The 55,722-nt window shown below is 62.2% G+C and carries 58 protein-coding genes and 1 rRNA gene (1 of these 59 only partly in view); 29 read left to right on the plus strand and 30 right to left on the minus strand.

Going from position 1 to position 55,722, the window contains the following annotated elements; genetic code table 11:
* From NDI54_RS18450 to NDI54_RS18460, 3 genes are all read right to left on the minus strand, one after another.
* Positions 1-967 (minus strand): 16S ribosomal RNA (locus NDI54_RS18450); the annotation flags it as partial.
* A 630-nt stretch (positions 968-1,597) separates the two neighbouring features.
* Positions 1,598-1,894: a translation initiation factor eIF-1A gene (locus NDI54_RS18455; protein ID WP_049919665.1), complete on the minus strand. Its 297-nt coding sequence runs from the start codon at positions 1,892-1,894 to the stop codon at positions 1,598-1,600.
* Between the two features lie 154 nt (positions 1,895-2,048).
* The gene (locus NDI54_RS18460) at positions 2,049-2,285 is read right to left on the minus strand and encodes a UPF0058 family protein (protein WP_310897871.1); all 237 of its coding nucleotides are present in this window, start codon (positions 2,283-2,285) and stop codon (positions 2,049-2,051) included.
* A gap of 290 nt (positions 2,286-2,575) precedes the next feature.
* Here NDI54_RS18460 and NDI54_RS18465 point away from each other — a divergent pair, with 290 nt between their 5' ends.
* Complete coding sequence (locus NDI54_RS18465; protein WP_310897872.1) at positions 2,576-2,752, plus strand: hypothetical protein; 177 nt, start codon at positions 2,576-2,578, stop codon at positions 2,750-2,752.
* Between the two features lie 66 nt (positions 2,753-2,818).
* Here NDI54_RS18465 and NDI54_RS18470 read toward each other — a convergent pair whose 3' ends face one another.
* From NDI54_RS18470 to NDI54_RS18510, 9 genes are all read right to left on the minus strand, one after another.
* Positions 2,819-3,571, minus strand: a complete 753-nt coding sequence (locus NDI54_RS18470; RefSeq protein ID WP_310897873.1) for a DUF7289 family protein — start codon at positions 3,569-3,571, stop codon at positions 2,819-2,821.
* Complete coding sequence (locus NDI54_RS18475) at positions 3,568-4,032, minus strand: DUF7266 family protein (protein WP_310897874.1); 465 nt, start codon at positions 4,030-4,032, stop codon at positions 3,568-3,570. Before NDI54_RS18475 ends, NDI54_RS18470 begins: the two co-directional genes overlap by 4 nt.
* Positions 4,029-4,928, minus strand: a complete 900-nt coding sequence (locus NDI54_RS18480) for a hypothetical protein (protein ID WP_310897875.1) — start codon at positions 4,926-4,928, stop codon at positions 4,029-4,031. Before NDI54_RS18480 ends, NDI54_RS18475 begins: the two co-directional genes overlap by 4 nt.
* On the minus strand, positions 4,922-5,494 hold the full coding sequence (locus NDI54_RS18485; RefSeq protein WP_310897876.1) for a DUF7288 family protein: 573 nt from the start codon (positions 5,492-5,494) through the stop codon (positions 4,922-4,924). Before NDI54_RS18485 ends, NDI54_RS18480 begins: the two co-directional genes overlap by 7 nt.
* A gap of 2 nt (positions 5,495-5,496) precedes the next feature.
* Positions 5,497-6,033 (minus strand): DUF7287 family protein, encoded by a 537-nt coding sequence (locus tag NDI54_RS18490; protein ID WP_310897877.1) that lies wholly within the window; start codon positions 6,031-6,033, stop codon positions 5,497-5,499.
* 57 nt (positions 6,034-6,090) lie between these two features.
* Entirely contained in the window at positions 6,091-8,127 is a 2,037-nt protein-coding gene (locus tag NDI54_RS18495) for a type II secretion system F family protein (protein WP_310897878.1), read from the minus strand.
* A complete protein-coding gene (locus NDI54_RS18500) occupies positions 8,124-10,616 on the minus strand; it encodes a type II/IV secretion system ATPase subunit (RefSeq protein ID WP_310897879.1) in 2,493 nt (830 codons plus the stop codon). The genes NDI54_RS18495 and NDI54_RS18500 overlap by 4 nt, the downstream gene beginning before the upstream one ends.
* Before the next feature lie 137 nt (positions 10,617-10,753).
* A complete protein-coding gene (locus NDI54_RS18505) occupies positions 10,754-11,899 on the minus strand; it encodes a pyridoxal phosphate-dependent aminotransferase (RefSeq protein ID WP_310897880.1) in 1,146 nt (381 codons plus the stop codon).
* Complete coding sequence (locus NDI54_RS18510) at positions 11,896-12,390, minus strand: Lrp/AsnC family transcriptional regulator (RefSeq protein WP_310897881.1); 495 nt, start codon at positions 12,388-12,390, stop codon at positions 11,896-11,898. The genes NDI54_RS18505 and NDI54_RS18510 overlap by 4 nt, the downstream gene beginning before the upstream one ends.
* Positions 12,391-12,506: 116 nt before the next feature.
* Between NDI54_RS18510 and NDI54_RS18515 the strand changes: the two genes are divergently transcribed.
* Together NDI54_RS18515 and NDI54_RS18520 are read left to right on the plus strand one after the other, a co-directional pair.
* Positions 12,507-12,839, plus strand: coding sequence for a hypothetical protein (locus NDI54_RS18515; protein ID WP_310897882.1), 333 nt, complete (start codon positions 12,507-12,509; stop codon positions 12,837-12,839).
* 68 nt (positions 12,840-12,907) lie between these two features.
* On the plus strand, positions 12,908-13,498 hold the full coding sequence (locus tag NDI54_RS18520) for a thioredoxin family protein (RefSeq protein ID WP_310897883.1): 591 nt from the start codon (positions 12,908-12,910) through the stop codon (positions 13,496-13,498).
* Between the two features lie 22 nt (positions 13,499-13,520).
* On the opposite strand, the gene NDI54_RS18525 is transcribed toward NDI54_RS18520, so the two are convergent.
* Positions 13,521-13,679: a hypothetical protein gene (locus NDI54_RS18525; RefSeq protein ID WP_310897884.1), complete on the minus strand. Its 159-nt coding sequence runs from the start codon at positions 13,677-13,679 to the stop codon at positions 13,521-13,523.
* Between the two features lie 183 nt (positions 13,680-13,862).
* Between NDI54_RS18525 and NDI54_RS18530 the strand changes: the two genes are divergently transcribed.
* From NDI54_RS18530 to NDI54_RS18550, 5 genes are all read left to right on the plus strand, one after another.
* Positions 13,863-14,900, plus strand: coding sequence for a DUF7504 family protein (locus tag NDI54_RS18530; protein WP_310897885.1), 1,038 nt, complete (start codon positions 13,863-13,865; stop codon positions 14,898-14,900).
* 50 nt (positions 14,901-14,950) lie between these two features.
* Positions 14,951-15,619: an O-methyltransferase gene (locus tag NDI54_RS18535; protein WP_310897886.1), complete on the plus strand. Its 669-nt coding sequence runs from the start codon at positions 14,951-14,953 to the stop codon at positions 15,617-15,619.
* A gap of 93 nt (positions 15,620-15,712) precedes the next feature.
* Positions 15,713-16,105, plus strand: a complete 393-nt coding sequence (locus tag NDI54_RS18540) for a hypothetical protein (protein WP_310897887.1) — start codon at positions 15,713-15,715, stop codon at positions 16,103-16,105.
* Between the two features lie 88 nt (positions 16,106-16,193).
* Positions 16,194-16,796 (plus strand): chemotaxis protein CheC, encoded by a 603-nt coding sequence (locus tag NDI54_RS18545; protein WP_310897888.1) that lies wholly within the window; start codon positions 16,194-16,196, stop codon positions 16,794-16,796.
* A gap of 102 nt (positions 16,797-16,898) precedes the next feature.
* A complete protein-coding gene (locus NDI54_RS18550) occupies positions 16,899-18,551 on the plus strand; it encodes a long-chain fatty acid--CoA ligase (protein WP_310897889.1) in 1,653 nt (550 codons plus the stop codon).
* Positions 18,552-18,595: 44 nt separating this feature from the next.
* Here the strand turns inward: NDI54_RS18550 and NDI54_RS18555 are convergent, their stop codons facing one another.
* The gene (locus NDI54_RS18555) at positions 18,596-19,369 is read right to left on the minus strand and encodes a hypothetical protein (protein WP_310897890.1); all 774 of its coding nucleotides are present in this window, start codon (positions 19,367-19,369) and stop codon (positions 18,596-18,598) included.
* Between the two features lie 126 nt (positions 19,370-19,495).
* Here NDI54_RS18555 and NDI54_RS18560 point away from each other — a divergent pair, with 126 nt between their 5' ends.
* Positions 19,496-20,650, plus strand: a complete 1,155-nt coding sequence (locus NDI54_RS18560; protein WP_310897891.1) for an acyl-CoA dehydrogenase family protein — start codon at positions 19,496-19,498, stop codon at positions 20,648-20,650.
* 849 nt (positions 20,651-21,499) lie between these two features.
* Here NDI54_RS18560 and NDI54_RS18565 read toward each other — a convergent pair.
* The gene (locus tag NDI54_RS18565; protein WP_310897892.1) at positions 21,500-22,828 is read right to left on the minus strand and encodes a Cdc6/Cdc18 family protein; all 1,329 of its coding nucleotides are present in this window, start codon (positions 22,826-22,828) and stop codon (positions 21,500-21,502) included.
* 635 nt (positions 22,829-23,463) lie between these two features.
* Here NDI54_RS18565 and NDI54_RS18570 point away from each other — a divergent pair.
* Positions 23,464-24,261, plus strand: a complete 798-nt coding sequence (locus NDI54_RS18570) for an N-acyl homoserine lactonase family protein (RefSeq protein ID WP_310897893.1) — start codon at positions 23,464-23,466, stop codon at positions 24,259-24,261.
* A 36-nt stretch (positions 24,262-24,297) separates the two neighbouring features.
* Here the strand turns inward: NDI54_RS18570 and NDI54_RS18575 are convergent, their stop codons facing one another.
* Together NDI54_RS18575 and NDI54_RS18580 are read right to left on the minus strand one after the other, a co-directional pair.
* On the minus strand, positions 24,298-24,480 hold the full coding sequence (locus tag NDI54_RS18575) for a hypothetical protein (RefSeq protein WP_310897894.1): 183 nt from the start codon (positions 24,478-24,480) through the stop codon (positions 24,298-24,300).
* A 58-nt stretch (positions 24,481-24,538) separates the two neighbouring features.
* Positions 24,539-25,258 carry a DICT sensory domain-containing protein gene (locus tag NDI54_RS18580; RefSeq protein ID WP_310897895.1) on the minus strand — a complete coding sequence of 240 codons (720 nt, stop codon included), beginning with the start codon at positions 25,256-25,258 and terminating at the stop codon, positions 24,539-24,541.
* Positions 25,259-25,526: 268 nt separating this feature from the next.
* Here NDI54_RS18580 and NDI54_RS18585 point away from each other — a divergent pair, with 268 nt between their 5' ends.
* From NDI54_RS18585 to NDI54_RS18610, 6 genes are all read left to right on the plus strand, one after another.
* Complete coding sequence (locus NDI54_RS18585; RefSeq protein WP_310897896.1) at positions 25,527-27,425, plus strand: 2-oxoacid:acceptor oxidoreductase subunit alpha; 1,899 nt, start codon at positions 25,527-25,529, stop codon at positions 27,423-27,425.
* Between the two features lie 3 nt (positions 27,426-27,428).
* Positions 27,429-28,367 carry a thiamine pyrophosphate-dependent enzyme gene (locus tag NDI54_RS18590; protein WP_310897897.1) on the plus strand — a complete coding sequence of 313 codons (939 nt, stop codon included), beginning with the start codon at positions 27,429-27,431 and terminating at the stop codon, positions 28,365-28,367.
* 84 nt (positions 28,368-28,451) lie between these two features.
* Positions 28,452-28,880 carry an HTH-type transcriptional regulator LrpA1 gene (lrpA1, locus tag NDI54_RS18595; protein ID WP_310897898.1) on the plus strand — a complete coding sequence of 143 codons (429 nt, stop codon included), beginning with the start codon at positions 28,452-28,454 and terminating at the stop codon, positions 28,878-28,880.
* Positions 28,881-28,915: 35 nt separating this feature from the next.
* The gene (locus NDI54_RS18600) at positions 28,916-30,646 is read left to right on the plus strand and encodes a DHH family phosphoesterase (RefSeq protein WP_310897899.1); all 1,731 of its coding nucleotides are present in this window, start codon (positions 28,916-28,918) and stop codon (positions 30,644-30,646) included.
* 38 nt (positions 30,647-30,684) lie between these two features.
* Positions 30,685-31,476, plus strand: coding sequence for a CBS domain-containing protein (locus NDI54_RS18605; RefSeq protein ID WP_310897900.1), 792 nt, complete (start codon positions 30,685-30,687; stop codon positions 31,474-31,476).
* 79 nt (positions 31,477-31,555) lie between these two features.
* Positions 31,556-33,259: a methylmalonyl-CoA mutase family protein gene (locus NDI54_RS18610; protein WP_310897901.1), complete on the plus strand. Its 1,704-nt coding sequence runs from the start codon at positions 31,556-31,558 to the stop codon at positions 33,257-33,259.
* Here NDI54_RS18610 and NDI54_RS18615 read toward each other — a convergent pair.
* The 5 genes from NDI54_RS18615 to NDI54_RS18635 form a co-directional block, all read right to left on the minus strand.
* On the minus strand, positions 33,256-33,525 hold the full coding sequence (locus NDI54_RS18615; RefSeq protein ID WP_310897902.1) for a DUF7520 family protein: 270 nt from the start codon (positions 33,523-33,525) through the stop codon (positions 33,256-33,258). The two genes, NDI54_RS18610 and NDI54_RS18615, sit on opposite strands and share 4 nt — an antisense overlap.
* A gap of 217 nt (positions 33,526-33,742) precedes the next feature.
* Positions 33,743-35,518: a cytochrome c oxidase subunit I gene (gene ctaD, locus NDI54_RS18620; protein WP_310897903.1), complete on the minus strand. Its 1,776-nt coding sequence runs from the start codon at positions 35,516-35,518 to the stop codon at positions 33,743-33,745.
* Between the two features lie 167 nt (positions 35,519-35,685).
* Positions 35,686-35,937 carry a DUF6684 family protein gene (locus NDI54_RS18625; protein WP_310897904.1) on the minus strand — a complete coding sequence of 84 codons (252 nt, stop codon included), beginning with the start codon at positions 35,935-35,937 and terminating at the stop codon, positions 35,686-35,688.
* A gap of 65 nt (positions 35,938-36,002) precedes the next feature.
* Entirely contained in the window at positions 36,003-36,398 is a 396-nt protein-coding gene (locus tag NDI54_RS18630; protein WP_310897905.1) for a DUF7541 family protein, read from the minus strand.
* Between the two features lie 47 nt (positions 36,399-36,445).
* Positions 36,446-36,886 (minus strand): hypothetical protein, encoded by a 441-nt coding sequence (locus NDI54_RS18635; RefSeq protein ID WP_310897906.1) that lies wholly within the window; start codon positions 36,884-36,886, stop codon positions 36,446-36,448.
* A gap of 122 nt (positions 36,887-37,008) precedes the next feature.
* On the opposite strand from NDI54_RS18635, the gene NDI54_RS18640 reads away from it, so the two are divergent.
* Positions 37,009-39,525, plus strand: a complete 2,517-nt coding sequence (locus tag NDI54_RS18640; RefSeq protein WP_310897907.1) for a DUF7527 domain-containing protein — start codon at positions 37,009-37,011, stop codon at positions 39,523-39,525.
* A gap of 9 nt (positions 39,526-39,534) precedes the next feature.
* On the opposite strand, the gene NDI54_RS18645 is transcribed toward NDI54_RS18640, so the two are convergent.
* A complete protein-coding gene (locus NDI54_RS18645) occupies positions 39,535-39,840 on the minus strand; it encodes a hypothetical protein (protein WP_004516266.1) in 306 nt (101 codons plus the stop codon).
* Positions 39,841-40,018: 178 nt separating this feature from the next.
* Here NDI54_RS18645 and NDI54_RS18650 point away from each other — a divergent pair, with 178 nt between their 5' ends.
* The 3 genes from NDI54_RS18650 (at position 40,019) to NDI54_RS18660 (ending at position 42,303) form a co-directional block, all read left to right on the plus strand.
* Positions 40,019-41,395: an adenylosuccinate synthase gene (locus tag NDI54_RS18650; protein ID WP_310897908.1), complete on the plus strand. Its 1,377-nt coding sequence runs from the start codon at positions 40,019-40,021 to the stop codon at positions 41,393-41,395.
* 113 nt (positions 41,396-41,508) lie between these two features.
* On the plus strand, positions 41,509-41,703 hold the full coding sequence (locus NDI54_RS18655; protein ID WP_053969444.1) for a methytransferase partner Trm112: 195 nt from the start codon (positions 41,509-41,511) through the stop codon (positions 41,701-41,703).
* Positions 41,704-41,736: 33 nt separating this feature from the next.
* The gene (locus NDI54_RS18660; RefSeq protein ID WP_310897909.1) at positions 41,737-42,303 is read left to right on the plus strand and encodes a DUF7524 family protein; all 567 of its coding nucleotides are present in this window, start codon (positions 41,737-41,739) and stop codon (positions 42,301-42,303) included.
* A gap of 11 nt (positions 42,304-42,314) precedes the next feature.
* On the opposite strand, the gene NDI54_RS18665 is transcribed toward NDI54_RS18660, so the two are convergent.
* The 3 genes from NDI54_RS18665 to NDI54_RS18675 form a co-directional block, all read right to left on the minus strand.
* A complete protein-coding gene (locus tag NDI54_RS18665; RefSeq protein ID WP_310897910.1) occupies positions 42,315-43,391 on the minus strand; it encodes a DR2241 family protein in 1,077 nt (358 codons plus the stop codon).
* 99 nt (positions 43,392-43,490) lie between these two features.
* Entirely contained in the window at positions 43,491-44,372 is an 882-nt protein-coding gene (locus NDI54_RS18670) for a CbiX/SirB N-terminal domain-containing protein (protein WP_310897911.1), read from the minus strand.
* A gap of 113 nt (positions 44,373-44,485) precedes the next feature.
* A complete protein-coding gene (locus tag NDI54_RS18675; protein ID WP_310897912.1) occupies positions 44,486-44,644 on the minus strand; it encodes a hypothetical protein in 159 nt (52 codons plus the stop codon).
* 204 nt (positions 44,645-44,848) lie between these two features.
* Between NDI54_RS18675 and NDI54_RS18680 the strand changes: the two genes are divergently transcribed.
* The 6 genes from NDI54_RS18680 (at position 44,849) to corA (ending at position 49,365) form a co-directional block, all read left to right on the plus strand.
* Entirely contained in the window at positions 44,849-45,334 is a 486-nt protein-coding gene (locus tag NDI54_RS18680; RefSeq protein ID WP_310897913.1) for a DUF7523 family protein, read from the plus strand.
* A gap of 46 nt (positions 45,335-45,380) precedes the next feature.
* Entirely contained in the window at positions 45,381-46,859 is a 1,479-nt protein-coding gene (gene cysS, locus NDI54_RS18685) for a cysteine--tRNA ligase (RefSeq protein WP_310897914.1), read from the plus strand.
* Positions 46,860-46,954: 95 nt separating this feature from the next.
* Entirely contained in the window at positions 46,955-47,467 is a 513-nt protein-coding gene (locus tag NDI54_RS18690; protein WP_310897915.1) for a hypothetical protein, read from the plus strand.
* Positions 47,468-47,535: 68 nt separating this feature from the next.
* Entirely contained in the window at positions 47,536-48,177 is a 642-nt protein-coding gene (locus tag NDI54_RS18695) for a DUF6517 family protein (protein ID WP_310897916.1), read from the plus strand.
* A 43-nt stretch (positions 48,178-48,220) separates the two neighbouring features.
* Entirely contained in the window at positions 48,221-48,391 is a 171-nt protein-coding gene (locus NDI54_RS18700) for a hypothetical protein (protein ID WP_310897917.1), read from the plus strand.
* Positions 48,388-49,365 (plus strand): magnesium/cobalt transporter CorA, encoded by a 978-nt coding sequence (gene corA / locus NDI54_RS18705; protein WP_310897918.1) that lies wholly within the window; start codon positions 48,388-48,390, stop codon positions 49,363-49,365. The genes NDI54_RS18700 and corA overlap by 4 nt, the downstream gene beginning before the upstream one ends.
* Here corA and NDI54_RS18710 read toward each other — a convergent pair.
* Together NDI54_RS18710 and NDI54_RS18715 are read right to left on the minus strand one after the other, a co-directional pair.
* A complete protein-coding gene (locus NDI54_RS18710) occupies positions 49,360-50,586 on the minus strand; it encodes a tripartite tricarboxylate transporter permease (protein ID WP_310897919.1) in 1,227 nt (408 codons plus the stop codon). The two genes, corA and NDI54_RS18710, sit on opposite strands and share 6 nt — an antisense overlap.
* Positions 50,587-50,645: 59 nt before the next feature.
* Positions 50,646-51,056 carry an ArsR/SmtB family transcription factor gene (locus tag NDI54_RS18715; RefSeq protein ID WP_310897920.1) on the minus strand — a complete coding sequence of 137 codons (411 nt, stop codon included), beginning with the start codon at positions 51,054-51,056 and terminating at the stop codon, positions 50,646-50,648.
* Between the two features lie 98 nt (positions 51,057-51,154).
* On the opposite strand from NDI54_RS18715, the gene NDI54_RS18720 reads away from it, so the two are divergent.
* Entirely contained in the window at positions 51,155-51,775 is a 621-nt protein-coding gene (locus NDI54_RS18720) for a DUF7509 family protein (protein ID WP_310897921.1), read from the plus strand.
* A gap of 22 nt (positions 51,776-51,797) precedes the next feature.
* On the opposite strand, the gene NDI54_RS18725 is transcribed toward NDI54_RS18720, so the two are convergent.
* The gene (locus NDI54_RS18725; RefSeq protein WP_310897922.1) at positions 51,798-51,956 is read right to left on the minus strand and encodes a hypothetical protein; all 159 of its coding nucleotides are present in this window, start codon (positions 51,954-51,956) and stop codon (positions 51,798-51,800) included.
* A 68-nt stretch (positions 51,957-52,024) separates the two neighbouring features.
* On the opposite strand from NDI54_RS18725, the gene NDI54_RS18730 reads away from it, so the two are divergent.
* Both NDI54_RS18730 and NDI54_RS18735 read left to right on the plus strand, forming a co-directional pair.
* Positions 52,025-53,245, plus strand: a complete 1,221-nt coding sequence (locus tag NDI54_RS18730) for a molybdopterin molybdotransferase MoeA (RefSeq protein WP_310897923.1) — start codon at positions 52,025-52,027, stop codon at positions 53,243-53,245.
* The gene (locus NDI54_RS18735) at positions 53,242-55,122 is read left to right on the plus strand and encodes a molybdopterin biosynthesis protein (RefSeq protein ID WP_310897924.1); all 1,881 of its coding nucleotides are present in this window, start codon (positions 53,242-53,244) and stop codon (positions 55,120-55,122) included. Before NDI54_RS18730 ends, NDI54_RS18735 begins: the two co-directional genes overlap by 4 nt.
* A 380-nt stretch (positions 55,123-55,502) precedes the next feature.
* On the opposite strand, the gene NDI54_RS18740 is transcribed toward NDI54_RS18735, so the two are convergent.
* On the minus strand, positions 55,503-55,722 hold the 3' end of the coding sequence (locus tag NDI54_RS18740) for a BKACE family enzyme (protein ID WP_310897925.1). The gene runs 638 nt beyond the window's last position; only the last 220 of its 858 coding nucleotides appear in the window; its start codon lies off the right edge, out of view — the gene reads right to left on this strand; the stop codon is at positions 55,503-55,505.

Consider the following 55,722-nt stretch of genomic DNA (forward strand, 5'->3'; position numbering starts at 1 on the left):
AAGTCGTCAACCTGACCGTCATTACTACTGTCGGGACCGGTGAGATGTCCGGCGTTGAGTCCAATTAAACCGCAGGCTCCTCCGGTTGTGGTGCTCCCCCGCCAATTCCTTTAAGTTTCATCCTTGCGGACGTACTTCCCAGGCGGCTCGCTTATCGTCTTCACTACGGCACATCACGTGCTCATGGCGCGTGACATACCTAGCGAGCATTGTTTACAGCCAGGACTACCCGGGTATCTAATCCGGTTCGAGACCCTGGCTTTCGTCCCTCACTGTCGGGTCCGGTCTCTCAACGTGGTTTCCCCATTGGTGGTCCGTCCAGGATTACAGGATTTCACTCCTACCCCGGACGTACCCGTTGAGTCTCTCGGCCCCAAGCTGTGTAGTTTCCACCGGACGCCGACCAGTTGAGCTGGTCGATTTCCCAATGGACTTACACAGCAAGCTACGGACGCTTTAGGCCCAATAATATCGGCCATCACTTGGACTGCCGGTATTACCGCGGCGGCTGGCACCGGTCTTGCCCAGTCCTTGTTCCTGTACCACCTTACGGTACAGAAAAGCGAGGGCTATATGCCCTCACACTCGGAGTCCCCCTATCGCACTGTCGTGCAGTGTAAAGGTTTCGCGCCTGCTGCGCCCCGTAGGGCCCGGTATCTTGTCTCAGATACCGTCTCCAGGCTCTTGCTCTCACAACCTGTACCGATTATCGGCATGGTGGGCCGTTACCCCACCATCTACCTAATCGGCCGCAGCCACATCCTACAGCGCCGGAACGTTTCTAACTCTCGGCACTCCAGCATGAGAGTTATATCCGCTATTGGCCTCAGTTTCCCGAGGTTATTGCGGTCTGTAGGGTAGTTTGGCCACGTGTTACTGAGCTATATGCTACGAGTCTAAACTCGTGCAACTAGCATGGCTAAATCGGACTCCGATAGCAATGGCCTCCGGCAGGATCAACCGGAATGTGCTGATATACATCAGCGGCGGAAGTGGTTGCACTCCGTCGGAAGCTAACACACTGGTTCCTACGCCAGTGTTGACTACTGCATGGGTCCGTGGGCTCACATCAGATTCCATCTTGACGGCGGACCGCAGGGGTGGAATCCTCATGGGGTGAGACCTCGCCGACCCCAGAGGGGAAGGCGAGGATCTCTCGTGTCTCGGACGACCCAGGTGGCCGACCGAGCGTGTCGACCCGGGCTCGCTGCCCGGTGCGACCTTCGCATCATATCCGATGGGTGGGGTACATATAAATGAATCGTCTCGCAGCCGCCCTGTGTCGAACACACACGACGCATACGTAACGTGATGGCGTGACACGGATAACCACCATACAGCGCAGGGATATCGAAAAGTCAGCGAGTATTTGTATTCGGTTTCTGTCATACAGGTGGTCGTCGAAGACCTGTTGAGCCATTATATATCAATAGATAGCAGTACTAACCCACCGTTTCACGGCCGTAGCATACCGAGAGCTATGGCGAAAACGCAGCCGCTACGCCCGGGAAACAAAACCGAATCCGGAGTGGGACAGATCGCGCCGGAGAACTCTCTCGGGGATGTCGAGAACCGGAGCGCGTGTACAGTGGTAAAATTAGGCGGTCAGCGAATCGATGTGGCCTTCGGAGCGGAGCTGATCGGCGTCCTGTCCTTTGTAGCGCCATTCGATGTTGGCCTTCTCGTCTTGCCAGTCCCACGGTTCGGCGAGAACAATGTCGTCCTCGTTAATCCAGGTCCGGAACTTCATGCGGCCCGGAATCCGACCGAGTCGGGTTTCACCGTCCTCACAGCGAATGCGGACGTGGTTCCCGCCAAGGTGTTCTGTTACCACTGCGAACATCTCGTCACTTGTGGGCATGCGGAGATTCCGCCGCCCTGAATCGTCGCTCACAATTTAAATACGGTCGCCTCCCGTATAAGTCGTTTGAGAGGCGGGATAGCGTGTACCATGCGGGCACCTGCTGACAACAGCAAAGCAACCACTGACGAGGGGCTACTGGTAGAAACGAGACGGTGAGAACGAACCGACAACGGTACCGATCGGTTCAGTCGGCAGTCAGCGTCTGTGGCTCGTCGGCTTCTTCACCCATCGCGTCGGTCAATCCGGAAGCGAGCGCAAACACTGCTTCCTTGTGGTCCGTCTTCGACTTGTGGATCGATGTCGGCTTGACACCGAGTTCGGCATACAGGTCGTGTTCGACAGCTGTGTCCGCCTCGTGTTCGTAGTGGTGCTGTACTTGCGCGAGAAGACTGTGAAGGTGAATGAGTTCCTGCTTCTTCATTAGTATCCGTTCATATGAATTGGAGACTAATAGTACTACCTTGCGAACAGTTATCATATATTCCCGATCCAAGGGAGGATCCAGGCAGTTTCAGAGACAGATGGAGACCGCCAGACCAGGTCCCGAGCATCGCTCTGTCGACTTCAGGATCTCACGACTAAAATGCATCATATCTAAGCGAATAGTAATAGATTTTCAAGATATCGGAGCGGTCATCTTTTGCCAGTAGGGCGGGAATCTGTCGTGATTCTTCTTGTCCCCCTCGTGAATACTGCGACGGGCTCTCAATCATGAAAGACTACGACAATATATTAGTTTTCGAACAGTTCATCCCTGTCGGGTACATACCCGTGTACGTGATGAACTGGAAACACCCGAGAGATGAAACTGCGGCTATGGCGAAACAAGAAGAATCGAACAGCGGAACGCGATGGTCGGTCATTGCTGCGCTGGTGACCGCTGCGTAACGGTCTTTTTACCGCCAGTACTGAGCAACATAGCAGCAGGGCTGTGTATCAAAGACAACGGACCCGTTAGGTAATCGTTTGAACGTCGACCGTCGTGTTATGGACGATAGCACGGTTGATACCAGTACACTGGTACGTGTGTGACTCCGAGGGATGGGGAGACCAGTTCGACAGTTGCCGGTCGAACGTCCGCTTCCACGCGTCCGGATACGCCGTCTCCGAGACGTTGACAGAGACGGTCGACGCAGACGGTGGATTTCCGGCACGAGGAGAGATGAGGGACTTGTTCTGAACCGAGGTCTGTATGATCACACGTCCCGAAGACGAGAAGTCCGTCTGCCCGTCGAGAGAGAGGACAGAAAGGTACGCGCTGTCAGGCCCACACCGAAGACTGGGTTTCCGTGAGACGACCAGTCCCTCCCCCTGGACCCGGTACACTGCACCGCTGGTGTAGACAAGAGCAGTCTCCGTATCGGTTTCGCGGACGAACGCTCTAGTCGAAATATTCGCTGAGTCCCCGTCAACAGTTACGTTCAACGTCGATGACCGGAGAGAGAGTCCGTGGCCCTGGAGTTTCATATTCGTGGTTCGTCGCGGGGCGTCCCCCTGTATGTGGTCATCCGTGGTCTCTGCGAACCCAATCATCGACGTTTCCGCGACATCCGTTGTCGCACCCTGTTGGATGGCATCGAACGCACCAAGCCCGCCAAGCGTCACCAGCGCAATGCCAGTAATGATGATACTGAACGTGAGCGTAAACGCGAGCAGGTCGGACACACCACGGTCGTGACCGCGTTGCCCGAACGGTCGAGTGTTCATCCGCGAATCACCTCCATGCAGTCGGCTGTCGCGTTGTACGAGACGGCTAGCGGCCCGCTGGAGACGACAGATGAGCAGACGGTAGTTTCATTCTCAAATCGGACGACAGCGTACCGATTCAGTCCTGACGCGTTCACGTACACGCGTGTGCGTGAAGTCGTTGAAGAAACTTCGACGTTATACGACTGGTCGGCGATCCGTTCTGGATACGTCGCGCGGAACGACACTGTCGAATTGAGCGTCTCAGTGTCGAACGCATCCAGACGAATCAGATCCCGCGCGATGCCATCACCGATGTTCTCCAGAGCCTCTTCAGTCACTCGCTCACGCTGTGAGTCGACCATCTGACTCCCACCAATGAGGAGACCAGTCACCAGCAGCGACGTGATACCGATAGTGAGCGCCTGTGTAACTGCTGGCGAGACACCGCGGGTATCGGACAGGACACGGTCAAGGGTCATCCGTCGTCCACCTCCACGAGCACCGTCCGATTGTAGCTCGCGGACGGTGTGTCATAGGTCACGTCGACAGCAGGGACGACGGGGTAAGGTGAGGTGTCATAATCACTGTAACTATCGGGGGCTGTAAAGTTACCATCGGCAGCAAAAACATAGGTACCGTTGGCATGGCTTCCATGGTCAATGCTGACAGTATATGGGCTGTCGACAGTTTCGGGGAACGATGTAAACGATGTTTCAGTGCCACCGCCAATTTTACAGGTTCCCTCAACCAGATTGATTTGCAGCTCACCCTCTCCATCGCAAACGAGATTGCCATTAGCAGTGGCGTTTTTACGATCACCGGAGGGGTCACCAGTTATATTCAGATGCCAGTCAACGGAGCCACTACGTGCACTGTTAACAGTGATATTTAATTTGTTTCCTTTTCCATTTATATTATCTACTGTAACTTTGAAGACAGCTACACGTTGTACGTTCCGGGCGATGTCCCAATCTGTTCTCGAACCTGTACCGTTTGGCCGTTTGAACTTCTCGGAGCTCGTCTGGTTCACCTCTGTGCCGAGCGACTCCGACTCGTTCAGCGTCGCATTGAGATAGGGCCCCCCACTGCTTGCGACGACTTGGTTGTGTGTCTCCGTATAGTTCCGGAGCGCGTTCTCGTATCGCACCTCGAATCCATCGAAGTCGTCGCCCCGCGATTGGGCCGCGAGCCGTCCGAGATCGCGCTCGACGGAGGCTTCACGGTCAGCTATGCGCTCGATGGTATCCGCGCTCCCGGTGGTCGTGATACCGTCGGTGACAGCGAGGCTATGGGCAAACAGAATCGTGCTGAACACGACGATAGCGACGGCGACACCGCCGATCAACAGCAGTTGCCCGCGCTCGTTGGCTACCATACGACCAGACGCACCTCCACGACGTTGTAGACGACAGAGTCTGGTTTCGCGTCGGGGGCGAAGTACTCGTCAACGGCCGAGAGGGACGGCCCGGTAGCGCTGCAGTCACCGATTCGGGCGGGCATGTCGTCGGTCAGTGTCACCGTCTCGGTCGCGACGGCTGCGTCGGCCGGTCTCTCAGCGACGTTCTCAGGTGAGCCCTGCGAGACGAGGGTCGTCCGGCGTGCGTCCGAATCAGAGTCCCAGTAGCTGAAGTAGAGATTGTACTGGTCACCCTGATTGTCGAAGGTGCGGTTCAACATCGACTCGAACTCGGTCGAACTGCCCGTCCGGTTGCCGTTGAGCGTCGACGTTCCGACGCTGTAACACGCGGTTGCGGTGTGCAGCGCACCGGTTTCAGCCGCCAGTGAGAGGGTGTCGCTCGCACGAGTCTCTAGTTCTGCCGTCCGCTGTTGCGTTCCTGTCTGGAACGGGCCGGTGTCGACTGCCGACAGCCCGTAGACCGTCGCCGTCACAACGACGATGGCTGCGAGGACGCCTTCCAGCGTGTACGCTTGGCCACGCATCGTTACCACACCCTCACGACGAGCCAGCAGACCGGATCGCACTGGCCGGTTGCGTTCGTCAGCTTCACGACGCGAGAGGTCGTCGCGAGGTTGTCTCTACCGGCGGCATCGGGCCCCCAGGCGAGTGTCCGGTCGTGGTCGTCGACTGCCGGGGCCCGTGCCCTCGCTTCGAGCGTCGATGCGTTGACCACTGTTACATTGAGTGACGCATTCGTCCGACGGGCTGTTGCAGTGTCCAGACCGGCGCTCGATTTCAAGCCGCCAAGCGTTCCGCTATGGCTGGCTATGTCATCGTCGAGGGACGCATCGATCCCGCTGCTCGTGTTATACCGGATGTGGTTCCGCGTCCCCTCAACCGAATAGGTCTCGACGAGATGCGTTGCCGCCCGGTCTGCAATTGGTTGGTTACGCTGTACATCTGGGGATTCGTACACGCCGACCGCACTACCCTGTACGAACGCCAATACCCCGATTATCGTCACGAGCAGGACGCTCACCCCCACGGCGAAGTCCTGCGGTGTTTGTGCTCTTGTATCCATGTCCCACACACCCTATTTGCTATCTGACACGTACGCTGTCGAGCCGCGGCAAGTCCGCTACCCCACGGCCATCCACACCACCAGTGCAATCGTCGAGAGGATGACGGCGAACTTCACGCCGGCAACGAGTTTCACTTCGCGGATGTAGCCGGCGATAAACGACGACAGCAGCGCCTGCAGCGTCACGGCGTGGAAGAACAGCATCGACAACAGTTCCGTGTCGACGCTGCCGCCGAAGCCGCCGCCTGGCGCGCTGGAACTACTCGATCCGGAAGCCTGCGTCGCCAGCCCCGACATCACGTCGAGGAACTGGGTCTTCAGCAGCGCCATCACGCCCAGCAGCGTCAGGTAGGTCATCAAGATAATGACCGTCTGCATCCGCGTCCGGGACTTCCGTTCCCGCTCGATGTCGTCCTGGTTCTCCGATGCCTGTGCCGCCGTCGACAGCACGTCCTGAATCTGGCTCGAAGCCTCCTGTGCCTCCGCGATGAGCTTGACTGTTCGCGCCAGCCGCGGGACGTGGTACTTGTTGTTGAACTCCCGGAGGGCGTCTTTCAGGCTCGTCCCGTAGTTGACCTTCGCGTGGATGGTCTCGAACTCCTCTGAGAGCTTCCCCGAAGAGGTCTCGGAGACCACCTTCACGGACTCCAGCAGCGTCATCCCGGTGTCGTTCGCCGACGCGAGCTTCCGGAGGTTCTCCGAGAGCTTTCCGATGATCGCCTTCCGCGAGCGCTGGTTCCACTCGTAGAAGATCATCAGCGGGATGAAGTTGATGTACATCGGGACATACACCCAGAAGAACGTGGAGCGAACCGGGACGGCGATCATGCCATCCAGGGACAGCGGGGCCCACCCGATGACGATAGCCGCGACGACGGCGAGGATCGACGCCGGAACTGTCAACCACAACACCAGCAGCGGATGGTCGCGGAAGAACAGGTCGGGCCGTTTGAGGATCCCGATGAGTTCGTGGGTCCCCTCCCGGCTCTTGATCCGGTCGAAGACGCTGTAGGTCCCCGTGTAGCTCTCGATGAGCCCGAGGTTGAACACGCCGACGCCCTCGTCGACGACGAGTTCCTTCTCGCCGGGGCTCGACCGCAGATAGCCGTCCCCGATGGAATCCTGCGTGACCGTCGAGACGAGGACGAGAAAGCCCAGCCCGGTCAGGGGAATCAGCCCGTAGACGGTGCCGTAGATGAGCGACTTCTGGGCGTTACCCATCATCGACATGATAACGAGGATGATGATGAGAAGCAGCGGGAACAGCGAGAGCGTCATATACATCTCGCCGAACAGCTCCAGCGTCTCCAGCATCTTCTCCTGTTCCTGCCTGGCGGTCCGCATGTGCTTTTCCTTCTGGTCTTCGAGGAAGGAGGTCATGTCCCCGCCGGAGTTGATGATCGAGAGCATGTCCGTCAGGAACTGCGACAGCTCGTCTGATGGCGTCTGGAGCGCCTGGTTCCGGACGGCGGTCCGGTAGTCAGTGTCGAAATACTCCGTCTCCAGAACGATTGATTGGAACTCCTGTGCGACCTCACCGTACGTGTCTTCGGCCCGCCCCATCGACTGCAGGATTTCGAGCTGATTCAGCCCACCCACAGACAGCGCATACATAAACGAGATCGAGTCGGACAGCAAAACGTTGATTTCACGCTCGCGCGCGCTCGCACGGAAATACGGTATCGATACGAGTGATCCGAACCCAATGGCAAAGCCGATGATCCCGAAGACGATACCGGTCACGATCACGAGGAAGGGAAGTTTCAGCACAGCCAGGATCGCCGAGACGTTCTCGGGGACGGGGATCCCGATCAGCGTCGGCGCTTCCCCGCCGGCAAACAGCAACTGGACCAGCAGATAGCCCAGGAAGGTCCCGACCAGCCACAGCGCGAGGCCGGCGATGACACCGACCGCGAGAGCCCGGGCGAGAAACATCTCGACGTTGTCAGCCATCCGCGCCTGGGCGAGTTTGTTCTCGACGCTGTTGACGAAATCGCCCTCGTCGTCGAACACCATCTGGTAGGCCGGATAGAACGTGTCACCGAGCGCGCCGCCGCTGCCCACCTGTTGCTGGCCCGGTGTGTCCAGACTCATTCGCTATCTGCCTCCGCTCCGGCCTTCGGAACGAACTGGCCGAAGTCGATGCTGTCCTCGTCGGCGCTTTCCTCGGACTCGTCCATCAGCGCCGAGACAATGTCCGGCGTTTCGCGGCTCTTGTACGTGCTAAACAGCGGCTGGGCGTTGTCAAGCACCTGCTTGGTCTCCTCGACCATCTCCGGCGGCGCGTCCGGTCGGGGCACCATCTCCTCCTTTTCGGGGTCGATATCGATCTTGACGGACTCCATCTCACGGAGGTCCTCGAGCGACAGTTCGAGCTGGTCGTTGGCGATGAGCGTCAGAATGGTGTCGGGGTCGTTGATGAACGCCTGGATGGTCGCCGCGACCTGCGTGTAGGTGTTCAGCCCCTTCTCGATGAGGTACGCGAGAACGACCTTGCGCTTGAACAACTCCTCGTCGAGTTTCTCCTGGGTCCATCCGCGGTCGAACTTGATCTCTTCGAGGGTGTTGGAGTTGCCCATCTGGATGTACTCGTCGGTTTCTGCGCGCCACTCGTACACGTCTCGGACGTTAATTTCGTCGTTCTCGGCGGAGTACTCGTTGATTTCGGTCAGTGACTTGTTCCGCCGGACCTTGTTGCCGTCGACCCGGGTCTGGGTCTGGATCGACACCAGGTCAAGCGCGGTAAACAGCGTCTTCGAGACGTTGATCGGTTCGGTCGTGAACCGCTTGATGACCTCGCCGACGGAGTCGGCGTGGAAGGTAGTGTAGGTCGTGTGACCCGTCGACATGACCTGGAACAGCGTCCGACCCTCCTCACCACGGATCTCACCCATGACAATGTAGTCGGGGCGCTGCCGGAGTGCCGCCTCAAGCAGGTCGAACTCGTCGACATCGCCCTTGTCGTCCTCGCCGAAGGACGGGCGCGTGACGCTTGCCACCCAGTTTCGCTGGGGCAGTTCGACCTCCCGCGTATCCTCGATGGAGACGATCTTCGAGTTCGAGGGGATGAACAGCGAGACGGCATTCAGGCTCGTCGTCTTCCCGGATGCGGTACCACCGGCGAAAATGAGGCTCTTGTTGTTCTCGATACAGAGCCAGAGGAACGCCATCTCGTCTAAGGAGAAGGTGTTCCAGTTGATGAGGTCGATTGGCGTGAACGGCACGTCCTTGAACTGCCGGATCGTGTAGTTCGTCCCGTGGTCGGAGACCTCCCGTCCCAGCGTCAACTGGGCACGCGAGCCGTCGGGCAGCGTCGCGTCGACCTGTGGCTGGCGCTTCGAGATACCCTTGCCCGAGCGCTGGGCGAGCTTCACGACGAAGTCGTCGAGTTCTCCCTCGCCGTGTTCGACGTTCGAGATGATCTGCTCGTAGTCGGTGTGGTAGACGAACACCCGGGAGTTGTACCCGTCACAGGAGATGTCCTCGACGTTGATGTCGTGTTTGACGCCGTCGATACGGGCGTAGCCGACGAAGTCCCGCTTGAGCATGTACAGCAGCTTCTCGACCTGATACTCGTTCAGTTTCGGGTCGTCCTCTTCGAGAATTGCCGGTTCCGGCCGCGTCGAAATCCCGGACAGCTGTCCCGCGGTCTCGCTTTGCTCCTCGTCGTCCAGCCCGAACAGCTCCTTGACCTGACCGAGAACGCTCTCTTCACCGCTACTGGAGACTGAGCCGCCGTAGAGGTCGTACCGCGAGAGGAGCTGTTCGGCCTCCCGCTGGATGACCTGTGCCCGGTCGGCGTCGGTCCCCTGAACGATGACATCGTCCTCGGAGTACTTGATCGCGGTCTTGAGCTTCCCCGAGAGGAACTCCCGGAGGTCGATCTCGATATCGGTGAGATACGGCTCGATGACGTAGTACTTCTTCTCGTTTTCCTTCCGGGAGTGAAAGATGATGACGCAGGCGTAGGGCTTGTTGACCCAGTACCGTTCCAGTTCACTGAAATGTGACTTCTTCGAATGCGGCACGGCTTTTTCCAGGTCGTATCGGTTGACGACAGTCGTATGCCCGTCGCGTGTCGAGAAGAACTCGTCTTCATCTAACTCCGGGTTCACGTCGACGGTGTTCTCATCGACGTACTCGTGGAGTTCACTGGCGATGTCCTCGGCGGCGGACAGATTGTTTTCAGTGTGTTCTGGTTCGAACGCCAGATGGTCGCTGGCGTCGAAGGGAACGACTTCGCCGTCGCTGTCACGGGGGAGATTGCCGTCCTCGTAGTAGTACTCCTGCTTGAAATGCTCCCACGTGTAGATGTCCTTCGCTACCGGCGTCGTATCCGGGTCGAGGTACTCTTCGAATGGTGCTTGCAGCGTTTTACCGGCGCTCGCCGCCCCCTCGATCCGTTGTTTGAGCTGTCGCGGTTCGAAACCCAGGTATTCACTCCGGTCGAACCGCCCCCCGTTGTGGACCTCCCGACGGAGATCATCCCACGTATACTCGCCGACCCGTGCAGGTTCGTCAGCCAGTTTCCCCCCGCTGTTGATCTGGTCTGACTCACCACCCCCAGTATCATCGATAGCCATTGTTATTTATCTCCCGTTAGGCGGGAAAAAACTTTACCCACAAAAGTTGTAAATGAAGTAGAAAATTGGGCTGTTCGTATCACGGTCTCCTTACGGTAGTAAGTCGACCATACTGAATGTTTCGCCGGCCTTAACTATCAACCGAGGAACGACTCGATCCGGGCCATCGCCTCTTTGAGGTCGTCGAGGCCGGTCGCATAGGACACCCGCAAGTGACCCGAACCGCCCTCCCCGAAGGCGGTTCCGGGCACGACTGCGACCTGTTCTTCCTGGAGCAGACTCTCGGCGAACTCGCCGGCATCGTCCCAGGGACATTCCGGGAACGCGTAGAACGCTCCGGCCGCCGGGAAGCAATCCAGTCCCATCTCCTCGAAGCGCGTGAGCACGTACTTCCGTCGACGGTCGTACTGTGCGGCCATCTCCGTGACCTCGTCGCGGCAGGTATCGAGCGCTTCGATAGCGGCGTGTTGGGCCGTCGTCGGGGCCGAAAGCATCGAGTACTGATGGATTCGGTTCATCGCCTCGATGGCCTCCAGCGGGGCCATCGCGTATCCCAGCCGGAATCCCGTCATCGCAAACGCCTTGGAGAAGCCGTTGAACACGACGGTCCGCTCGCGCATCCCGGGAAGGGTAGCGATGGACGTGTGGTCGTGTTCGTACGTGAGGTCGGCGTAGATCTCGTCGGCGAACACGAGAAGGTCATGTTCCCGGCAAAAGGCCGCGACCGACGCCATCTCCTCGCTCGTCATCGTCGCCCCAGTGGGGTTGTTCGGGTAACAGTACACGAGCGCGTCGGCCTCGGCCGCGCCGGACGACTCCAGCACCTCGCGGGTAAGCTTGAACTCGTCTTCTGCACGTGTCGGAACGTCGATCACGTCGATACCGGCAAACGTCGCGCCGGGGACGTACGAGACGTAACAGGGCTGGGCGATAGCGATGGAATCGCCGGGGTTCAGCAGCGCTCGAAAGGCGAGATCGAGCCCCTCGCTCGCGCCCGCCGTGACGAGGATTTCTTCGTCGGGGTCGTACTGCAGACTGTGCGTCGACGCCTCGTAGTCCGCGATCCGTTCCCGAAGCTCCCGTTTGCCGCGGTTGGCCGTGTACGAGGTCTGGCCGCGTTCGAGCGACGCGATAGCGGCTTCGCGGGCCGCCCACGGGGCCGAGAAGTCCGGTTCGCCCACGCCAAGCGAGATGATGTCGTCCATCTCTTCGGCCAGTTCGAAGAACCGCCGGATGCCCGAGGGCGGGACGCTGTCGACCCTGTCTGCGGCTTCGAACGTCATGGTGAGACGGACAACCGGTCGTCGTCGTCGTGGTCGTCGAACTCCATCCCCTGCTCCTTGTACGACTCCATAATGTAGTGGGTCACCGTCTGCGTGATCTCGGGAATCGGCGCGATCTTGTCGCTGATGAAATGCGAGACCTCACGCATCGAGTCACCTTCGACTTCCAGATCGAAGTCGTAATCCCCGCTGACAAGTCGTAGCGAGGTCACTTGCGGGAACTTCGCGATCCGATGAGAGATGTCGTCGTAGCTGGTCTCGCGGTCCAGCGTGACGTTGAGTTCGACGGTGGCGCGAACCCGTTCCTCGTCGGTCTCGACTGCGTTCCAGTCGACGACCGCTCCGTAGCCGCGGATGACGCCTGCCTCCTCGAACTCGTCGATGATCTCCGTTACCTCGCTCTCGGAGTAATCGGTCAACCGAGCGATGTCCTCGGTCGTGTAGCGAGCGTTCTCCCGTAGCAGGTCGAGTATCTCGCGGCGACTGCTCATACAGTGCCAGGAGAGTGACGCGGACAAAAGCCTTGCTCAATAGTGAGACAGCGTCTCATCATGGCGGCGGAACCCACTAGATGGTTTTAATATCTACGAGAGTTAGGAGTTGATTAATGTTCGAAGAGGGAGGTCAGCGAGCTGATTCTGACACCGGATGGGGTCACGTCGCAAACCACGACAAGGCTGCGACAGTTATTGATACACTACTTCGTCTCGACGCGGACGAGACCTATACGAAAACAGCACTGAGCGAAGCGGCCGGTGTGCCACTGAAAACGCTGTATCTCGATGGGACACTGGAAGAGCTAGTGACGGTTGGACTGCTCGAAAAGCACGAAGCCGAAGGGGAGGAGACGGTGTTTTCAGTCGACGACGGGAGCGCCGCCTTCGACGCGGCGAAAGCCTTCGATACTGCGGCAACGGCGTCTGGCGAAGCGGACGGGTAAGCAGCGTCACAGCAAGTCGTTCCTGCGTGTCCGTGGACTTTTAGCGGAGCCAACCGTACGATATAGCGATGGTTTCACTCGATTCGGAGTCCGACGTACTCGGGCGTGGGGACGAAGCACCGACGTTCGAACTACCGGGAGCAGACGGGGCGACGCACTCACTATCGGATTTCGAGGACAAGGACGCACTCCTGGTCGTGTTTACGTGTAACCACTGTCCGTATGCGAAAGCGAAGATCGACGAGCTAAATCGTCTCGCAGCGGAGTACGAGGACCTCGCTGTGGTCGGTATCAACGCTAACGACCCCGAGGAGTACCCTGACGACTCCTTCGAGCGGATGCAGGAACTCGTCGAGCGCGGCGAAATACAGTACGACGCGTATCTGTTCGACGAATCCCAAGAAGTTGCGGCCGCGTACGGGGCTCGCTGTACGCCTGATCCGTTCCTGTTCCGGAACGACGGCGAGGGGTTCAAACTTGCATATCACGGTCGCCTCGACGACGCACCAAACCCGGATGACGAACCGAGCGAGCGGGAGATGGCCGCCCACGTCGAGACACTGCTTGATGGCGACCAGATCACAGCCGTTGAGAAACCGTCGAGAGGCTGTTCGATAAAGTGGGCGCCCGGCAACGAACCGGCGTACTGGGACGCCTGATCCGACGGGACGCGTCGACGTATTAGATATCGTCTAACGACTCGAAGCCGCTCCAGCACTCACAGTCGAGGTCGTCGATGGAGGTGACTTCATCCGGCAGCGAACTTATCGGCATCCCGTCGTCGAACTCGTCACACGTCTCGGTGTGTATAGAAAAGTCGCCACTCGACATGATGGGCATAGGCGATAGTATAGTGTAGCGGTTGCAAAAGTCCTCGGAATCAGTATCAGCCGAGAGAGTGTGATATGCAATGGCGATAGGGAGCGCCCGGGGTGCAGGCGATACAGTGTGCCTTGGCACCGTATCTCAAGGCAACTCTTATTTGTTGGTGGGTTTATGGTTGCTGATACGATACAATACGCAATGAACTCCGGGAGTGGGACAACGGAACAGCCTCTGGATGAGGCGGCATCCGTGTTAGTGCTGGCACGCGGTTCGAGCGACGCCGAACGCGAAGGGTGTGCCGGGTTCTTATCGGAACAGGAGGTCGGTGCGGCGAAGGCGATCTGTGTCACGGTGTCCGAATCGCCCGATTCCCGTCTCTCGCTGTGGCAACAGCATCTCGACGACGAGATGCCCGAAGAGGCAATCATCGTCGACGCCGGCAGCGACTTGCCGGCCAACTCGCAGGCCGCGGCGTCGGGGGCGTTCCCCTCGCTGACGCTCGATACACTGCCCACGACAGTGGAACCGATCGATATCGGCGTCGCCGTTTCTCGTCACCTCGGCCGACTGGAAGAGGACGGGTCCCCGCTGTTGTTGTGCCTGCATTCGCTGACTGGGCTGCTCGAATCCTGGGAACGCGACCGAGTTATCGCACTGGTGACCGCACTGAACCGCCAGTGTGCCGAGATGGGTGTGTCTGGCCACCACCACATGGACCCCGAAGCCCACACGGAGGAGACAGTCGAGATGTTCCGGCCGCTGTATGACGTAGTGTACGAGTACATCCCGGATTGTGGCTGGACCGTCACGGAGTCCAAAGACGCGGAGGAGACGCCGACGTTCCGGGACACCGTGACGCCGCCCGGCGGCGTCAGGCGAGGCGACCCCGAGGAACCGGAGACCATCCCCATCCCCTACTCGTTCGACCAGGTTCTAGAACTGATCTCCGCCCCGCGACGACGCAGCCTCCTGTATCACCTGAAAGACCGGTCGGAACAGGAGGTCCCGCTGGACGAACTCGTTGACCGCATCTACGAACGGGAGAAGGCCATTCCGGCCAGAGAGACGCCCAAATCGCGCGACGAAGTGGGCGTGTCGCTTGCGCACAATCACCTCCCGCGGCTGGACGACCTCGGGATCCTCTCCTACGAAACGGCGGCAAACACCGTCGAGTACTACCCCAATCCCGCGCTGGAATCGGCGATCCGGTACGTCGAACGCCTCGAACTCGGGTGATGCTCGGTCCGACCCACTCATTTATGTGACCGCTGCCGGCATAGGCCGATATGGACGAGACGCCGCTCCCGGAGATCACAGAGCAGTTCGCCCGGACACTCGCCCCAGCCAGCGATGCAGTCATCGAGGAGATGGACGCCAAAGCCGACCGCGAGGGGTTCCCGACGGTCGGTCCCGCGGTCGGGGGCTGGCTCCGACTCGTCGCCCGGATGGTCGACGCCGACCGGGTTTTCGAGTTCGGGTCGGGCTTTGGCTACTCGGCGTACTGGATGGCCCCCGCCGTCCCTGACGACGGGCAGATCGTCCTGACCGAGATCGACGCCGACGAACTGGACGAGGCCCGCGAGTTCCTCGACCGCGGCGGATTCGCCGACCGGGCCGCCTTCGAGCACGGGGACGCCATCAAAACCGTCGAGAACTACGATGGCCCATTCGACGTGGTGCTTATCGACAACGAGAAACACCGCTACGCGGAGGCTTTCGAGGCCGTCCGAGGGAAGGTCCCGGTCGGTGGGGCCGTGGTCGCCGACAACATGATCGAAGCGGGGCCGCTGGAGTTCGAGGAGGTGCGAGCGTTGCTGGACGGTGAGGACATCGATGCCAACGAGGCGAGTCGCGGTATCGCCGCGTACCTCGAACGCATCGGCGACGACCCGGCGTTCGAGACCGGTTTGCTGCCCCTCGGTGAGGGCGTCGCCGTGAGCGTCCGCGTGGAGTGACGGCTCCCTGGGGACGCGGAGGGACGCCGACGTGCCTAAACAGCGACCACACCCAAACGCTATTACCATGTGTGTTGATAACTAACATGAACAATGGCGAAAGCAGATACCGGCACGGCCTCGACAGAATCGGGACTGGACACCGCCGTTATCGAACGGGCGGCCGGGTGGGCAGAGGTCAACAACAAAGCGTTGTGTGACGCGCTGGTCGTCCTCCATGCGGATCTCATCGGTCGCCACAGCCAGTTCGAACGGGCGTTCGACTACGTCACCGTCAACGGGACTCGGGCCTACCGCGTCTCGGACGCGGTCTGTGATGATCTCCTCGCGGAGTTCGGGTTCGAGGACGATATCGCGGCCGGCGTCAGGCTCGCACACACGGAACAGGCGAAGCTACTGTTCGCCAAATCCGTCCGCGGGGACGACAACTTCGACGCCGACGAGTGTGGCATCGTCATCGGTATCGACACGGCCGAACAGTTCTGAACGGGGCTCCGATTCTCGCCGACGAAAATGCGGGTGCATAGCTTATGTAGGAGGCCGCGTAAATCTCCGCCAACGCTGGTCCTAACGAATGAGTCTGATGATAGATATTCGGAAGCTCGGGTTGTTCAATCAGATGGCTAAGGAGGGTGGAAACACCGTTGCGAACCACCTCAGCCAGATGACGGGGATGGAGACGGAGATGGAGATCACCAAGATCAATTTCATCGACATCCCGGATATCAAAACACACGTCGGCGACGAGAAGCAGATCGGTATCAGCATTGAAATGGTCGAAAAGCCCCACGGCCACATCCTGTTCCTGTTCAACGCCGCCAGTGCGAAGGACCTCGCCAACGGCATGATCGGCGACATGGGCGAGACGGACCCCAACGCGAGCGGCTTCACCGACATGGAGCGGTCGGCGATCCAGGAGATCGGCAACATCATGACCAGCGGCTTCATCGACGGCTGGGCGAACGTCCTGGATACGACCATCGACATCTCGACGCCGAACTTCACCTTCGGCCCCGGGAGCGGGATGGTCGACCAGCTCGTCGGCGGGCGGGACAACGAGATGGCGCTGATGTTCGACTCCAGGGTTCACGCACTGGAGTCCGACATCAACGTGAAGGTGTACACGTTTCCGGAACTGGAAGAGCTGGTCGATCTGATGCAGGAAATCGAAGTGTAAACGTACAGTCACGAACGAAGCGGTAACCGCTACGGATGAACTCCTTTTCCTTCATGAAAGATTTAGCAGTGTTTCTTGTACCATGGACTCTTGCATGGTGATATGCCAGGAGGGAGCCCACAAACCCTGCGACCGTTCCTGTGGCGTGCAGAAACACTGTATTCCGACACAGAGGTCGTATCTCGTACGCATGACGGTATCGTACGCCACGACTACGCTGAATACGCCGACCGGACGGCACAGTTAGCGAACGCGCTCGACGACGCGGGATACGGCGACGGTGAACGGCTCGGGACCTTTTGCTGGAACCACAGCCGCCACTTCGAGACGTACTTCGGAGTGCCGGGAATCGGTGCGCAGTTGCACACGATCAATCCGCTCCTGCCCGACGAACACATCCAGTACATCGTCGACAACGCACAGGACGAAATCATCTTCGTCGACGAATCGCTCCTGCCGAAACTCGAAGGAGCCGCTGCGGACGACCCCGACTCCTTTGCGTCCGTCGACCAGTTCATCGTGATGAGCGAGTCAGTTCCCGAGACGGACCTCGACGCCGTCGCCTACGAGTCGTTCATCGCCGACCAGCCGACGACGTACGACTGGCCGGAACTGGCGGAGGACCGCCCCGCGGGCCTCTGTTACACCTCCGGGACGACGGGACGACCGAAGGGCGTCGAGTACACCCAGCAGATGCTGTGGAGCCACACGATGGCGATTCAGTCGCCACAGGGCATTCCGCTCGATGACGACGACGTGGTGATGCCCGTCGTCCCGATGTTCCACGTCAACGCGTGGGGGCTGCCGTTCTCGGCGACGGCCGGCGGGGCAAAGCACGTCTATCCCGGCCCACAGCCCGAACCCGCAGACCTCGCAAAGCTCATCGAAGAAGAGAACGTCACCGTCACCGCCGGCGTCCCCACCGTCTGGCTGGGGCTGATGGAGTACATCAAGGAGAACGACGTGGACCTCTCCTCGCTCGACCGACTCGTCGTCGGCGGGAGCGCCGCCCCGGAGGCGATGATCCGGTTCTTCGACGACCGCGACGTGGAACTGGTCCACGCCTGGGGGATGACCGAGACGGCTCCGGTGGGTGCAGTGGCGTCCCTGCGGAGCGACCTGCAGGACGCCGACTACCAGACGCAACTGGACAAGCGCGCGAAGCAGGGGCTCATCTCGCCCGGACTGGAGTTCCGAGTCATCGACGACAACGGCGACGAAATCCCGCACAACGGCGAGGACTTCGGCGAGCTACACGTCCGTGGGCCGTGGGTGACGACGGAGTACTTCAAGCGACCGGAGGCGAACGAACAGGAGTTCGAGGACGGCTACCTGAAGACCGGTGATGTAGTGTCTGTCGACGAGGACGGGTACATTCAGATCGTCGACCGGGCGAAAGACGTTATCAAAAGCGGCGGAGAATGGATCTCCTCGCTCGAACTGGAAAACGAACTGATGGCCCACGAGGACGTGAGCGAAGCGGCGGTCATCGGCGTCCCCCACGAGCGCTGGCAGGAGCGTCCCCTCGCGATGATCGTTCCGACGGCCGACGCCGACGAGGACACGCTCGCCGAGGCCCTCCGGGCGCACATTCTCGACTCCTACCCCAAGTGGTGGGTGCCGGACAACTTCATCACGATTGACGAAGTCCCCAAGACAGCGACGGGGAAATTCGACAAGAAGGCGCTGCGCGACGAGTACGCCAGCGAATCGCTCGTTGAGGGCCGCGTCCCCGACGACGCCGCACCGGAGTGAGCGGCCCGGGTAGTGCGCTCCCGGCCAAGCGGTCGCAGTCGCAGTTACTGAACGCCAGTAATGAGGTTCCGGATTTCGGTCCGATAGGCGTCGGGTTGCAGGCTGAGGTCGACATCGACAGTGACCGTGATGCCGTCGCTCAGTGAGTTCTCGACGACTTGCTCGAAGTTCTGCGCCGGGTACGCGCCCCCGGAGATGAGGACGAAGTCGCCGTGGTGCCAGACCGCGAACACCGCAGAGATGTTGATATCCGTCGCCGGAATCTCGACAGCTTCGTTCTCCGTCACGTCGAACGTAATCCCCTCGAACGGGTAGACCGCCGACAGCTGCGTCGTCTCGGCCGTCTCGCCGGTGTCGATTTCGATGGTTCCCTCGCCAGTCTTCTCTATATCGGTCAGGCCCTGGTTTTCCATCTGCTGTTCGAAACTGTCGCGGGCGTTCGTTCTGACTTCCGCAAGTAACTCCTCCTGGCCTGCGCCGGCCGGGAGATTGTCGAGATTCGGGCTGAAGTCGACACGTGTGGCGAAAAACACGGAAAGGGCAGTCTCCACCTGATCGAGGGTTCGGCTGGCGACCCGGTTCTGCAGTTGCTCGTCGACGTACTGGACCGTACTGGAGACGGCCTCGACGGAAACCGGGCCGTAGCTCCGGTCAAACACTGTTTCCGAAGACAGGTCCGTTCGCGTCCAGCCACCGTCTTCGAGGCGCTGTGTGGGAACGTCCGGCGGCGGCGCCTCGGCCGCGGCCAGGAACGAACACCCCGCAAGCCCGGCAGTTCCGAGGCTGGCTCCGGCAATCAGGTAGTCTCGACGGTTCATGGGCATGGAAGGCCACAACCACGCAAAAGCGTGCTGGCCGATTATCAGCAGTTTCGCGGAAACAACTTCAACGATGTTTGGTGAAGTTTCACGGAGTATATCAGGACACAAACCATGGCATTAATCATGGAGCTACTGTCCGAGGAACTCGTTCCAGAGCACGCCCACGAGGTCAAGCAGGAGGCCCGGGAGTTCGCTACGGAACACATCGAGCCAGTCGCAGCCGACTACTACGCGTCCGGGGAATACCCCTGGGATGTGCTCGACGCGGCCACCGAGGCCGGCCTCGTCGCACAGGACATCGGCGAGGAGTGGGGCGGGAGCGGATACGATCTCCACCAGGTGCTCGCCATCGCCGAGGAGTTTTACAAGGCCGACGCCGGTATCGCCCTGACGCTCCAGCTAGCCAGTTTCGGGGCCGAAATCGTCGAGGACCACGGCGCGGAGTGGCAAAAGGAGGAGTTCCTCGAACCGGTTGCGGCCGGTGACCAGATCACGGGCCTGGCTGTCTCCGAACCGGAGACGGGAAGCGACCTCGCCGGGATGACGACGGCCGCCGAGCAGGACGGCGACGAGTGGGTGCTCAACGGCGAAAAGTACTGGATCGGCAACGGCGTCGAGGCCGACTGGGTAACGCTGTACGCCAAGACCGGCGACGACCCGAACGACCGCTACGGGAACTACTCGATGTTCATCGTGCCGACGGACGCCGACGGCTACCACGCCGAACACATTCCCGAGAAGATGGGCTTCCGAGCGTCGAAGCAGGCCCACATCGTCCTCGACGACTGCCGGATTCCAGAGGAGAACCTGATCGGCGTCGAGGGGGCCGGCTTCTACATGCTGGCGGAGTTCTTCAACCATGGACGCGTCATCGTCGGCGGGCACGGCATCGGTCTCGCCGCCGCGGCCATCGAGGAAGCCTGGGAGTTCGTCCACGACCGCGAGGCCTTCGGTAAGACGGTCGACGAGTTCCAGGCGGTCCAGCACAAACTGGCCGACATGCATCTGGGGCTCCAGTCCGCTCGAACGCTTACCTGGCACGCCGCCGACCGCGTCGCCAATCAGGAAAACGCCGGCTACTGGGCCGCACTGGCAAAGACCAAAGCGACCGAAGCGGCGATGGACGCCGCCGAGAAGGGGATGCAACTGCACGGCGGGCGGTCTGTTCTGACCGAAAACCGCATCTCCCGCGTGTACCGCGACGTGCGGATTCCGGTCATCTACGAGGGTGCCAACGACATCCAGCGGAATCTCATCTACAATCAGGCCCCGAAGTAGCGGTCGGATCGCAATTTGAGAGGATCTGTCCTCGGATCGGGCCGCAACCGACGTGGTTTCGGTGCGGGACACCACCCTTCGAGTGTTCTTCGGCGGGATTCGACTCTGCGGTCGCGTCGCTTCGAAACGGACGGACCGACGACCGACCGTAGCAGTCAGATCCGGCAATACAACGGTCGACATGGTTTGTGCCGGCTCTGCCGGACACGCACACCACCCTACAAGTGTTCTGCCACCGCCGGACAGGCGTTCTGACACCACCGTACAAGTGTTCTGATACCGCCTCTGAGTGTTTACGATCCGGCTACAGGCGGCCAAGATCAGTCGACACGTGTTCACACACCACCCTGCAAGTGTTCACGCAGGGGCGTTTGAACGGGCAGAAGCCACGAAAACCCGCGCTGAAGGCCTTTCGTTCCGGATTTGTGGGAATCAGTTCGTTGCCCGGACACCGCCCTGCAAGTGTTTCCAGTACTGAGACAGACGTGCGAACGCACGAAAACACCACCCTGCAAGTGTTCCAGAGCGCCTGTTTCGACGGTCTTCGGGCGAATCGACACAGACACCACCCTGCAAGTGTTTTCAAAGCGGAACCCCGTGGTGTTGCTCGAAACGGGCGGACACACCGGGTTGCAAGTGTTCTACACGGTAAATTGCGAGCGAGAGGCCCTATACACACGTTGTCATCGCGGCTTCATCGTCTTTCGTGGGCACACACACCACCCTGCAACTGTTCTGCACCGCTCGGTAGCTGAGGCCGCCGATGAACACACACACACACACACCACCGTGCAAGTGTTCTACGGTGTGAACCCCCGGGGTGGGGGGGGGAGCGTGGAAGTGGCCCCGTTACGTGAACTGCCAGAGGTTCTGTTGTTCGTCGTCGGTGGTGTCCGGTGCCTCGAACTCCGTTGCCTCGTCTTCCAGGTAATGTTCCAGAATCCCGTTGACGTTGCTCGGGACGGCGTCGCTGTACGAGGACTGGAGTGCGGCGTTGATGATGTCGGTCGGGTCGTCAGTGACCTCGTAGATGTATTTGCGTCCGCCCTTCCGCCCGAGATTGCGTTCGGCAGAGCGGACCAGCCCCTGCATCGAGAGCTGATCGAGGAACTCGTAGATCTTGCGCTCGGATTTCACGCGGCGGCCGCTCGATTCCGCGATCGAGGAATAGAGGTTGTAGATGCGCTTCGTCGAGGCCTCGTGTTTCGGTTCGATGAGTGCGAGCGTCGTGGCGAGATACGTCAGCGCCTGCTGTGAACTCAGGTCGTGCTCGAAGTAGTCCAGCAGTTCGTCGGTTTCGATGGTATCCGTGGCTCGGCGCGTATGCGCTTCCGTCACGCCGTCGGCACCCTCCATCCGCGCGTACTCCCCGGCCTTTTCCAGAATCCGGAGACCCTGGCGAACGTCACCGCGCTCCTGTGCCGAGAAGGCCGCCGCCAGCGGGACCACATCCTCGCCGAGAACGTCCTCCCTGAACGCGATGTCAGCGTAGTACCCGAGGATATCCCGGAGTTCGGTCGCGTCGTACGGTCCGAACTTGATCTCTCGCTCCCCGAGCGTCGATTTTACCTTCGGTTCCAGCACATCGACGAATTTGAGGTCGTTCGAGATACCGATGAGTCCGACTTTTGCATCGGTGATCGGCGTGTTCTCGTTCGCTTCGGCGCGGGGCAGTTCGTAGAGGAAGTCGTTCCGTGCGTCCGCGGGGATGTTGTCGATCTCGTCGAGGATGATAAGGACGTTCCCGCCGACAGCTTCGATTTCCTCGTACAGAAACTCGAAGACGCTGTCAGTGCTGTAGCCGCTCTCCGGCAGTTGGTTTTCCGGGTCCCGAAACTCGTTGACGAGCGTGTTAACCAGCGCGTACGCCGACCGGTAGTTCCGGCAATTTATCGGGCCAATGACGGTGAGCGGGATGTCCTCGGCGTCGGCCTTCTCTTCGAGCTTGTCACGGACCCACTTGGTGACGGCAGTCTTGCCGACGCCGGTCGGCCCGTAGACGAAAACGTTGTTGGGGTCGTGGCCGACGATTACATCCTGAAGTGCATTAATGTAAAATTCGATCTCCTCGTCGCGGTGAAAGATCGTATCCGGCGTGAACGTGTCCTTCTTGAGTGGCTGCTTTCGTTCGAAGATCGCATCAGTTCCGTCGAACGGGTTCTCGTTCACGTCGACCATCGTACCCCACCTTTTGAGTGACTCCACATAAAACCAGTGACCACCGTTCAAGTGTTTCAAGTGTTTTCACGCCGAACAATCACACACCACCCTGCAAGTGTTTCTCCGATTGGTTTTGAGAACGACCGCGAACGGTCCGCTGCACCGAAAACTGAGTTAACGTACTTGTATCCTGCGATTTTCTCTTCTTCCGTTCTAGACTAGCTAGAGAACTAGAGTTTTATTTTTATATTTTAGGGTATAAGCATTATTCGCCCCTTAAAACAAAGCAGTCTGATATCTAGAATTCGAGCTTAAACGTCTTCAAATGCAGTTATATTGCCTTTGGATCTTTTTTATATTATTACTCCGTCACTGAGTCCTGGTGATCCTGAACGCTTTCTCCATCTCTTTAAATATGCATATAGGGACCCACCCCTCCCCACCCCCACCCCTGCGAACACCGAGAACACTTGCACGGTGGTGTGTGTGGGTCCCGCTCTATAGTCCGCGATCGTCATAAAAGAGGCGTCACGTTCGAGCGGTACGAAGTCGGTATCTCGTTAGGAAGGGGGGTACAACGAGTACCGGCGGGTAACGAACGACCCAAAGGCTACGGCACCGCTCTTTACTCGCTGAGGGGACAAGTGTCTCCCATGGCAGACATTACGGTGACGTTCGTCGACCGGGGCCGTGTCCAGGCTGACCGGAACTTCGTCGTCGACGGCCACAGCGTCGCGACGGCCTCGGACCGCGACCCGGACCACGAGTACGAAACGTACGTCGTCTGGAACCTCGTCGTCGAAACGCCCGAGATGACGATCCTCTGGGACACCGGCTCCCACCCGGAAGCGGCCGACGGCTACTGGCCGACGCCGCTGTACGAGGCGTTCGCACACGTCGACGCTGCCGAGCACGCCCTGCCAGTCGACCTCGAAAAGGCGGGCTACAGCATCGAGGAGGTCGATGCTGTCGTGATGAGCCACCTCCACCTGGATCACGCCGGTGGCTTGCACAACTTCGTCGGAACTGACGTGCCGGTCTACGTCCACCGCGAGGAACTCCCCTACGCGTACTACAGTGCCAACACTGACGAGGGCTCTATTGCCTACCTCGCCAGCGACTTCGACCGCGACCTGAACTGGGAGATCGTCCACGGCGACAGCTACCACCTCACTGACGGGGTCGAACTGCTGCATCTCCCCGGACACACGCCCGGGCTCATGGGTGCGTTCATCGACCGCCCGGAGCAGCCGCTGCTCGTCGTCGGTGACGAGGCGTACGTCGAGGCCAACTACGCGGGCCAGCCGATGGCGACGAGCCTCCTCTGGAACAATGGTGCGTGGAAGGAGAGCCTAGAGCAGTGCCGCGACCGACAGCGCGCCACGGGGGCCGACGTGCTGCTCGGTCACGACCTCACCGTGTTCGAGTCTCTCGCCGGGACGACGGATTGAGACACAGTCACGGCGAGCCAGACGAACTCCGGTAGATTAGTCCGCGACGGGGACAAGCGTCCGCCGCTCGCCGTCTTCAGTCGCCACGACCCATCGGTCTTCGTGGCGCTCGACGACGGCCCACACGCCGAAAAACAGGTGTAGCTCCAGTTCGAGACCGTTGAGGCGCGTCCCCGTCTCCTCGATGCGGAACGCCCGCGACTCGGGGACGGTCGTCATGCCACAGACCGGACGGCAGCCGACAGCGAGCCGTGCCGCTGGCCGCTTCGAACGCGACTCACTGTTCGAGATAGCCGTACGTCTCCTCCAGATAGTCGATGATCCAGTCAACCGTAGACTCGTCGTAGGTCCAGAAGCCGTAGAACTCCCGCGGCTCGCGCTCCTCGGCCAGCAGGGCGCACTTCTGGGTCGGGTCGCCGCCGCCGTCGAACACGACGAACCACGAGTCAGCTATTTCCTCCGACCGTTCCAGATGCAACGAGAACGTGCTGTACTCGGGTGGTTCGACATCCGGGACGGCGTAGGCGTGGACATCTACGTCCGTCTCACCCAGCCGCTCGTAGAGGTCGAGTTCGCCCTGCAAGGTCGAAAGGGTCTGAAAGCCCGCGTGTAATGTTCCCTGTCCAACTCGCCACGCGCGGTCCTCGATCTCGCGGGACGCCGCGGTCATCCGCTGGATCGACCACGAGGTGAACATCGTCTCGTCGAGGTGATCGAGAATCGATGCGTAGGGGCTGTTGTCCCGCGTGATGTATCGTCGCCCTTCGTCGAGCGATTCGGTAAACGAGGTGAGACTCGCGGCCGCGATGACTTCCCCGTCCTCGCTGAGAGTGATAAACTCGCCCGGTCGTCCGCTCGCAGTCTGCTCGGTCTGTACGTGGACGTTGCGGTCCGCGAAGCGCTCGCGCAGGTCCTCGGCTGCCGTCGACCCGGCGTTGAAGACGGTCAGCGTCTTCTGGTGGTTCTCGACACCGGCGATGAGTTCCGTTAACGACATCCTCGACTGTATATCGGTACTCACTGTGTTAGTCGTTCCGGGAGATCGTAACACGTCTTATCAATCGTATCTGATACGTATTTATCAGCGTCATATACTGGTCACGCGAACACGTACCAAAAGTGATGAAACCGGATTTCGAAAACGGCAATCTGAGGTGGTTGAGACGAAAGATAACGATTAATGAGTGGTGTTGTAGTGGAAAATCTTTAGTCATGGCCCCCCAACGGAAGGGTACGGCACCAGAGCTGGGGCCGAGGATTTCACCATGACAGACAACGAACTAATCTGGCGAATCGCCGGTGGTTCCGGTGACGGAATCGACTCGACAAGCCAGAACTTCGCGAAGGCCTTGATGTGGTCGGGGCTGAACGTGTTCACGCATCGCCATTACCCGTCGCGTATCCGCGGCGGCCACACGTACGTCGAAGTACGTGCGAAAGACGAACCGGTACAGTCCCGCGGGGACGGCTACAACTTCCTGCTAGCCCTGGGTGACTCCTTCGCCCGGAACCCACAGGAAGAAGCCTACTACGGCAAAGAGGAGCTGAAACCGCTGTACGAGAACTTCGACGACCTCCGCGAGGGCGGCATCCTCCTCTACGACGAGGGGCTGCTCGACGACGAGGATGTCGACGAGATCGGTCTCGAAGAGGCCGCCGAGGAGAACAACTGGCACGTCGTGCCGATGGACCTCCGCGGTATCGCCAAGGAACACGGCCGTGAGATTATGCGGAACACGGCCGGTATCGGCGCGACAGCGGCCATTCTCGACATCAGTACCGACGAGTTCGAGCAGCTCATCAAACAGAACATGAGCGGCGACATGCAGGAGGCGAACCTCAACGTTCTTGCGGACGCCTACGAAGCCGCTAGCGAACTCGATATCGACCACGATATCGAGGTGCCTGAGAGCTCCCACGACGAGGAGCAGGTCATTCTCTCGGGCTCGAACGCCATCTCCTACGGCGCAATCGACGAGGGCTGTCGCTTCATTTCGGGCTACCCCATGACCCCGTGGACCGACGTGTTCACGATCATGTCCCAACACCTGCCCGAGTTCGGTGGCATCTCCGAGCAGGTCGAGGACGAGATCGCCGCCGCCGCGCTGGCACTCGGCGCGTCCCACGCCGGCGTGAAAGCCATGTCCGGGTCTTCCGGCGGTGGCTTCGCGCTGATGTCCGAACCGCTCGGACTGGCGGAGATGACCGAGACGCCCATCGTGCTGGTCGAAGCGATGCGAGCCGGCCCCTCGACGGGGATGCCGACCAAGCCCGAGCAGGCTGACCTCGAACACGTCCTGTACACGTCACAGGGCGATTCGGCTCGCGTCGTGTTCGCGCCCGCGAACATCCGTGAGTGTTACACACAGACCCGCTCGGCGTTCCGCATCGCCTACGAGTACCAGATCCCGTCCATCGTCATCTACGACCAGAAGATCCAGGGCGAGCTCCGGAACCTCCCGGCCAGCCACTTCGACGAGGAACCGAACGCCGATCCCGGCTCGGTCCTCACCGAAGATGAAATTCAGGACGCAGCCCACCACTCCTCCGGGAAATTCCAGCGGTTCCTCCACGAGCCCGAGGACGGTTCGAACGTCAGCCCGCGCTCCGTGCCGGGCCAGAAAGACGGCCGCTTCCTGGCAACGGGTAACGAGCACAACCCATCGGGCCACATCAGCGAGGACCCCGAGAACCGCATCGCCCAGATGAACCGTCGGCTCAACAAGCTCGACGACATCCGCGCTGACCTGGACGAGAACACGTCCCACCAGACCTATCGCGGTCCCGAGGACGCCGACTACGGCATCCTCGTGTGGGGCAGCCAGCAGGGGACCGTCTTCGAGGCCGTCGACCGGCTCAACGAGAACGGCCACTCCGTGAAGGCGCTTGGCGTCTCCGACATGGCCCCGTACCCGGAAGACGAGGTCTCCGAGTGGCTCGAATCTGTCGACGAGGCGCTCGTCGTCGAGATGAACGCCACGGCCCAGTTCCGCGGCCTGACCCAGAAGGAACTCGGCAAGTACGGCGACAAGATGTCGAGCTTGCTCAAGTACAACGGCAACCCCTTCGAGCCCGCCGAGATCGTCGACGGGTTCGAATCTAGCATCGACGGCGAGGAACTCGCCGCGAGCAACATGAAGTACGTCCCCGCGGCAGGTGACTAACCAATGAGTGCATTCTCAGCAATCAACGAAGAACGCGAGATCGAGCGCGACGAGTTCACACCCGGCATCGAACCGCAGGCGACCTGGTGTCCGGGCTGTGGCGACTTCGGCGTCCTCAAGGCGCTCAAGCAGGCCATGCCGGAAGTCGGCAAGAACCCTGACGAGGTCGCGCTGTTTACCGGTATCGGCTGTTCCGGCAAGCTCAACAGCTACTTCAACAGCTACGGGTTCCACACCATCCACGGCCGCTCGCTGCCCGTCGCCCGGGCCGCGAAGCTCGCCAACCCCAACCTCGAAGTCATCGCGGCCGGCGGGGACGGCGACGGCTACGGTATCGGTGGGAACCACACCATCCATACGGCCCGTGAGAACCACGATATGACCTATATCGTGTTCAACAACGAGATCTTCGGGCTGACCAAGGGCCAGACCTCGCCGACATCGCCGAAGGGCCACAAGTCCAAGACACAGCCCCACGGCTCGGCGAAGTCGCCGATCCGGCCGCTGTCCCAGCAGCTCAACGCCGGCGCGACCTACATCGCCCGCACGGCGGCTGTCAACCCGAACCAGGCCAAGGAGATCATCGCCGAGGCCATCGAACACGACGGCTTCGCGCACATCGACTTCCTGACCCAGTGTCCGACCTGGAACAAGGACGCGAAACACTACGTCCCGTACACGGATGTACAGCAGTCCGACGAGTTCGACTTCGATGTCTCGGACCGCGCGGAAGCCGCCGAGATGATGCGAAAGACCGAGGAGCGACTGTACGAGGGCGAAGTGCTGACCGGTCGGATGTACGTCGAAGACGCGCGACCCTCCTACGGCGAGGAGAAGCGCCAGATCGGTGAGATGCCCGAGGAACCGCTCGCAGAGCGGTACTTCGACGAGGACGCCGAGTGGGAGCGGACCTACGACAACCTCCTCGAACACCATAAGTAAGCGTCGCTGGCGGCCCACAGATATCCCCCGAACGAGGGTTTCTGGTTCGGAAGATATTTTTTCATGCACCGAAAAGAATAGTCCATGAGTGCCGAGTCCACGGAGCGTCGAATCCTGTCGGTCCTTGAAGAGGACGCACAGGCTTCGTACGCAGAAATCGCGGAACGAGCCGATGTATCGAAGCCGACGGTGCGAAAGTACATCCAGAAACTCGAAGAGGAGGGCGTCATCGTCGGTTACTCCGCCGATGTCGACCCGAAGAAACTGGCTGGCCAGTCGATTGCCCTGGTCGGCATCGATATTGCCAGCGATTGCTACGTCGAAGCCACGCGGAACCTCAAGGAGATCCCTGAGGTGGAGGAACTGTACACCTCAAGCGGCGATCACATGCTGATGGCGGAGGTCCGAGCGATAGATGGGGACTCGCTGGCAGACGTGATCGAGGACAAGATTCTCGCCCTTGACGGCGTTACCGCCGCACATCCGTCGTTTCTCCAGGAACGGCTGAAGTAACGGGTTTTTAGACGCTCCAGCGCTGACTGCAGGGTATGCTTTCTCGGCTGGTGCTCGGACTCGGGCCGACGGCCGCGGACCTTCTCGATGGGATTAGCGATGACCGCGGCGAGCTGACGGTCGTGACGGAAGACGAGCACCGCGCTGAGACGCTTCGGGCGGACGGTATCAACGTGCTCGAAGCGGACCAGTCCGACCCGGCCGTGCTCGCCGATCTCGATGTCCGGCCCGAGAGCGTCATCGTCGCCAGCGAGGACCCCGAACGGAACGCCGCGGCGGCGGCGGCCGCGCGTGACTGTTTTCCCGACGCGTTCCTCTTTGCCTACGCCGGCCGCGGCGCGACGGCCGAGCAGCGCGACCGACTCGACAGCGTGGCGGACCGCGTGGTCGATCCGCTGGCCGTCGTCACCGATCACCTCGCCAAGTCCGTCGGTGACGAGGGAACACGAGCCAGACAGCTCAATCAGGTACTACGGACGATTGACGACCACCTCGCCGTCGTCACCCACGACAACCCCGACCCGGACGCAATCGCCAGCGCCGTCGCCCTCGCCACGCTCGCAGAACGGGCCGGCTGCGAAGTGACGGTCTGTTACTACGGGGAGATCTCCCACCAGGAGAACCGGGCGTTCGTGAACCTCCTCGAATTCGACCTCCGGAACCTCGATGCCGATTCGACGGACGAACTGGCGGCGTTCGACGGGTTCGCGCTGGTCGACCACTCCAGAGCCGGTGTTAACGACCAGCTCCCGCCCGATACCCCTATTGATATCGTCATCGACCACCATCCGCCGCGTGTCCCGATCGAGGCCCGCTACGTTGACCTCCGGAGCGGCGTCGGGGCGACGAGTACGCTGCTTGTCGACTACCTCCAGCGCTTCGACATCGACATCCCGACGCCAATCGCGACGGGCCTGCTGTTTGGAATCCAGGTCGACACGAAGGATTTCCGGCGAGAGGTCGTCGCGGCGGACTTCGAGGCCGCCGCGCACCTCGTGACGAACGCCGATATGGCGACGCTCCAGCGTATCGAAGACCCGAGCGTCAGCCCGGAGACGCTGTCGGTCATCGGCCGCGCGATCACGAACCGCGAGCAGGAGGGATCGGTGCTCCTGACCGGTGTCGGCGAGATCGGCGACCGGGACGCGCTCGCACAGGCGGCCGACAGGCTGCTCGATCTCGAAGGCGTGCAGGCGACGATGGTGTACGGCGTCATCGACGGAACGATTTACGCCTCCGCACGGGCGCGCGGAGCGGATATCGACCTGGGCGAGGCTCTGCGGGACGCCTTCGGACAGATCGGCTCCGCGGGCGGCCACGCCGACATGGCGGGCGCACAGATCGACCTGGGAGTGATGGATACCGTCGACGAGCGCGAGGAGTCACTGGAGGACATCGTCCGCTCTATCGTCTCGGATCGGTTTCTCGACGCTATCCAGTCGCGGTCCCACCGCCTGCTCGGGCACGTCTACGCGCGCTCTGACTACGATGTGGCCGCGTTCACGGAACCAACGGCGCTCAGGCAGGACGGCGAGACCGATCTCGTGACAGCTCGCGATAGGCCCGACGCGCCGGATGGCGAAACCGAATGGGACTGGAACGGCACCGCGACGGGTACAGCGGACGATGACGCGGCGGATGAGGCGGACGACGAGACAGATGCGGCGGACGATGACGCGACGGATGCGGCGGACGACGAGACGGCCGACACGGAAGGGGTCAGCACGGACTCACTCGTCGAACCAGATGACGCCGACTCGTCGTAGGCGAGCCTTTTTTGCCGTCGGTCGAGAACGCTGAGTCGATGGAGGAATCGAGTCGACCGACGGTCGGAGACTACATGACACGCGAGGTTGCCACCGTCGAACTCGACGACACTGTCGGGGAGGTCGCCCGACGCATCGCCGACAACGACCATTTCAGCGGGTTTCCGGTGACCGACGGCCGCCGCGTCGAGGGATTCGTCAGCGCCCGTGACCTGTTGCTCGCGGAAGATCACGAGCCGATGTTCCGCGTGATGACCGAGGACATCCTCGTGGCGCACCCAGATATGGCCGTTCAGGACGCCGCCCGCGTTATCCTGCGGTCAGGCATCCAGAAACTCCCGGTTGTCGACGACGCCGGCCACCTGGTCGGGATCATCTCGAACGCCGACGTGATCCGCTCCCAGATCGAGCGGGCGACGCCGGGGAAGGTGGACAAGCTCAGTCGAACACTTGAGAACATCCACGGGATCAGGACACACGAGGACCGCCGAGAGGTGGAACTCGACGACCTGACACCAACACAGACGACGGTGTACGCCGACGAACTCGAAGGCCGGGTGTACGAACTCGAACGGGGGCTGGCAGAGCCGCTGGTCGTCATCGACAACGGCGGGGACCTCCTGCTGGCGGACGGCCACCACCGCGTGAAAGCCGCGGCACGACTGGATATCGACGAGATGGACGCCTACGTCATCGTCCTTGACGAGACGGTCGAACTCGGAATGGCCGAAACCGCGGCAGACTCCGACCTGGAGTCCATCGACGACATCGAGGTCGTCGACTACGCGCACCACCCGCTCGTCCAGACGACGGAGCGACTCCAGAACTGACCCCACTCGTTCTCGCGTCTCGGAACGCAAAACCCGTGTCGCCCGAACCTTCTTGCTAAATGATGACAAATACGAAGGCATGTTCGACGAGTCGGACCTCCAGCGCATTCGCGAGCGGAAAGACGAGTGGGAATCGGAGACGCGCGACCCCGTACTGGACGCCTACGGCGAACGCAAGGACCGGTTCGCCACCGTGTCGAATCTGGACGTAGACCGGCTCTATACCCCGCTCGATGTCGACGATATCGACTACGAGGACGACATCGGCTTCCCCGGCGAGGAGCCGTTCACCCGCGGCGTCTACCCGACGATGTACCGCGGTCGGCCCTGGACCATGCGGCAGTTCGCGGGCTTTGGCACCGCTGATGAGACCAACGAACGGTTCCACTACCTCATCGACGAGGGCCAGACCGGGCTGTCAACGGCCTTCGACATGCCGACGCTGATGGGCATCGACTCCGACGACGTGATGGCCGACGGCGAGGTGGGCAAGGAGGGCGTCGCTGTCGACACGCTGGCGGATATGGAGCGGCTCTTCGACGGCATCGATCTCGATGAGGTGTCGACCTCCTTCACTATCAACCCCAGCGCGCCGGTTATCTACGCGATGTACATCGCGCTGGCCGACCAGCAGGGGGTCCCACGCGAGGAAATCCGGGGCACCCTCCAGAACGACATGTTCAAGGAGTTCATCGCACAGAAGGAGTGGGTCATTCCGCCCGAGCCGTCGCTGAAACTGGTCACCGACGTGATCGAGTTCGCCAGCCAGGAGACGCCGAAGTTCAAGCCCGTCTCGGTGTCGGGCTATCACATCCGCGAGGCCGGTTCGACCGCGGTACAGGAACTCGCTTTCACGCTCGCGGACGGCTTCGCCTACGTCGAGGACGGGCTGGATCGCGGCATGGGGGTCGACGAGTTCGCCCCCCAGCTCTCCTTTTTCTTCAATTCACACAACTCAATCTTCGAGGAGATCGCGAAATTCCGTGCGGCCCGGCGCATCTACGCCCGCGTGATGGACGACTGGTACGGGGCCGAGGCCAAGGAGAGCAAGCAACTGAAGTTCCACACCCAGACCGCCGGGCAGTCGCTGACAGCCCAGCAACCACTGAACAACATCGTTCGGGTGACGATTCAGGCCCTCGCGGGCGTGTTCGGCGGGACCCAGAGTCTGCACACGAACAGTTTCGACGAAGCGTTGGCCCTGCCTTCCGAACAAGCCGTCCGCGTCGCCCTCCGGACCCAGCAGATCATCGCGGAGGAATCGGGTGCCGCGGACATCGTCGACCCGATGGGCGGCAGTTTCGCAATCGAATCCCTGACCGACGAGGTCGAGGAGAAGGCGATGGCCTACATCACCCATATTAGGGACGAACTCGGCGACGGGTCGGTTCGGGACGGCGTCATCGAGGGCATCCAGCAAGGCTACTTCCAGCGCGAGATTCAGGACGCCGCCTACGAGTACCAGGAGCGCGTCGAAAGCGATGAAGAAATCGTCGTCGGCGTCAACAAGTACACTGTCGAGGAGGACACCGAACCCGAGATTCTGACCGTCGACGAAGACGTACAGGAGCGCCAGCGCGACCGCTTAGCGACGGTCAAGGCGGACCGGGACGACGCGGCCGTTGAAGCAGCGCTCGACGAACTCCGGAACGTGGTCGCAAACGGCGGGAACGTCATGCCGGTCATCATCGACGCGGTAAAAGCCTACGCGACGATGGGCGAGATCATGGCCGTTTTCGAAGCCGAGTACGGCAGCTATCAGGAAACAGCGAGCGTCGCCTAATTCGGCGTCGTCTCGTCGACCCGCTCGGAGACGTACATGACCAGTCCGAGCAACGCGCCGAGGCCGACCCCGACGGTAATGAATCCGTACAGGGCCACACCAAAGGGCGTCGGCGGCAGCGCGATGACGCCGAACAGCTCCGGGTCGAGGTCCTCCGGGCGAATGCTGCCCAGTACGAACCCCATCACGCCGGCGAGCACGACGATGCTGACGTACAGCCGAACGACAATTTTCCGCCCGGACCGGCCGTCGACTTGGTCGTTCATGTGGGAACGAAGGCACCGAGACGATTAGCCTTTTTCACTTCCGTCCCGTAGGGGGCCTATGTCCCAGAAGGAACTGCTGTTTCTCGTCCTGTCGGGAATCGCGCTTATGATGTTCGTGACGGCCATGGTGCTCGTCTCCGGCGCGAGCTGACGCGTACTCCGGTCGCCACTACATTCAACGAACGCACACAACAGCAAAAAGCTCGACTGCCGCCCGTTACTCGTCTTCCTGGCCGCCGTCAGCGAGCAGCGACGGGTCTTTCTCCGGTTCCTCGGCTTCGAGTTGCTTGTCGAACCACTGGAACTCGCGGTCCAGCATACCGTCACGTTCGAGGTTCCACGGGTCGCCGTCCTCGACTTTCGGCCCTTCGAGCCACGACTGGACGATGTTCCAGACGAAGAACAGCTGGCCGATGAACAGGATGACCGCGCCGACGGTCGCGAGCTGGTGGAACGTCTGGACCTGCGTCAGCGGCGCGATAGCGCCGTCGAACTGGTAGGTGGCGTAGCGTCGCGGCATGCCCAGATAGCCCAGCGCGAGCATCGCGAAGAACGTGATGTTGGTCCCGACCATCGAGAGCCAGAAGTGGGCCTTCCCGAGCGTGCGCTGGTACATCCGGCCGGTGAACACCGGGAACCAGTAGTAGATGCCGGCGAAGGCCGCGAAGCCGATGGCTCCCATCACGATGTAGTGGAAGTGCCCCACGACGTAGTAGGTGTCGTGCAGGATCATGTCGACGGGGATGGAGGCGAGGAACACGCCCGTGACGCCGCCGATGATGAAATTCGAGACGAAGCCGATACAGAACAGCATCGGCGTCGTCAGACGTAGGCGGCCGTTCCACATCGTCGTGATCCAGTTGAACGTCTTGACGGCGCTGGGTATTGCGATAGCCAGCGAGACAGCCATGAACGAGGCCCGGAGCCGCGGGTCCATGCCCGTCGAGAACATGTGGTGGGCCCAGACGCCAAAGGAAAGGACGCCGATGGCAAGCGTGGAGTAGACGACGAATTTGAAGCCGAACAGCTTTCGGCCGGAGAACTTCGGCAGGATGAGGCTGACAAGTCCCATCGGCGGCAGGACGAGGATGTACACCTCGGGGTGGCCGAAGAACCAGAACAGGTGCTGCCACAGCAGCGGGCCGCCACCCTCGACGGCGAAGAACGTCGTCTGGAGGTTGCGGTCAAGGAGGAGCATGACGATGGCGCTCCCCAGCAGCGGGAAGGCAAAGAGGATCAGCGCGGACTGGGTAAGGATCGTCCACGAGAAGATGTCGAGGTTCGCCCAGTTGACCTCGCCGTCACGCTCCGTGAAGATGGTCGCGATGAAGTTGACCGCCCCCATCGTCGCCCCGATACCGGAGAGATGCAGTCCCAGCAGCATCAGGTCGACGCCGGGGTTGGTCTGCTCAACCGACAGCGGCGTGTACATCGTCCAGGCCGTGCGGGCCGGCTCGATCATGTTCTCGGTCACCGGCGCGAGGAAGAACCCGGCCCAGATGAGCAACGCGGCGGGCGGAAGGATCCAGAATGCGATGGCGTTGATCCGCGGGAACGCCATGTCGTCGGCCCCGATGAGCAGCGGGATAAAGTAGTTCGCGAACGCCGCGATGATCGGCGTCCCGAACAGGAACAACATCGTGATGCCGTGACTCGTCAGGATGGAGTTGTAGGCGTTGTTGCCCAGAATCGCCCCACCTGGAACGACGAGCTGGATGCGGATGAGCATCGCCATAACGCCACCGACGGCCAGCGCGATGACCGCGTACACACCGTACAACAGCCCGATGTCCTTGTGGTCGACGGTTGTTAGCCAGCGAATGATACCTGCGGGCTTTTCCCGGTTGATGACCGGCGTCTCATCGCCCGTGACGGCGCCGCCACCCGCCAGCGGCGTGTACGACCGCCAGTTCTCGACACGGGTGAGAAGCGCGGCGACGCCGACGAGGAGGACGGCCATCAGCCCCGTCAGCACAAGATCTCCTGCTACCATAGTCGTCCTTCAGGACTGGGACATTATCAAAGGGTCGATTCCTGCAGCAACGACGACGAAATACGGCTCCCATCCGGCAATGCAGACACAGAAACACGAGGTCCTACGCGCTGTCTTCCGATGGCCGGTACAGTCGGTTCCGGAAACGAGTTGTCCGTGCCTGTTGCTCAATCCTCGTGGCCGAGTTCGCCGGACTCCTGTTCGGCGCCCTCGATGGCCTTCCCGGCGTAGTAGGTCAGGACGGCGAGCAGCAGGAACATCGAGATCATCAGTGCGAACTGCATCCCGGAGAAGACGGGATCGGTTCCGAACGCCGGGAACGCGGCGAACGCGACGATGAAGAAGAAGAGAATCCCCAGCGGGATGACGTTCACAGTGAGGTCGAGCAGGGTGTCTTTTTCGAACCCGAACAGTGCCATGAATAGCCGTTAGAACAGGCCAGTAAATAGAGTGTTGGTTTCGCTCAAACGGGCCGGTATCCGTCTCACGCCGCAGTCTGTTCCATTATCGAGGCGACACTGCCCATCGCCATCATCACGACGCCAGCCACGGCGACGGCGACCAGCCGAGTGAGCAGCGGTCCGGTTCCGACGTTCGACAGCGCGATTTCGGCGGCCGGGACCTGCCAGACAGTAAACGCAGCGGCGACGACGATGAGAACCGCGCCGACGCCCAGCAGGGTCGGCCACGGCCGCTCGACGTAGCCGGACTCGGTCAGGATGCCGGCGATACTGCCGCCGAACAGAATCAGCCCGAAGACGGCCACCGGAAAGAGGCCGACGAACACGCCGATCTCTGACAGTGCTAGTCCCAGTGCGACGAACACCGGCCACGGACTCGCGGTCGGATACTGGTCGCTCAGTCCCGGCTCCTCTACCATACCCGTACTTGCGACCGCTGGGTCATATGTCCATCGGACCGGTGGTGCTACGGCCAGACAACGATGCCGAACGCAAGGTGGAACCCGCCGATTGCAGTAAAACCGGCCGCGACGAGCCAGTCGCCGGGCCGCGAACCCATGTGTCGCTGGGTTACCGCCCTGAGAAACCACCAGACTGCGAGCCACACGAGTAGATACGGCGCGAACCACGCTCCGAGCCACCGGCTTACGAGGAGGTCAAGTACGCCGATAGTCACCAACACGTAGCTCACGGCGTGATTCATTATCTGGGCGATGCCGCGCACATCCGACCGTTTCGTCTGGTAGGTGACCACCAGGAGCGAGAGCGGGCGCAGCGGCGCTCCCTCGGTCGGTATCGCGCCGTCGAAATCAAGCAAGCGGGGCATCGCAAAGTGGACGAGGCCCAGCACGACGGTAAACACGCCACAGACACCGAACCCGACGACGCGAACGATATCGACCACCATTGGAGGTATTCGACTACCCTTCTCCGGGGGTGACAAAAAGCGCTCCGTCAGTCGTCCCACCCGAAAAACGACTGATGTTGTGGGCACAAACTATTTGTCTGCCATCCGGCTTGGTGGGAGTAATGAGTACACGCACGGTCGAACGGGTCGACGGCTGGGAGTCGGTTCCGTTCGATGGCGGGTTCGCGGGCCTGCAGAAACTCGCCGGACAGGAGTTCTCCGGCGCGGTCATTGCGGGTCCGACGCGCCTGTTCATGTTGAACGGGACCGTCGTCGGCGTCCTCGACGGCACTATCGACGATTTCGAGGACGCGTCGGGAACAGCGAAACGGTCGCCACACGAGGCCCTGCCCCTGCTTGCAGTGATGCAGGAGCGTGCCGACGAGGTCAAGGCGCAGTACTACACCGAAGACACAGCCCTCGAAGAAGTCGACCAAACGCTGTCGAGCGGCAACTTTACCGGTTTTATCGAACTCTCCGAGAACGTCCTCTCGGGCGATTACTACACTGTCTATCACCAGGGCCGCTCGATGAGCGTCGCCTGGGTCGGCAACTCCGATAAGCTGCTCACTGACGACGAAGCCTTCGAGACGGCCAACGACGAGGTCGGTATCTACGAGGTCATGCCGGTCGACATCGAGCCAATCGAGATTCCGGAGCCGCCGGAAGACGACACGGACGAAGAGTCGGGGGACGCGGCGGCTGCCGCCGATCCGCTCGATGCCGGTGATGACCTAAACGCCGCTGCGGAACCGGACGACGCTGACGCGGTAGACGCAGGGCCGACAGATGAGGTGGAGCCTGACGAGCCGACACCCCGGGACGGCGCTGGCAGCGACGAACCGGTGGAGACGCCGTCGGGTGCCGTTGCGGACACCAGTACCGATGGCACCGATCAGACCCAGCCTGCGGCAGAATCGACGCCGGATCGCAGTCCCGCAAGCGGGGGGCCGCCAGGGTCGAAAGCCGCCGGTGCGACATCCGATCGGTCCCGCCGGGGTTCCGAGCCGAGTACGGACGACCAGCCGGAAGCGGACGAGACGCTGGATACGGACGACACACCGGACACGCGAGCGACCACGGAGACCGACACCGAAACAGCCCCGCAATCCGACCGCAGTGCCCCCGACCAGCAGACCACTGACCGCGACACTGCGGCAGCGGCCGAGTCAAGAAGCCCGGCGACAGAGCCATCAGAGACGAAGGAAACCCAGCAAGCCAGTGCCCGGAGTTCGCCGGCACAGAGCGAACCGCCGACCGCGACCGAGGGCAGCGCGGAGTCGACCGACGCGAACCCGAGCCGGAGTCACGAGCCACAGCCGGCCCAGTCACAGTCCGGGACGGCGGCGGCTTCGACGCCGGAGTCCGGGTCGGGCGAGTCAAGCGCAGGCCTGGAAACGCGCTCGATTCCGTCGTTGGACCCGAACAAGTCCGGGGGCGCCCAGGAGAGCCCGACCACGAGCGTCGAACCCACGCAAACCCCGCCAACAGGGGGGCCACAGGCATCGACGCCGCGACGCGATCAGCCGGCACAGGACGACCCGACGCCGTCGGCCGGGTCCGATGCCCAGACGACGCCGTCCCAGGAGAACCCTACTGCGGCTGAACAGGACTCGCAACCGACCAGTGACCAGCCGTCCCAACCGTCGACGGCGGGCCAGTCACAGCCGCCGGCAGACGAGGCCACGTCGTCGCCCGAGCCCGAACGCGTCGCCGAACTGGAGTCGGAACTGGAACAGCGGGCCGAGGCGGTATCTGCACTCGAAGCCGACATCGCGGACCTGGAGGCCACGAACCAGGAGCTCCGGGACGAGCGCGACCGTCTGGAGTCGGAGCTGGCGGACGCACGCGCCGAGATCAGCCGGCTGGAAGAGCAACTCGACGAGCAGGACGACACCAGCGCAAGCGGTGCACGGCTCAGCGCCAGCGAGGCGATAAACGGGACAAACCTCTTCGTCAGGTACGACTCGAAGGGGAAAGCGACGCTGGAAGACGCCAAAGACAGCGACGCGAGCCGCGAGGAAGTCGAGGCGAATCTCAGACTGGAGTACCACACACAGTTCGAAGCTGAGGGAGCCACAGTCGGCGGGACGCCGTTCCAGGAGTTCCTCGAAGACAGCATCCAGTACCGCTTCGTCAACTGGCTCATTCGGAACCTCCTCTATGAGATCCGGGACACCGGGCACGCGGGGGCGATGAAGGACCTGTACGAGGGTCTCCCGGCCATCGACCGCGCTGAACTCAACGGGAACGTGACGGTGAAATACACGGAAGACGGCCAGGAGAACCGCTCGCAGGAACGGTTCGATGTGGTCGTCCGCGACCGGATGGGGAACCCGCTGGTCGTCGCCAACATCAACGACTCGCGCGAACCGGCCTCCGAAGGCCAGATGTCGGACCTCATTCGCAACGCCGAGCGGGTCGGCAACGCCTCCGGGTCGCTCGCGTCGGCGTTTCTCGTGACGAGCAGTTTCTTCGAGCCGGGGGCGCTCGAAACCGCCGAGGAAGCCACCTCTAGCGGGCTGTTCAACCGCGATAAGCGGAAGAGCTTCGTGAACCTCTCGCGCAAGGAGGGCTTTCACCTCTGTCTGTTAGAAGCGAGAAACCAGGAGTTCCACCTGGCGGTCCCGGAACTCTAAGAGAGAAGCTTAGCCTTCGATTTCGGCCGCGTCTTCGATCTTCATACCTTCGAGCTTGTCGATGATCTCGTCGACCTTCTCGTCGAGGTCGTCGACGAACTCACCGGTCTGTTCGGTCGTGATCGCACCCTGGCTGGAGGGCTCGATGAGGTTCTCTTCTTCGAGAACGCGCAGAGAGTACCGCACTTTGTGGTGCGGGTAGCCGGTTTCGTTGGACATCTTCACGATTCCGATAGGCTCGTTCTCGATAACCATGCGAAGCACTTGCAAGTGGCGCTCCAGCATGTCAACTTCCTTCTCAAGCCTGTCTATCATGGCAATTGTTAACTTGTGTTTGTGGTATTTAAAGGTTCTCCCTCGGACAACCGCTATAACGTTGATACGTTCGAACAGGGGTGTCTTAAAACCGTCGTAACGATTCACATGGGTACTGCTCACGAGCGTGATATCCGGACCGTAATCTGTTTATCACGGTGGCTGGAAGGTGCGTGCGATGACCGTAACCATCGTCGGCTCACAGCTCGGCGACGAAGGGAAGGGCGGCATCGTCGACCTGTACGGCGACGACGTAGATGTCGTCGCGCGCTATCAGGGCGGCGACAACGCCGGCCACACCGTCGTCCACGAGGGCGAGGAGTACAAGCTCTCGTTGGTTCCGAGCGGAGCCATCCGCGGCAAGGTCGGCGTGCTCGGCAACGGGTGCGTCGTCAATCCGCGAACGCTGTTCGACGAGATAGACACGCTTCAGGAACGCGGCCTCGACCCGGACGTTCGCATCGCCGAACGAGCACACGTCATTCTTCCGTTCCATCGCGTGCTCGACGGTATCGAGGAGAAAGTAAAGAGTGAGACGGATCAGGAAGTCGGCACCACGGGCCGGGGTATCGGCCCGACCTACGAGGACAAGGCCGGCCGCCGCGGCGTCCGTGTCGGCGATCTGCTCGACCCGGACGTGCTTCGGGAGCGCCTCGAATACGTCGTCCCGCAGAAGCGGGCCGTCGTCGAGGACGTGTACGGCCTCGACATCAACGAGCTTGAGGACCCAGATGCCTTAGATGTGGATGCCATCTTCGAGGAGTTCCGCGAGTTCGGCCGCCGCTTCGAGGCCGAGGACATGACCGTCAACGCTGGTGCCTTCCTCAGCGCGACTATCGACGAGGGCCAGAACGTCATGCTGGAGGGCGCACAGGGGACGATAATCGACATCGACCACGGGAACTACCCCTACGTCACCTCCTCGAACCCGACGGCGGGCGGCGCGGCGACCGGGACCGGACTCAGCCCCGGCGTCGTCGGCAACGGCGAAGTTATCGGGATCGTGAAGGCGTACCTCACCCGCGTCGGGAGCGGCCCGCTGCCGACCGAACTCGGCGGTGTCGTCGGCGACACGCCCGGCTACGACGAGCAGGGCGAAGGCGAAAACGAGGAGCTGGCGAACTACATCCGCGAGGAGGGCGGCGAGTACGGTACCGTCACTGGCCGCCCGCGACGGGTCGGCTGGTTGGACCTGCCGATGCTCCGCCACTCGACACGTGTCTCGGGCTTCACCGGGATCGCTATCAACCACCTCGACGTGCTCGCCGGCCTCGACGAAGTGAAGGTCGGCCACACGTACACGCTCGACGGCGAGGAACTGGCGTCGATGCCCGCGACCACCGAGCAGTGGGCGCGGTGTGAGGCCACTTTCAAGACCTTCGACGGCTGGCCCGAGGTCGACTGGGCGGATGCCGCCGACGAGGGGTACGACGCGCTCCCGGAGAACGCGAAGGCGTACGTCGAGTACATCGAGTCCGAGCTCGATACGCCGGCCTACGCCATCGGTGTCGGTCCCGGCCGCGGCGAAACCATCGTCCGCGAAGAGCCGTTCTAACGGGTTTCTCTGTCGTATTCGGCCGTTGGACACACGCCCGCCAGTCACCGCTACGTGGCAACAGCCACTGGGAGAGCGGCAGACTTTTGCGACCGCCGGTCCTGGCCGAACGTATGAAAGAGGACCTGATGGAAATCATTTGCTGCCCTCTGGACAAACACGACCTCGACCTCGAAGTGACAGAGCGCGATGACGGGGAAATCCTGTCGGGCGAACTCGTCTGTACCGAGTGTGGTGAGACGTTCCCCATCGAGGACGGCATTCCGAACCTGCTCCCGCCGGACATGCGCGACGAGGCACCGGCCTGAACCTTTTTTTCCTCGCCCCGCGGAGTCACTGCCGTGCCTGACTCCCTGCCCGTGCACCTCAATCGGACGGACATCCACAGCCTGGAGGTTCCAACAGAGTTCGACGCGACAGGGAGCTTCGACGTGCAGTTACACAACCACGGTGAGGCACTGCATGTTCATCTCCATCTCGACGATTCGCTGTCCTCGATTGCGTCGCTTGAGGCCACGAACCACTACGTCCAGGCCGAGACCGAGCGTCCAGTCAGGGTGGCTATCGACGGCGATGGCCCGGTCCGTGGCAAACTCAAGGTCGTGACGGCCCACGGCGCTGAGACCCGGTACGTCGACGTATTCATCCCCGAGGGCGGCACCGAGAACGAACCGGTCATCGTCGACGACGATCTGGCGAAACCACAGCCGAAACCGGCGACGAAGTCAGAGCCAAGTCTCGAAACCCTCTCGACGGGGCCGATACTGGCAGCCGGCGGTTTCACGGTCCTGATCGCGGGACTCATCACGCTGGTGCTCACCCAGAATCTGCTGTTGACCGTCGGCGCGGTCCTCGTGGTTACGGTTTTGCTTGGACTGCTGTCTGTCGCTGTCGTCCGTTCGTCCTGAAAGCAAGCGAGTCACTGCTCCGTCTCGACGCCAGCGAGGTTCCCCTCGTCGTCGAACAGCTTCGCCCGCAGGAACCGCGTTCGGTACCGGTTGGCCCCCTCGTAGATGTCGGCCTCGCGGATGTCCTCGGCCTCGCCGTCGGCGACAGCGTCGATAATGGCCTCTAGCTGTTCTTTCTCGCTTGGCGTGAGTTCGAACTCGTAGGTCTGGGTCCCCTCGCCTTCGAGTTTCGTCCACTGGCGCGCGCCGGCGATGACCAGCGAGCAGGGTTCGCGGCAGGGGAACGCACCCGATCCGCCGTCGACATCGAGGTCCGTCTCCTCGTCGTACTGCCACTCCCGGCGCTTGAGACACTGGGAGTCGTCACAGCAGGCCTCGGCGACCCAGTTGACGTGTTCGTGGCCGTCGCCGCGGTCCCAGGTACTGACGACGCCGTAGATTCCCGTCTGGCGGTCGACGGTGTCCCGCCAGTGGTTCACGTCGAGTTCGCCCTCCCGCTCGCGGTGCCAGTTCGCGATGGTTGCCGGGTAGAACGCGTCGACTGTCGTGACGAACTCGTCAGCCGATAGCTCGGGGAACACCCAGCCGGTCTGGAGCGACGGCGCGGTCTTGAGCGGGCGGTAGTTACCATCGTCGTCGTGTTTCGCGATCTCGCGGGCATCGAGCGGGTCGTCGTGGGTGTCGAGCGCGCTGGTTCCGACATCGGCGTCGGCGCGGTGTCGGACGCCGTAGGTCCGTTCCCCCTCGGAGAGCGTGACGGTCAGGTGGAGTTCACCCCAGGTCACGGAGACCCCGTCCGCGAGCGCGTCGTAGCGCTCGGCCACGTCCCGTTGCTCTGCGCCTTCGAGCCAGCGGAGGAACGCCCAGCGGTCCGGCTTCTGGGGCGCGACAGCGTGCCAAAAGTACCAGTTGCGGACGTGCGGTGACTCCGACGCCACCGACCGGAGCGTCTCTTCGTCGATACCAGTGTGATCCAGGTCCGGCGTCTGGAACGTGTAGCCGTCGGTCTCGTGGGCCACGTGGAGGTCGTCGAAGGCGATGCCGTCGGGGGCGGTTGCCACCAGTGCGTCCACGTACTCGCCGTCCATACGGGAAAACGGAACTCGGTCGGCAAAAGTCGGCTGGTTCCGGCCAGCCAGCGGCGGATTCTGTCACGATTGCTGTCCCGACGGCGACGGTCGGCGTCGTCAGTCTCCGGTCGCGGGCTTTGCGCCGCCGGTCTCCTCGCGCACCTGTTTGATAGCGCTGTCCACGTCGGCACCCGCGTCAGCAGCCCGCTCCAGCACCACGTCGGCCATCAGCGGCTCCGTGCCGACCGCGCCGGCGTACCAGATGTCGTGGCCCTCGACCGTGGTCGGCACGTCGTAGCCCGTCCGGTAGTCGTCAGTCAGCCCCATGTCCTCGGGAATGTCCTCCTGGGTGTGGAAGCCGTCGGCGATGAACAGCGGCACGACGACGATGTCGTCGCTTTCGAAGTAGTCCGCCACATCGTCGACTTCGGGGTCTTCGTCCATGAACAGCGCCTGCACCTCGTCGAAGCGCCCCCGCTCGCGGATGCGGTCAGCGTGGTACTGGATGGCTTTCGCGGAGTTCTCGTTGCGCTCGGTGCCGTGGCCGACGACTGCGAGACCGAATCCCTCGCCGACATCGGGGTCGCCAGTGACTGATTCGGCCCGCTGGACGATGACATCGCTCATCGAGTCGTGTGTCCCGACCGGACCGCAGTAGTGGACCGTCTGTTCTGTGTCTTCAGCGGTCAGCGTCGCGTTAGTCGCGCTCGTCCCGTCAGAGTCCCACAGCTCGGGGTCCCAGTCCGCCAGCCGGAACTCCCGGGGAATGACCTGCTCGGTGAAGTAGCCTTCCGAGATGAACAGCGGGACCAGATACACCTCGTCGGCGTCAACGGTCCGTAGCGCCTCTCGGAACGATGGTTCCTCCTTCCAGAAGGACTCACGGACCTCGCCGAACGCGCCGGTCGCCCGAATCGTGTCCGCGTGGTCGTAGGTGGGCGTGCTCGACTCAGCGTTCAGGTGCGAGCCGTGGGCCGCGATAACGAGCGCTTCGTCCATACCTTCGATTGGGCCGAGCCGTCCTTAGGGCCTTCGTTGGCCCGTCCGGATGGCCGGCGGGCTGGGCGGTATCGAACTCGGAGATTGAGTGGTTGCGGGACGATGCCATTCGGCTACAGCCCGAACAGGAGGACGTAACACAGCAGTGCGGCGGCCGCAAGCAGCGCGGCGTGTCCCAGCGCGCCAGCGGCCACGGCTAGACCACCGATGACCCGCTCCGTCGTTTTCAGGGGCTCTCCGAACACCTGCCGTTCGCGTTGTGCAATCGCCATTGTCTTTCCCTCATGTAGAAGGTGGGCGTCGAGAGGGACAATCCCCCCTGACTGTTCTCACTCGCTGGGAGCGGCCCCGCAGTTCTGTGGGGTCGATTGGGAGTGATTGCGATAGTCCCGAATGCGTCGTCGCCGCCGATAGCGTGTCCGCTCGTTCGCGCCCGATAGTACCGTTTTTGACCTGGCCGGCCGTGCAAGCCGTTAATGTCACTCGCAGCCGCGACCAGGGACGCCGTCCGCGAGCGCCCGTTTCTCTACGACGCACTTCGGGCCGGCGTCGTGAACTACACCGCCGCCGCGCGCATGCTCGATATCGACGGCGAGGAGGAGGCCATTGCGACTGCACTCCGTCGGTTTGCAGAGGAACTGGACGACGACCCGGCCAACGAAAGCGACGCCCGCGTGTCGATGGAGAGCGGGCTCGGTCGGGTCAAACCGGCCGACGGTGAAACGGCTGCTGTCCTCGCAGTCGGCGATGCCGCCTTCGCCGAGGGCGCTGGCTCGCTGACGGGCATCGTCGCCACTGGCGACCTTTCTCCGGCAGCACTCGGTGAGGTGCTTGGACGCCTGCGAGCGGCGGACGTTTCCGTCGACGCTGCCGGCGTCACCGACGAGGCGCTCGTCGTGGTGGTGAGCCGCCGCGCGGGACCGGACGCCCTCCGGGTGGTCGAAGCGACGGTACAGGGGTGAGCCGCCTTCCGACGGCTTAAAGCGGGCGGCCCCAGTTTTCCCGATAATGACGCTTCGTGTGACGAACACGTTGACCGGTGAGAAAGAGCCCTTCGAGCCGCGCGACCCCGACTCCGTGTTGCTGTACTACTGCGGGCTGACGACCTCCGATCCGCCGCACCTCGGGCACGCGCGGGGGTGGGTCCACGTCGACGTGATGGCCCGCTGGCTCGACCACCTGGGCTATGCGGTCCACCACGTCGAGAACTTCACCGATGTCAACGAGAAGATCGTCGCTCGCGTCGGCGAGGACGGCGACAGCGAGGCCGACGTGGCCCGCCACTACGTGCAGCAAGTCATCGAGGACATGCGCTCGCTCAATCTCGGTCGCGCGGAGGTGTACCCCCGCGTTTCCGAGCACGTTCCCGAGATCATCGACCTCGTCGAGCGACTCATCGAACAGGGTCACGCCTACGATCAAAACGGCTCCGTCTACTTCGACGTGACCAGTTTCGAGGACTACGGGAAGCTCTCGAACCAGTCCGTCGACGACATCGAGTCACAGGGCGAGGCCACCGAAGGGGAAAAGCGCCACCCGGCCGATTTCGCGCTCTGGAAGGCCGGCGGCGTCGACCCCGAGGACATCGCCGAGCACCAGCACCCCGAGGCCGCACCCGCTGAAGAGGCCTGCCAGACCGCACAGACCTGGGACTCGCCGTGGGGCGAGGGTCGGCCCGGCTGGCACATCGAGTGCTCGGCGATGTCGATGACGCATCTCGATGAGTCCATCGACATCCACGTCGGCGGGCAGGACCTCGTCTTTCCCCACCACGAGAACGAGGTGGCCCAGAGCCAGGCGGCGACCGGAAAGCAGTTCGCGAAGTACTGGCTCCACGTCCGCCTGCTGGAGACCGAAGAGGAGAAGATGTCCTCCTCGCTTGGCAACTACTTCACCGTCGCCGACGCCGTCGCGGAGTTCGGCCCCGACGTGCTCCGGACCTTCCTGCTGTCGACGGCCTACACCTCGCGGGCGACCTACAGCGACGAGACCATCGAGGAGGCCGAGGAGCGCTGGGACCGCCTCTCTCGGGGCTACGAGCGCGCAGTCGAGGCCTGCGACGACGTGGACGCCTACGCGAAGGTCACCGACGAGACGCTCCGCGACGCTGCCGAAGACGCCCGAACTGAGTTCGAGGCGGCGATGAACGACGACTTCAACACGCGGGAAGCGATGACCGCGCTGCTCGACCTGACGGCGGCAGTGAACTCTCATCTCGACGCCCACGAGCACCGTGACTATCAGGGGCTCCGTCGCGCTGTCGAAACTTTCGAGGAATTCGGTGGCGGCATTCTGGGGCTGTCGTTCGGCGAGGACGACAGCGGCGACGTGTCGCTGGCCGGCGACGTGGTCGACCTGGTCCTGAACATCCGCGAGCAGGAACGGGACGCGGGCAACTACGAGCGGGGCGACGAACTCCGGGACGAACTCGAAGCGCTCGGTGTCGAGGTGCAAGACACCGACGACGGGCCGACCTATCGGATCTGACACTTCCGTCCCGGTAGGCGGACTGAAACCGGTGTAACACGCCTCACTACGGCTTTATATACTATTCAGACGTTTATATATTCGTTATGAAATACATGCCAACTACCGCCGATTTTACCCGCGTGGTCGTCTCTCTCATGCTCGTCGTCGCCGCGGCCGGTGCAGTCGCAACCCCCGCCGTCGCACAGAGCGATCAGCCCGACTGGGCCGTCCAGATGTTCGAGGACATGGGGCCGATGGTCGAGACGTACAACGCGAACGTCAACGTGAGTGACTTCGGGTTCGTGGCCAGCCAGCTGCAGGGCGAGAACGTGAACCTCGTCGTGGACGACTCTGCAAACGGAACCGAGGCGTCCGTGTCGTTCAACCTGGACGACAACCTCCGGATGCAGGAACTGGCACTGGGAACGCATGACGACGCCACGATTCAGATGAGCACGGACAAGGCGACGATGGACCGCATCATCGCATCCGCCAACCCCGCGACGGAGTTCAAGAACGCCGTCGTCGATGACGATATCACCATCTCCGGTATCGGGACCGTCAGCCAGGTGAAGTGGGCCGTCATCAACATTGTCGGCGGCGTCCTCCAGGGCATCTTCGGCTGACGCGGCCGGCACAGCCGCTGCCGAGCGGCCACAAAGCGTTTTTCCGTACGCATGGCTCTTGGCATTATATGTCACGCTATTTGCTCCCCGTCGCTGTGGCTCTCCTTTTCGCCACCTCGGGCTGCGTCGGCCTGATAACCGGGGAGACGGTCGAGTTCGACTCCGCACCGGCGTCAGTCAGCGACAGTGCGCTCGAAGAAACCGGCTACGAGCAGGCGATGGCCGACGAGCAGACCATCGAGCGAACGGTCACCGTCGCCGGCCAGGAGCGAACCATCCGCGTCACGAACCACGTCCGGCAGTACGAGCGCGGTATTGACCTCGGGCCGGTGGGTGAGATAAACGCCGGGCGGTTCATCGTTTTCTCGACGCCCAGCGCCACCGTGGCGGGACAGTCGCTGAACCCCGCCGCAACCTGGTCCAACGAACGCCTCATCGAGGAAATCGCCAGCCGGAACGACCAGATCAACGATGCCCAGTTCGAGCGCAACCGGTCGGTGGACGCGCTCGGCGAGTCCCGTGGGGTGGCCGTGTTCTCCGGAACGACGACCATCGAGGGCCAGGACGTGGATGTCTTGATCCATCTCACCAGCTTCGAACACGAGGGCGACGTGATCGTCGCCGTCGCCGTCTACCCAGAGCGCCTCGACGACCGGGAGGGTGACAGGGTCGACACGCTGCTGGGCGGCCTCTCGCATTCAGGCAACTGACGCCGGGGATACTGTTTTCTTTCGGGCCGGTGATGACGGACGCATGAATCGGTTGTTCGTCGCCGGCGTGGCGCTCACGCTTGTCGGCATTGCCGGCTACGTCGTCGGGACGCGCGTCGCCTACCCCGGCCGGTCCGCAGCAGTGATTGCGGTCATGGTCGGCCTGACGGTGGCCGCCGTCGGCCACTCCACACCGGCGGAGGACGAGACGTGATTTCCGCGGTGGTGTACTCCGGCAAACACGCCGTGGAGTACGAGGACCTAGCGGCCGCCCGACGGGCAGTGGGAACGACGTGGGTCCACGTCACTGACGCGACAACCGACGAGATAGCGGCAGTCAGTTCCGCTTTCGACCTCCACTCGCTGGCTATCGAGGACATCCAGAACAACGTGCGAGCGAACGTCCAGGAGTTCAACGGCTACACGTTCGCCCTCGTCAAGTCCGCCTCCCTCACGCCCGGGGAGACGACATTCGACAAAGAAGTGAAGACGACACCGCTTGGCCTGTTCATCGGTCCTGACTGGGTCGTCACGCTGTCAACCGGCTCCGTGCTGTCCGTCCAGCGCGTGATGGACGCCGTGGGTCGCGGCGACGAGCGACTCCTCCACCGTGGACCGGATTTCACCGCCTATCGGGTCATCGATGTCATCGTCGACGCGTACTTCGCCCTGCTGGACGAGATCGAGACCGATATCGAGGCGATAGAGGAAGAGGTGACAGCGTCCACCGATATCGAGACGCTCGAACGGATCAACGACGTTCGTCGCGATCTCCTCTCGTTTCGCAAGCAGGTCTGGCCCGCGCGTGAAGCCATCGGTATCCTCGCCCGCGGCGACCCAAAAGAAGTCCAGCCACAGACTGAGAAGTACTTCCGGGACGTGTACGACCACCTGGTTCAGATCGTCGACCTGACCGAGACCTACCGCGACCTGGTGGCGGGCGCGCGTGACATCTACCTGAACACGGTGTCCCAGTCCACGAACGAGGTGATGAAGGTGCTCACCGTCGTTGCGACGATCTTCATCCCGCTGACGTTCGTCGTCGGCGTGTACGGGATGAACTTCGCCGACAGCCCGTACAACATGCCGGAACTGGGCTGGGCGTACGGCTACCCGGCGGTGATGATCGGAATGGCGATCGTCGTCGCCGTCCTGCTCGTTCACTTCCGCCAGCGGGGCTACCTATAACGCCAGCGGGACGAGCAACACCCCCATTAGGGTCGCCCGGCGAGCGCCGAACTTCGGCGGGAGGTGTCCCACTGCGGTCGCGGCCCCGAACGCACCGACGCCGACCAGGCCGGCAAAGAGCGCGGAGAGACAGACGAGCACTGCAATCACCGACAGCGAGAGGGACGCCGGGTCCAGTTGGCCGACGACGCTGAGATAGCGGTCGCCCAGCGTCGGGACGAGTATCGCGCCGGCGACGGCAGCGATGGCGACCGCGGCCAGCAGCGCCGGTAGCACCAGTGGCACCTCGGCCCGGTCGAGCGCGACGAGAACGCCGGTTCGGGGCGTCCCCAGCGAGATGAGCGCGAACAGCGCAAACACCGCCGTCGCCGTGTTGACGCCGCTCGTCGTGACGATGAACGCCCGCGGTCCCTGATCGGCGATCAGGCCCAGTGCCAGCGTGGCCGCGATGGCACTGGAGATGCCCGGAATGTAGCCGACAGCGCCCCCACAGAGCGTGCCGATGCCTGCGAGAACGCCAACGGTGCGACGTGGCGTCGTCACCGTCGCATCGGCCTGTGGCGGGACGCCCTCCCCCTCGATAGCCGCCAGAAGTACCGGCGAGCCGAACAACCCCGAGAACAGCGGGACCAGCACGTCCGACACGGGTAATGCTCCGGTGATCGGTGCGTCAAGTAGAACAATTCCGAGCAGGCCGCTGGCAGCCAGCGAACATGTCGCTCCGATCTGCTGACGGCGGCCCTGCTCCGTGACCACGAGCAGGACGGCGACGACAGCGAGGAGCACCGACAGCCACGGCCTGAGCAGGGGATACACACGCTCCATCAACAGGGTGAGCGGAATCGCAAGGGGAACGGCAAACACCACGGCCAGGCCGCTCCCCAGCGCCGACAGCCGAAGCGCCTCCCGGCCGCGGCCCTCGATGACCAACTGGTGGCTCGGCAGCGCACTGGCGGCCATCGCTGGGTCCGGCACGCCAAGTGCCAGCGCTGGAACCACATCGAGAAAGGTGTGTGTCACGCCCGCGGCCAGCATCGCGACACCGACGTAGAGCCGCGGCCCGGGCAGGCTGCTCGCCGCGGCCGCGAGCAGGAGCGCGAAGGTGTTGGCGTGTAGCCCCGGAACAAGTCCGCTGAGGGTTCCAAGGCCGACTCCCGCCCCGACCGCAGCGAGCAGCGCGAGCGTCGCTGTTGGGTCGACGGCGGGAGTCTCCGGGAGCATACCGGGTCGTGGCCTCGTTCCCGTACTTGAACCTCCGTACCGGCCGCGTCTTCATCACCTCACTCCGCCGAACTGTCGTACATACCGTCGAAGGCCTGCTCGCCACGGATAAGTTCGTCGACACCCTCGGTAAGCGTCACCTCGCCGAAGACCGTCGCGCTGTAGTACGTGTAGAGACCGTCCTGACCGCGGTCCGTCCGCTGGCGCTTCTCGACGAGGCCGGCATCGGCGAGCGTGTTGAGGTGGTAGTGGAGCGTGCTGTCGTCGACATCCAGCGTATCGTCCAGTTCTGTCGGGCTCATCGCGCCACCGTGGACGAGGCGGTAGAGAATCTCGTACCGGGTCCGGTTGCCGACGGCAGCGTGCATATTCAGGTACTCCTCGAGGCTGAGAACGCTGTCGTCGGGCAGCAGGTCGGCCGGGTCGTCCGGTGGCTTCCCGTCCACCGGTCGCGATTTGTCTGTCGACATCCTGATTAGGTATACGTACAGCCTACATTTAGCTGTTATCAAGCCAAATAATACTGAGAATACCTACTTTTATATATTTATGGCGAAGTACTGTCAGTATGGCGACTGAAATAACCCGTGAGAGAATTACGGGTCAGGTCGGAGATGTCCGATACGACCAGTTCCTATTCTATCTGATGGGTCCCTATAAGTCGTTTAATCTCAACTACGTTCTCAGCGAATCTGAACGAGATGAAATCGATATTGCTGACTTGCCAGGGCCACTCCGGACGCTGTTTCAGAATAAAGACGACATCGACGCAGCGAAAGCGCTGTTGCGGCGGGTACAGGGTTCACTCCGGGCCCACCCAGGCATTAATGCCTTCCTAGCGCTCGATATCGACATCGACACCGATGACGTGGACGCGGCAACACAGAGCATCGAGTTCGCCCGATGTAGCAACGCCACTGCGTTTATTCTCCCGTTTCTCGGTCACAACTTTGGTGTCGGTGAAGAGGCTGGCAGTATCCTTGAACGCCTTGCCGACACGCACGGAGATCGAATGGTATTCGTCCACGAGGACGATGTCACGAGTGCGATGATTCGGTCGGCGTCGGTACGCTGGGACTTACGGATCGAGACGTACGAAACCGAATCGGAACTCGTCGACACACTGCGTCGGTTCGCCGGTGGTGTCATGCACCGCGAGCGTCGCGGAGACCTCGCCCGTCTCGACTGATTCGGAATACAGTCGGCGTATTTCACCGCTCCACAGCGTGGTGCGGTCCGACTGGACCGTGCTCTGGACAGGTCCCAGCGATAGGGGTGGCGTTGAGACAGCAGTGGCGACTGTCGGTCGCGACCAGTCCTGTCGAGAGGGCGCTCCCGCAGAGGCGACAGCGGAGGTCCGACTCGCTCATACATATCCTACCGCTCGCAGCCTCCTGAACCTGGCGAGCTTTTTGGTGTGTCGGCCATTCGTACCGGCATGAGCAACGAGTCCCGAAAGTCGGCCGGATTCAAGGACCGGACGCCGGTGACAACGGCCAGGGAGACGCTGCTGGACGCAGTGACGCCACACGAGCGGACGGAACGCGTCGCACTGCGCGACGCGGACGAGCGCGTCGTCGCCACGGATATCACCGCCGAGCGAGCGGTGCCCCACTACCGCCGGGCGGCGATGGACGGCTTCGCCGTCAGAGCCGAGGATACCTTCGGTGCGAGCCAGCGGTCACCGGCATCGCTCCGGGTTGGCGAGACAGTGACTACAGAGACAGCGGCTCGCGTCCACACGGGGAGTGAACTCCCGGAGGGTGCCGACGCCGTCGTGATGGTCGAGGAGACCGAGGTGACCGGCGACAGCGTCACCGTGTTCGACGCGGTCGCGGGCGGGGAGAACGTCGCGCCCGTCGGCGAAGACGTATCCGAGGGACAGACGCTGTACGAGGCGGGCCACCGGCTCCGCCCGTCGGACCTGGGGCTGTTGAAATCCGTCGGGAACGATACCGTCGAGGTGTACGAGCGGCCGACTGTCAGCGTGATTCCGACCGGGGAGGAACTGGTGCAGGACGACCCCGAGCCCGGAGAGGTCATCGAGACGAACGGCCAGACCGTCACCCAGTACGTCGAGCGCTGGGGCGGGGCGGCGACCTACCGCGACATCGTCACCGACGACGTGGACGCGCTCCGCGACGCAATCAGCGGCGACCTGGACCACGACATCGTGGTGACGACCGGTGGGTCCTCCGTCGGCGAGCGCGACCTGCTCCCGGAGGTCGTCGACGGGATCGGTGAGGTGCTGGTCCACGGCGTCGCGCTGAAACCAGGTCACCCGGTCGCACTGGGCGTGGTCGAGGGAACGCCGATACTCATGCTCCCGGGCTATCCGGTCGCCTGCATCGTCAACGCTGTCCAGTTCCTCCGGCCAGCGCTCCGTCAGGCCGGCCACCTTCCAGCGACTGACCCGCCGACGACCGAGGCCGAACTGACGCGGAAGATCGCCAGCGAACCGGGGACACGGACCTACGCCCGGGTGGAACTACATGAGGGGGACGGCGACGGACCGACCGCGACGCCAACGCGGGCCAGCGGGTCGGGCGTCCTCTCAAGCGTCGCGCTCGCCGACGGCTGGGTCGTCGTGCCGGAATCGGTCGAAGGGTACGATGCCGGCGACACCGTGGCCGTCGAAGACTGGGAGTGGTCGCAGTGAGCGACCGTCGCGAGTTCCGCGACCTGGCCTCTCCCGAGGAAGCCCACGAGGTCGTCGCGGGCCTGGACATCGAGCCCGTGCCTGAGACGGTCCCACTCGCGGACGCCCGCGACCGCGTCCTCGCGGAGCGGATCGACGCCGATATCGACGTGCCGGGGTTCGACCGCGCGAGCATGGACGGCTACGCAGTCCGGGCCAGAGACACCTTCGGCGCTGACGAGGCCGACCCGGTGACGCTGTCGGTCGCCGGCGAGGTCCACGCGGGCGAAGAACCCGACGTAAGCGTCGAGTCGGGCGCTGTCGCCGAAATCTCGACCGGCGCAGTGATGCCGCCCGGTGCCGACGCCGTCGTGATGGTCGAGCGGACGACCGAAACGGACGACGGCATCGAGATACGCACATCCGTCGCGCCCGGTGACAACGTGATGCTCGCCGGTGCGGACATCGCAGCCGGTGCACGCGCGCTCGGTCTCGGAACGCGCATCACCCCGCGGGAAATCGGCCTCCTGTCGGCGCTGGGCGTCGATGAGGTTCCGGTGCGTGGCCGGCCCCAGGTCGGTATCCTTTCGACCGGCGACGAACTCGTCCGCCCCGGGAACCCTCTCGACAGCGCCGCCGGTGAGATATACGACGTGAACAGCTATACGCTGGCCGGCGCGGTCGCGGAGGCCGGCGGCGACCCCGTGATGTACCCGCACGCCGGCGACGACTACGCGGAGATGGAGCGGCTGCTCCACGAGGCCGCCGACGAGTGCGACCTCGTCCTCTCGTCGGGGTCGACCAGCGCGAGCGCGGTCGATGTCATCTACCGCGTCATCGAGGAACGGGGCGAACTCCAGCTTCACGGCGTCGCCGTCAAGCCCGGCAAGCCGATGCTCGTCGGCACTATCGGCGACTCGGCGTACGTCGGCCTGCCGGGGTACCCGGTGTCGGCGTTGACTATTTTCCAGACGTTCGTCGCGCCGGCGGTTCGGGACGCCGCCGGGCGGGACCCGCCACAGACAGCGACGGTATCAGGGACGATGGCGGTCCAGGAACGCTACGGCGAGGGGCGCAGACGCCTCATGCCAGCGGGATTGGTCGAGGATGAAACGGGGTCGCTGCTGGTCTACCCCGTCGACAAGGGCAGCGGCGCGACAACGAGCCTCGTCGACGCCGACGGCTTCGTCGACGTACCGCCGGGGACTGACTACCTGGCGGAAGGGGAAGCAGTCGACGTAACGCTGTTCTCCCCCGCGGTCAGGCCGCCGACGCTGCTCGGCATGGGCGAGGACGACCCCCTCCTCTCGCGCCTGCTTGACACCGTGTCCCGCCCGCGATATCTCCCGCTGGGGTCGACCGAGGGACTTCGCCGCCTCGGCAACGGCGTACCTGATATCGCGGCCATCGCGGGTCCGACCAGCAGCGACCACGAAGCGACCGACATCGGCGGCTGGCAGCGCGAGTGGGGGCTCGTCGTCAGCCCTGATACCGACCTGTCCGATCTGGGTGACCTCGTCGACGGAGACCACCGCTTCGTCAACCGCGACACCGCCTCCGGACTGCGGCGGAGCTTCGACGACACGCTCGACGCCTTCGGCGAGGGGCGGGGCGTCGGTCGCGCCGAAATCATTGATGCCATCGACGGCTACGAGCTCACGACGAAAGCCCACGAGAGCCCCGCCCGGAAGGTCATGGCGGGCGACGCGGACGCGGGCCTGGGACTCCGGGCTACGGCGGCGAAACTCGACCTCGGATTCGTTTCGCTGGGAACCCAGCCGGTCCGCGTCCTCGCGAACCCGGACCGACAGGAGAAAGACAGCGTCAGCGAACTCGCTGATACGCTTGCGGACCTCGATTCGATGACTGACGGGATGGCCGGGATGGAGCCGCAGTAGGAGACGACTATACCGAGCATCGAACGTATAGATTAATCTAGACTTCAGCTCAAGTATAGCAGTAATTAGAATATGGCGTGAAACCAGACGCTGTCATAGAATAGCGCCAGATATTGCCGCTGTCGTCGCTAATCAACTCTTCAGCCATTCCAGGTCATACACCCTGCTCAGACAGTGTGGCTCATCTGCAGTATTGCTCATATCAATTCGAACGGAATTAGCTTCTCAGTCGGTTTGTCTCCAGATATAGTACCCCACAGAAACTGTCGTCGGGATGCTAATGGCACGTCAGCTACTGTTTAATATAAACTCCTAGTACATGATCCCATTTTTATATTATATCCTCTCTCTCTCACCCGATAACAGTCACCATCGCGGCGTCATAGTTCGTCCAAGCCGAGAATGTCTCTGGCCTCCGCGGTCGATGCGACGGGCCGGCCCAGCTCGTCAGCTAGTCGCACCACGCGCTCGACGAGGCGGGCGTTGCTCTCGGCGAGTTCGCCCCGCTGGTAGTAGACGTTGTCTTCGAGTCCGACGCGGACGTGGCCGCCGAACAGTAGCCCCATGGTCGCGAACGGTAACTGATGTCGGCCGAACCCG

The sequence above is a fragment of the Haloarcula terrestris genome (assembly GCF_031624315.1).
In the GTDB taxonomy this organism is placed as follows: domain Archaea; phylum Halobacteriota; class Halobacteria; order Halobacteriales; family Haloarculaceae; genus Haloarcula; species Haloarcula terrestris.

Excerpts from the sequence above, each read along its gene's own strand:
- NDI54_RS18460 (WP_310897871.1), bottom strand. The coding sequence starts at position 2,285 with ATGAAGAAGCAGGAACTCATTCACCTTCACAGTCTTCTCGCGCAAGTA.
- NDI54_RS18465 (WP_310897872.1), top strand. The coding sequence starts at position 2,576 with ATGAAAGACTACGACAATATATTAGTTTTCGAACAGTTCATCCCTGTC.
- NDI54_RS18470 (WP_310897873.1), bottom strand. The coding sequence starts at position 3,571 with ATGAACACTCGACCGTTCGGGCAACGCGGTCACGACCGTGGTGTGTCC.
- NDI54_RS18475 (WP_310897874.1), bottom strand. The coding sequence starts at position 4,032 with ATGACCCTTGACCGTGTCCTGTCCGATACCCGCGGTGTCTCGCCAGCA.
- NDI54_RS18480 (WP_310897875.1), bottom strand. The coding sequence starts at position 4,928 with ATGGTAGCCAACGAGCGCGGGCAACTGCTGTTGATCGGCGGTGTCGCC.
- NDI54_RS18485 (WP_310897876.1), bottom strand. The coding sequence starts at position 5,494 with ATGCGTGGCCAAGCGTACACGCTGGAAGGCGTCCTCGCAGCCATCGTC.
- NDI54_RS18490 (WP_310897877.1), bottom strand. The coding sequence starts at position 6,033 with ATGGATACAAGAGCACAAACACCGCAGGACTTCGCCGTGGGGGTGAGC.
- NDI54_RS18495 (WP_310897878.1), bottom strand. The coding sequence starts at position 8,127 with ATGAGTCTGGACACACCGGGCCAGCAACAGGTGGGCAGCGGCGGCGCG.
- NDI54_RS18500 (WP_310897879.1), bottom strand. The coding sequence starts at position 10,616 with ATGGCTATCGATGATACTGGGGGTGGTGAGTCAGACCAGATCAACAGC.
- NDI54_RS18505 (WP_310897880.1), bottom strand. The coding sequence starts at position 11,899 with ATGACGTTCGAAGCCGCAGACAGGGTCGACAGCGTCCCGCCCTCGGGC.
- NDI54_RS18510 (WP_310897881.1), bottom strand. The coding sequence starts at position 12,390 with ATGAGCAGTCGCCGCGAGATACTCGACCTGCTACGGGAGAACGCTCGC.
- NDI54_RS18515 (WP_310897882.1), top strand. The coding sequence starts at position 12,507 with ATGTTCGAAGAGGGAGGTCAGCGAGCTGATTCTGACACCGGATGGGGT.
- NDI54_RS18520 (WP_310897883.1), top strand. The coding sequence starts at position 12,908 with ATGGTTTCACTCGATTCGGAGTCCGACGTACTCGGGCGTGGGGACGAA.
- NDI54_RS18525 (WP_310897884.1), bottom strand. The coding sequence starts at position 13,679 with ATGCCCATCATGTCGAGTGGCGACTTTTCTATACACACCGAGACGTGT.
- NDI54_RS18530 (WP_310897885.1), top strand. The coding sequence starts at position 13,863 with ATGAACTCCGGGAGTGGGACAACGGAACAGCCTCTGGATGAGGCGGCA.
- NDI54_RS18535 (WP_310897886.1), top strand. The coding sequence starts at position 14,951 with ATGGACGAGACGCCGCTCCCGGAGATCACAGAGCAGTTCGCCCGGACA.
- NDI54_RS18540 (WP_310897887.1), top strand. The coding sequence starts at position 15,713 with ATGGCGAAAGCAGATACCGGCACGGCCTCGACAGAATCGGGACTGGAC.
- NDI54_RS18545 (WP_310897888.1), top strand. The coding sequence starts at position 16,194 with ATGAGTCTGATGATAGATATTCGGAAGCTCGGGTTGTTCAATCAGATG.
- NDI54_RS18550 (WP_310897889.1), top strand. The coding sequence starts at position 16,899 with ATGCCAGGAGGGAGCCCACAAACCCTGCGACCGTTCCTGTGGCGTGCA.
- NDI54_RS18555 (WP_310897890.1), bottom strand. The coding sequence starts at position 19,369 with ATGAACCGTCGAGACTACCTGATTGCCGGAGCCAGCCTCGGAACTGCC.
- NDI54_RS18560 (WP_310897891.1), top strand. The coding sequence starts at position 19,496 with ATGGAGCTACTGTCCGAGGAACTCGTTCCAGAGCACGCCCACGAGGTC.
- NDI54_RS18565 (WP_310897892.1), bottom strand. The coding sequence starts at position 22,828 with ATGGTCGACGTGAACGAGAACCCGTTCGACGGAACTGATGCGATCTTC.
- NDI54_RS18570 (WP_310897893.1), top strand. The coding sequence starts at position 23,464 with ATGGCAGACATTACGGTGACGTTCGTCGACCGGGGCCGTGTCCAGGCT.
- NDI54_RS18575 (WP_310897894.1), bottom strand. The coding sequence starts at position 24,480 with ATGACGACCGTCCCCGAGTCGCGGGCGTTCCGCATCGAGGAGACGGGG.
- NDI54_RS18580 (WP_310897895.1), bottom strand. The coding sequence starts at position 25,258 with ATGTCGTTAACGGAACTCATCGCCGGTGTCGAGAACCACCAGAAGACG.
- NDI54_RS18585 (WP_310897896.1), top strand. The coding sequence starts at position 25,527 with ATGACAGACAACGAACTAATCTGGCGAATCGCCGGTGGTTCCGGTGAC.
- NDI54_RS18590 (WP_310897897.1), top strand. The coding sequence starts at position 27,429 with ATGAGTGCATTCTCAGCAATCAACGAAGAACGCGAGATCGAGCGCGAC.
- lrpA1 (WP_310897898.1), top strand. The coding sequence starts at position 28,452 with ATGAGTGCCGAGTCCACGGAGCGTCGAATCCTGTCGGTCCTTGAAGAG.
- NDI54_RS18600 (WP_310897899.1), top strand. The coding sequence starts at position 28,916 with ATGCTTTCTCGGCTGGTGCTCGGACTCGGGCCGACGGCCGCGGACCTT.
- NDI54_RS18605 (WP_310897900.1), top strand. The coding sequence starts at position 30,685 with ATGGAGGAATCGAGTCGACCGACGGTCGGAGACTACATGACACGCGAG.
- NDI54_RS18610 (WP_310897901.1), top strand. The coding sequence starts at position 31,556 with ATGTTCGACGAGTCGGACCTCCAGCGCATTCGCGAGCGGAAAGACGAG.
- NDI54_RS18615 (WP_310897902.1), bottom strand. The coding sequence starts at position 33,525 with ATGAACGACCAAGTCGACGGCCGGTCCGGGCGGAAAATTGTCGTTCGG.
- ctaD (WP_310897903.1), bottom strand. The coding sequence starts at position 35,518 with ATGGTAGCAGGAGATCTTGTGCTGACGGGGCTGATGGCCGTCCTCCTC.
- NDI54_RS18625 (WP_310897904.1), bottom strand. The coding sequence starts at position 35,937 with ATGGCACTGTTCGGGTTCGAAAAAGACACCCTGCTCGACCTCACTGTG.
- NDI54_RS18630 (WP_310897905.1), bottom strand. The coding sequence starts at position 36,398 with ATGGTAGAGGAGCCGGGACTGAGCGACCAGTATCCGACCGCGAGTCCG.
- NDI54_RS18635 (WP_310897906.1), bottom strand. The coding sequence starts at position 36,886 with ATGGTGGTCGATATCGTTCGCGTCGTCGGGTTCGGTGTCTGTGGCGTG.
- NDI54_RS18640 (WP_310897907.1), top strand. The coding sequence starts at position 37,009 with ATGAGTACACGCACGGTCGAACGGGTCGACGGCTGGGAGTCGGTTCCG.
- NDI54_RS18645 (WP_004516266.1), bottom strand. The coding sequence starts at position 39,840 with ATGATAGACAGGCTTGAGAAGGAAGTTGACATGCTGGAGCGCCACTTG.
- NDI54_RS18650 (WP_310897908.1), top strand. The coding sequence starts at position 40,019 with ATGACCGTAACCATCGTCGGCTCACAGCTCGGCGACGAAGGGAAGGGC.
- NDI54_RS18655 (WP_053969444.1), top strand. The coding sequence starts at position 41,509 with ATGAAAGAGGACCTGATGGAAATCATTTGCTGCCCTCTGGACAAACAC.
- NDI54_RS18665 (WP_310897910.1), bottom strand. The coding sequence starts at position 43,391 with ATGGACGGCGAGTACGTGGACGCACTGGTGGCAACCGCCCCCGACGGC.
- NDI54_RS18670 (WP_310897911.1), bottom strand. The coding sequence starts at position 44,372 with ATGGACGAAGCGCTCGTTATCGCGGCCCACGGCTCGCACCTGAACGCT.
- NDI54_RS18675 (WP_310897912.1), bottom strand. The coding sequence starts at position 44,644 with ATGGCGATTGCACAACGCGAACGGCAGGTGTTCGGAGAGCCCCTGAAA.
- NDI54_RS18680 (WP_310897913.1), top strand. The coding sequence starts at position 44,849 with ATGTCACTCGCAGCCGCGACCAGGGACGCCGTCCGCGAGCGCCCGTTT.
- cysS (WP_310897914.1), top strand. The coding sequence starts at position 45,381 with ATGACGCTTCGTGTGACGAACACGTTGACCGGTGAGAAAGAGCCCTTC.
- NDI54_RS18690 (WP_310897915.1), top strand. The coding sequence starts at position 46,955 with ATGCCAACTACCGCCGATTTTACCCGCGTGGTCGTCTCTCTCATGCTC.
- NDI54_RS18695 (WP_310897916.1), top strand. The coding sequence starts at position 47,536 with ATGTCACGCTATTTGCTCCCCGTCGCTGTGGCTCTCCTTTTCGCCACC.
- NDI54_RS18700 (WP_310897917.1), top strand. The coding sequence starts at position 48,221 with ATGAATCGGTTGTTCGTCGCCGGCGTGGCGCTCACGCTTGTCGGCATT.
- NDI54_RS18710 (WP_310897919.1), bottom strand. The coding sequence starts at position 50,586 with ATGCTCCCGGAGACTCCCGCCGTCGACCCAACAGCGACGCTCGCGCTG.
- NDI54_RS18715 (WP_310897920.1), bottom strand. The coding sequence starts at position 51,056 with ATGTCGACAGACAAATCGCGACCGGTGGACGGGAAGCCACCGGACGAC.
- NDI54_RS18720 (WP_310897921.1), top strand. The coding sequence starts at position 51,155 with ATGGCGACTGAAATAACCCGTGAGAGAATTACGGGTCAGGTCGGAGAT.
- NDI54_RS18725 (WP_310897922.1), bottom strand. The coding sequence starts at position 51,956 with ATGAGCGAGTCGGACCTCCGCTGTCGCCTCTGCGGGAGCGCCCTCTCG.
- NDI54_RS18730 (WP_310897923.1), top strand. The coding sequence starts at position 52,025 with ATGAGCAACGAGTCCCGAAAGTCGGCCGGATTCAAGGACCGGACGCCG.